The organism is Nocardioides sp. (assembly GCF_036503465.1).
Taxonomy (GTDB): domain Bacteria; phylum Actinomycetota; class Actinomycetes; order Propionibacteriales; family Nocardioidaceae; genus Nocardioides.
The window spans coordinates 55,844-112,244 of record NZ_DASXWU010000096.1 but is presented as its reverse complement, the minus strand read 5'-3'; the positions used below and the strand labels follow the sequence as shown (position 1 = coordinate 112,244).

The 56,401-nt window shown below is 70.1% G+C and carries 55 protein-coding genes and 3 pseudogenes (2 of these 58 cut by a window edge); 11 read left to right on the top strand and 47 right to left on the bottom strand.

What is annotated here, in order from left to right; genetic code table 11:
• The 5 genes in view from VGK78_RS18325 to dxr are tightly spaced (at most 51 nt apart) and all read right to left on the bottom strand, a layout consistent with a single transcriptional unit that may run on beyond the window.
• A protein-coding gene (locus tag VGK78_RS18325) for a DUF4081 domain-containing protein (RefSeq protein ID WP_331529167.1) crosses the window boundary here: on the bottom strand, positions 1-370 show its 5' portion. Its footprint begins 488 nt before the window's first position; the window shows 370 of its 858 coding nt (coding positions 1-370); it begins with the start codon at positions 368-370; the stop codon falls past the left edge of the window.
• A 51-nt stretch (positions 371-421) separates the two neighbouring features.
• On the bottom strand, positions 422-1,579 hold the full coding sequence (locus VGK78_RS18320) for an alkaline phosphatase family protein (protein ID WP_331529166.1): 1,158 nt from the start codon (positions 1,577-1,579) through the stop codon (positions 422-424).
• On the bottom strand, positions 1,580-2,731 hold the full coding sequence (gene ispG / locus VGK78_RS18315; protein ID WP_331529165.1) for a flavodoxin-dependent (E)-4-hydroxy-3-methylbut-2-enyl-diphosphate synthase: 1,152 nt from the start codon (positions 2,729-2,731) through the stop codon (positions 1,580-1,582).
• A 46-nt stretch (positions 2,732-2,777) separates the two neighbouring features.
• Entirely contained in the window at positions 2,778-4,124 is a 1,347-nt protein-coding gene (locus tag VGK78_RS18310) for a site-2 protease family protein (protein ID WP_331529164.1), read from the bottom strand.
• The gene (dxr, locus tag VGK78_RS18305; protein WP_331529163.1) at positions 4,121-5,233 is read right to left on the bottom strand and encodes a 1-deoxy-D-xylulose-5-phosphate reductoisomerase; all 1,113 of its coding nucleotides are present in this window, start codon (positions 5,231-5,233) and stop codon (positions 4,121-4,123) included. The genes VGK78_RS18310 and dxr overlap by 4 nt, the downstream gene beginning before the upstream one ends.
• A gap of 44 nt (positions 5,234-5,277) precedes the next feature.
• Between dxr and ddaH the strand changes: the two genes are divergently transcribed.
• Positions 5,278-6,051 carry a dimethylargininase gene (gene ddaH / locus VGK78_RS18300; RefSeq protein ID WP_331529162.1) on the top strand — a complete coding sequence of 258 codons (774 nt, stop codon included), beginning with the start codon at positions 5,278-5,280 and terminating at the stop codon, positions 6,049-6,051.
• Positions 6,052-6,070: 19 nt separating this feature from the next.
• On the opposite strand, the gene VGK78_RS18295 is transcribed toward ddaH, so the two are convergent.
• Positions 6,071-6,751, bottom strand: coding sequence for a VOC family protein (locus VGK78_RS18295; RefSeq protein ID WP_331529161.1), 681 nt, complete (start codon positions 6,749-6,751; stop codon positions 6,071-6,073).
• Between the two features lie 125 nt (positions 6,752-6,876).
• Between VGK78_RS18295 and gabT the strand changes: the two genes are divergently transcribed.
• The 3 genes from gabT to VGK78_RS18280 all read left to right on the top strand — a co-directional run bounded on the left by gabT (position 6,877) and on the right by VGK78_RS18280 (position 10,004).
• Entirely contained in the window at positions 6,877-8,223 is a 1,347-nt protein-coding gene (gene gabT / locus VGK78_RS18290) for a 4-aminobutyrate--2-oxoglutarate transaminase (protein ID WP_331529160.1), read from the top strand.
• A 160-nt stretch (positions 8,224-8,383) separates the two neighbouring features.
• Positions 8,384-8,899 (top strand): hypothetical protein, encoded by a 516-nt coding sequence (locus VGK78_RS18285; protein ID WP_331529159.1) that lies wholly within the window; start codon positions 8,384-8,386, stop codon positions 8,897-8,899.
• Between the two features lie 58 nt (positions 8,900-8,957).
• On the top strand, positions 8,958-10,004 hold the full coding sequence (locus VGK78_RS18280) for an LLM class flavin-dependent oxidoreductase (protein WP_331529158.1): 1,047 nt from the start codon (positions 8,958-8,960) through the stop codon (positions 10,002-10,004).
• A 190-nt stretch (positions 10,005-10,194) separates the two neighbouring features.
• Here VGK78_RS18280 and VGK78_RS18275 read toward each other — a convergent pair whose 3' ends face one another.
• From VGK78_RS18275 to speB, 8 genes are all read right to left on the bottom strand, one after another.
• On the bottom strand, positions 10,195-11,010 hold the full coding sequence (locus tag VGK78_RS18275; RefSeq protein WP_331529157.1) for an ABC transporter permease: 816 nt from the start codon (positions 11,008-11,010) through the stop codon (positions 10,195-10,197).
• A gap of 2 nt (positions 11,011-11,012) precedes the next feature.
• Positions 11,013-11,918, bottom strand: coding sequence for an ABC transporter permease (locus VGK78_RS18270; protein WP_331529156.1), 906 nt, complete (start codon positions 11,916-11,918; stop codon positions 11,013-11,015).
• Positions 11,919-11,925: 7 nt separating this feature from the next.
• Positions 11,926-13,137, bottom strand: coding sequence for an ABC transporter substrate-binding protein (locus VGK78_RS18265; RefSeq protein WP_331529155.1), 1,212 nt, complete (start codon positions 13,135-13,137; stop codon positions 11,926-11,928).
• Positions 13,134-14,183, bottom strand: coding sequence for an ABC transporter ATP-binding protein (locus tag VGK78_RS18260; protein WP_331529154.1), 1,050 nt, complete (start codon positions 14,181-14,183; stop codon positions 13,134-13,136). The genes VGK78_RS18265 and VGK78_RS18260 overlap by 4 nt, the downstream gene beginning before the upstream one ends.
• Before the next feature lies 1 nt (position 14,184).
• A complete protein-coding gene (locus VGK78_RS18255; protein ID WP_331529153.1) occupies positions 14,185-15,426 on the bottom strand; it encodes a saccharopine dehydrogenase family protein in 1,242 nt (413 codons plus the stop codon).
• A 7-nt stretch (positions 15,427-15,433) separates the two neighbouring features.
• Positions 15,434-16,867 (bottom strand): gamma-aminobutyraldehyde dehydrogenase, encoded by a 1,434-nt coding sequence (locus VGK78_RS18250; protein ID WP_331529152.1) that lies wholly within the window; start codon positions 16,865-16,867, stop codon positions 15,434-15,436.
• A gap of 272 nt (positions 16,868-17,139) precedes the next feature.
• Positions 17,140-18,765, bottom strand: coding sequence for an amidohydrolase (locus tag VGK78_RS18245; RefSeq protein ID WP_331529151.1), 1,626 nt, complete (start codon positions 18,763-18,765; stop codon positions 17,140-17,142).
• Complete coding sequence (speB, locus tag VGK78_RS18240) at positions 18,762-19,763, bottom strand: agmatinase (RefSeq protein ID WP_331529150.1); 1,002 nt, start codon at positions 19,761-19,763, stop codon at positions 18,762-18,764. Before speB ends, VGK78_RS18245 begins: the two co-directional genes overlap by 4 nt.
• Positions 19,764-19,909: 146 nt before the next feature.
• Between speB and VGK78_RS18235 the strand changes: the two genes are divergently transcribed.
• On the top strand, positions 19,910-21,292 hold the full coding sequence (locus VGK78_RS18235; RefSeq protein ID WP_331529149.1) for an aspartate aminotransferase family protein: 1,383 nt from the start codon (positions 19,910-19,912) through the stop codon (positions 21,290-21,292).
• Positions 21,293-21,479: 187 nt separating this feature from the next.
• Here the strand turns inward: VGK78_RS18235 and VGK78_RS18230 are convergent, their stop codons facing one another.
• From VGK78_RS18230 to VGK78_RS18215, 4 genes are read right to left on the bottom strand one after another with little or no spacing between them, the layout of a single operon-like run.
• Positions 21,480-22,370: an ABC transporter permease gene (locus VGK78_RS18230; RefSeq protein ID WP_331529148.1), complete on the bottom strand. Its 891-nt coding sequence runs from the start codon at positions 22,368-22,370 to the stop codon at positions 21,480-21,482.
• The gene (locus tag VGK78_RS18225; RefSeq protein ID WP_331529147.1) at positions 22,370-23,275 is read right to left on the bottom strand and encodes an ABC transporter permease; all 906 of its coding nucleotides are present in this window, start codon (positions 23,273-23,275) and stop codon (positions 22,370-22,372) included. The genes VGK78_RS18230 and VGK78_RS18225 overlap by 1 nt, the downstream gene beginning before the upstream one ends.
• A complete protein-coding gene (locus VGK78_RS18220; RefSeq protein WP_331529146.1) occupies positions 23,272-24,405 on the bottom strand; it encodes an ABC transporter ATP-binding protein in 1,134 nt (377 codons plus the stop codon). The genes VGK78_RS18225 and VGK78_RS18220 overlap by 4 nt, the downstream gene beginning before the upstream one ends.
• Complete coding sequence (locus VGK78_RS18215; RefSeq protein ID WP_331529145.1) at positions 24,398-25,624, bottom strand: spermidine/putrescine ABC transporter substrate-binding protein; 1,227 nt, start codon at positions 25,622-25,624, stop codon at positions 24,398-24,400. Before VGK78_RS18215 ends, VGK78_RS18220 begins: the two co-directional genes overlap by 8 nt.
• A gap of 203 nt (positions 25,625-25,827) precedes the next feature.
• Here VGK78_RS18215 and VGK78_RS18210 point away from each other — a divergent pair, with 203 nt between their 5' ends.
• Together VGK78_RS18210 and VGK78_RS18205 are read left to right on the top strand one after the other, a co-directional pair.
• Positions 25,828-26,268 carry an Lrp/AsnC family transcriptional regulator gene (locus VGK78_RS18210; RefSeq protein WP_414690709.1) on the top strand — a complete coding sequence of 147 codons (441 nt, stop codon included), beginning with the start codon at positions 25,828-25,830 and terminating at the stop codon, positions 26,266-26,268.
• Complete coding sequence (locus VGK78_RS18205; RefSeq protein WP_331529143.1) at positions 26,253-27,641, top strand: FAD-binding oxidoreductase; 1,389 nt, start codon at positions 26,253-26,255, stop codon at positions 27,639-27,641. Before VGK78_RS18210 ends, VGK78_RS18205 begins: the two co-directional genes overlap by 16 nt.
• Positions 27,642-27,773: 132 nt before the next feature.
• On the opposite strand, the pseudogene VGK78_RS18200 reads toward VGK78_RS18205, so the two are convergent.
• The 3 genes and pseudogenes from VGK78_RS18200 to VGK78_RS20430 form a co-directional block, all read right to left on the bottom strand.
• Positions 27,774-28,397: pseudogene (locus tag VGK78_RS18200) on the bottom strand (metallophosphoesterase family protein); the annotation flags it as partial.
• Between the two features lie 24 nt (positions 28,398-28,421).
• Positions 28,422-28,652 (bottom strand): hypothetical protein, encoded by a 231-nt coding sequence (locus VGK78_RS18195; RefSeq protein WP_331529142.1) that lies wholly within the window; start codon positions 28,650-28,652, stop codon positions 28,422-28,424.
• 118 nt (positions 28,653-28,770) lie between these two features.
• A pseudogene (locus VGK78_RS20430) lies at positions 28,771-29,439 on the bottom strand (M1 family aminopeptidase); the annotation flags it as partial.
• Between the two features lie 612 nt (positions 29,440-30,051).
• Here VGK78_RS20430 and VGK78_RS18185 point away from each other — a divergent pair.
• A complete protein-coding gene (locus VGK78_RS18185; RefSeq protein ID WP_331529140.1) occupies positions 30,052-30,957 on the top strand; it encodes a serine protein kinase RIO in 906 nt (301 codons plus the stop codon).
• A gap of 184 nt (positions 30,958-31,141) precedes the next feature.
• Positions 31,142-32,080 carry a Rossmann fold nucleotide-binding protein gene (locus VGK78_RS18180; RefSeq protein ID WP_331529139.1) on the top strand — a complete coding sequence of 313 codons (939 nt, stop codon included), beginning with the start codon at positions 31,142-31,144 and terminating at the stop codon, positions 32,078-32,080.
• Positions 32,081-32,152: 72 nt separating this feature from the next.
• Here VGK78_RS18180 and rlmN read toward each other — a convergent pair whose 3' ends face one another.
• The 9 genes from rlmN to rpsB form a co-directional block, all read right to left on the bottom strand.
• Positions 32,153-33,283 (bottom strand): 23S rRNA (adenine(2503)-C(2))-methyltransferase RlmN, encoded by a 1,131-nt coding sequence (rlmN, locus tag VGK78_RS18175; protein WP_331529138.1) that lies wholly within the window; start codon positions 33,281-33,283, stop codon positions 32,153-32,155.
• A gap of 33 nt (positions 33,284-33,316) precedes the next feature.
• A complete protein-coding gene (locus tag VGK78_RS18170) occupies positions 33,317-33,853 on the bottom strand; it encodes a hypothetical protein (RefSeq protein WP_331529137.1) in 537 nt (178 codons plus the stop codon).
• 93 nt (positions 33,854-33,946) lie between these two features.
• Positions 33,947-34,324 carry a hypothetical protein gene (locus tag VGK78_RS18165; protein WP_331529136.1) on the bottom strand — a complete coding sequence of 126 codons (378 nt, stop codon included), beginning with the start codon at positions 34,322-34,324 and terminating at the stop codon, positions 33,947-33,949.
• The gene (locus tag VGK78_RS18160; RefSeq protein WP_331529135.1) at positions 34,321-34,866 is read right to left on the bottom strand and encodes a histidine phosphatase family protein; all 546 of its coding nucleotides are present in this window, start codon (positions 34,864-34,866) and stop codon (positions 34,321-34,323) included. Before VGK78_RS18160 ends, VGK78_RS18165 begins: the two co-directional genes overlap by 4 nt.
• A gap of 4 nt (positions 34,867-34,870) precedes the next feature.
• Positions 34,871-35,737, bottom strand: a complete 867-nt coding sequence (locus VGK78_RS18155; protein ID WP_331529134.1) for a phosphatidate cytidylyltransferase — start codon at positions 35,735-35,737, stop codon at positions 34,871-34,873.
• Positions 35,738-35,783: 46 nt separating this feature from the next.
• The gene (gene frr / locus VGK78_RS18150; RefSeq protein ID WP_331529201.1) at positions 35,784-36,338 is read right to left on the bottom strand and encodes a ribosome recycling factor; all 555 of its coding nucleotides are present in this window, start codon (positions 36,336-36,338) and stop codon (positions 35,784-35,786) included.
• A 69-nt stretch (positions 36,339-36,407) separates the two neighbouring features.
• Positions 36,408-37,121: a UMP kinase gene (gene pyrH / locus VGK78_RS18145; RefSeq protein WP_331529133.1), complete on the bottom strand. Its 714-nt coding sequence runs from the start codon at positions 37,119-37,121 to the stop codon at positions 36,408-36,410.
• A gap of 117 nt (positions 37,122-37,238) precedes the next feature.
• Positions 37,239-38,051: a translation elongation factor Ts gene (gene tsf / locus VGK78_RS18140; protein WP_331529132.1), complete on the bottom strand. Its 813-nt coding sequence runs from the start codon at positions 38,049-38,051 to the stop codon at positions 37,239-37,241.
• Between the two features lie 90 nt (positions 38,052-38,141).
• A complete protein-coding gene (gene rpsB, locus VGK78_RS18135; protein WP_331529131.1) occupies positions 38,142-39,350 on the bottom strand; it encodes a 30S ribosomal protein S2 in 1,209 nt (402 codons plus the stop codon).
• Between the two features lie 388 nt (positions 39,351-39,738).
• Here rpsB and VGK78_RS18130 point away from each other — a divergent pair, with 388 nt between their 5' ends.
• Positions 39,739-40,452 (top strand): M23 family metallopeptidase, encoded by a 714-nt coding sequence (locus VGK78_RS18130; protein WP_331529130.1) that lies wholly within the window; start codon positions 39,739-39,741, stop codon positions 40,450-40,452.
• A gap of 43 nt (positions 40,453-40,495) precedes the next feature.
• Here VGK78_RS18130 and VGK78_RS18125 read toward each other — a convergent pair whose 3' ends face one another.
• The 16 genes and pseudogenes from VGK78_RS18125 to rpsP all read right to left on the bottom strand — a co-directional run bounded on the left by VGK78_RS18125 (position 40,496) and on the right by rpsP (position 54,979).
• A complete protein-coding gene (locus tag VGK78_RS18125) occupies positions 40,496-41,416 on the bottom strand; it encodes a tyrosine recombinase XerC (protein WP_331529129.1) in 921 nt (306 codons plus the stop codon).
• Positions 41,417-41,496: 80 nt separating this feature from the next.
• A complete protein-coding gene (dprA, locus tag VGK78_RS18120; RefSeq protein WP_331529128.1) occupies positions 41,497-42,627 on the bottom strand; it encodes a DNA-processing protein DprA in 1,131 nt (376 codons plus the stop codon).
• Positions 42,624-44,219, bottom strand: a complete 1,596-nt coding sequence (locus VGK78_RS18115; protein WP_331529127.1) for a YifB family Mg chelatase-like AAA ATPase — start codon at positions 44,217-44,219, stop codon at positions 42,624-42,626. Before VGK78_RS18115 ends, dprA begins: the two co-directional genes overlap by 4 nt.
• Entirely contained in the window at positions 44,219-44,599 is a 381-nt protein-coding gene (locus VGK78_RS18110; protein WP_331529126.1) for a YraN family protein, read from the bottom strand. The genes VGK78_RS18115 and VGK78_RS18110 overlap by 1 nt, the downstream gene beginning before the upstream one ends.
• Before the next feature lie 105 nt (positions 44,600-44,704).
• Positions 44,705-46,465 carry a hypothetical protein gene (locus tag VGK78_RS18105; RefSeq protein ID WP_331529125.1) on the bottom strand — a complete coding sequence of 587 codons (1,761 nt, stop codon included), beginning with the start codon at positions 46,463-46,465 and terminating at the stop codon, positions 44,705-44,707.
• Positions 46,466-46,500: 35 nt separating this feature from the next.
• Complete coding sequence (locus VGK78_RS18100) at positions 46,501-46,908, bottom strand: TadE/TadG family type IV pilus assembly protein (RefSeq protein ID WP_331529124.1); 408 nt, start codon at positions 46,906-46,908, stop codon at positions 46,501-46,503.
• Between the two features lie 312 nt (positions 46,909-47,220).
• Positions 47,221-49,056, bottom strand: coding sequence for a Tad domain-containing protein (locus VGK78_RS18095; RefSeq protein ID WP_331529123.1), 1,836 nt, complete (start codon positions 49,054-49,056; stop codon positions 47,221-47,223).
• Positions 49,053-49,511 (bottom strand): TadE/TadG family type IV pilus assembly protein, encoded by a 459-nt coding sequence (locus tag VGK78_RS18090; protein WP_331529122.1) that lies wholly within the window; start codon positions 49,509-49,511, stop codon positions 49,053-49,055. Before VGK78_RS18090 ends, VGK78_RS18095 begins: the two co-directional genes overlap by 4 nt.
• 236 nt (positions 49,512-49,747) lie before the next feature.
• The gene (locus tag VGK78_RS18085; protein WP_329650777.1) at positions 49,748-50,056 is read right to left on the bottom strand and encodes a DUF2469 domain-containing protein; all 309 of its coding nucleotides are present in this window, start codon (positions 50,054-50,056) and stop codon (positions 49,748-49,750) included.
• 131 nt (positions 50,057-50,187) lie between these two features.
• A pseudogene (locus VGK78_RS18080) lies at positions 50,188-50,838 on the bottom strand (ribonuclease HII); the annotation flags it as partial.
• Positions 50,835-51,638 (bottom strand): signal peptidase I, encoded by an 804-nt coding sequence (lepB, locus tag VGK78_RS18075; RefSeq protein ID WP_331529121.1) that lies wholly within the window; start codon positions 51,636-51,638, stop codon positions 50,835-50,837. The pseudogene VGK78_RS18080 and the gene lepB, both read right to left, overlap by 4 nt.
• A 45-nt stretch (positions 51,639-51,683) precedes the next feature.
• Positions 51,684-52,046, bottom strand: coding sequence for a 50S ribosomal protein L19 (gene rplS / locus VGK78_RS18070; protein ID WP_331529120.1), 363 nt, complete (start codon positions 52,044-52,046; stop codon positions 51,684-51,686).
• A 202-nt stretch (positions 52,047-52,248) separates the two neighbouring features.
• A complete protein-coding gene (trmD, locus tag VGK78_RS18065; RefSeq protein ID WP_331529119.1) occupies positions 52,249-53,439 on the bottom strand; it encodes a tRNA (guanosine(37)-N1)-methyltransferase TrmD in 1,191 nt (396 codons plus the stop codon).
• A 7-nt stretch (positions 53,440-53,446) separates the two neighbouring features.
• Positions 53,447-54,016 (bottom strand): ribosome maturation factor RimM, encoded by a 570-nt coding sequence (gene rimM, locus VGK78_RS18060; RefSeq protein ID WP_331529118.1) that lies wholly within the window; start codon positions 54,014-54,016, stop codon positions 53,447-53,449.
• 109 nt (positions 54,017-54,125) lie between these two features.
• Positions 54,126-54,368, bottom strand: a complete 243-nt coding sequence (locus VGK78_RS18055; protein ID WP_331529117.1) for an RNA-binding protein — start codon at positions 54,366-54,368, stop codon at positions 54,126-54,128.
• Between the two features lie 2 nt (positions 54,369-54,370).
• On the bottom strand, positions 54,371-54,979 hold the full coding sequence (rpsP, locus tag VGK78_RS18050) for a 30S ribosomal protein S16 (protein WP_331529116.1): 609 nt from the start codon (positions 54,977-54,979) through the stop codon (positions 54,371-54,373).
• Positions 54,980-55,156: 177 nt separating this feature from the next.
• On the opposite strand from rpsP, the gene VGK78_RS18045 reads away from it, so the two are divergent.
• Complete coding sequence (locus VGK78_RS18045) at positions 55,157-55,759, top strand: hypothetical protein (protein ID WP_331529115.1); 603 nt, start codon at positions 55,157-55,159, stop codon at positions 55,757-55,759.
• A 9-nt stretch (positions 55,760-55,768) separates the two neighbouring features.
• Here VGK78_RS18045 and VGK78_RS18040 read toward each other — a convergent pair whose 3' ends face one another.
• On the bottom strand, positions 55,769-56,401 hold the 3' portion of the coding sequence (locus VGK78_RS18040) for a putative protein N(5)-glutamine methyltransferase (protein WP_331529114.1). 120 nt of this gene lie beyond the right edge of the window; only the last 633 of its 753 coding nucleotides appear in the window; its start codon lies off the right edge, out of view — the gene reads right to left on this strand; it ends in the stop codon at positions 55,769-55,771.

Genomic DNA, 56,401 nt, shown 5'->3' with positions numbered 1-56,401 from the left:
CGCGTGCGGGTCCCCACGCCTCGGACAGGCAGTCCCAGAGCGGCCAGACCTGCTCCTGCGGACCGACGACCGTCACCACCGACCGTGGCCGGGTCAGGGCGCGCTCCGCGAACGCCCGCGCGTCGTCGGCCGTGCACTCCACCGGCACCAGGTTGGCCCCGACGTGGCAGCCCGCCACCAGCCGGCCGCCGTCGTACCGTCCCCAGATCTCGCCGGCGAGAAGCCGCGGCTCGAGGCTGGTGCTGCGCGCGCGGTACTCCGCGAACGCGTTCACGACCGGGCTCCGGCCGGTGAGCTCGAGGAAGTCCGGCAGGTCTGCGGGCCCGAGCACGCTCACTCCCTGGCGCGCGCGGAACCTGGACAGGGTCACGTCATGGAGCCTACGCGGGTTGCGCTCTCCGGTGGAGGCTCGGAAGAGCCATCATCCGTCGTTGTAGACGTCGACGCCGAAGACGTGCGTGACGGTCCGGGCGTAGCCGAGACGGCGCAGTCCGAACAGGTCCTCGATGGAGCCGAGCAGCGAGTAGTGGTTGTACGCGCGCGTGCTCGTGGTGCCGGGCGCGACGTACGGCGAGATGACCAGGGCTCCGATCCGCCCGCCGCCGTGGCCGTCGATCCCGGGCTGGGCGGCGTTCGGGCCGGGTCCCTCGCCGCAGCAGGCCCGCGAGTCCTCGCGGACGCCCTCGGACTCGTCGGCCGTGATGACCAGCATCCCGTTCGCCCGGTACGCCGGTGACTGGAGGATCTTCGGGATCCATGTCCGGAACCAGCGGTTGGCGGCGCGCAGCCCGCCCGGACCGCCGTCAGCGCACCGGGCGTCGTGGGCGTCGTGGCACAGGTCGGGGGTGATGTAGCTCAGCGTGCGGGTGGTGGACCGCCTGCGGAGGTCGGTGCCGAGCGCCGACAGCGGCTTCACGTGCGCCCGGCAGTACGACGGACGCGACGTGATCGACCGGAAGTACACGAACGGGTTGTGCCGCGTCGCGTACTGCTCACGCGGGGTGGCCTTCACCCAGCGCTCCTGGGATCCGAGCCGGGAGTGCTGACACGGCTCGGCCATGTCCTGCATGTAGCCCCGCCAGCTGAGTCCGGCGGCCACCAGCTGGCCGGGCAGGGTGCCGACCTTCCTCGGGTAGACGCAGCCGTTGCCGACCACCTGTCCCGGCGATCGCACCGGCTGCGTCTCCGTGAAGCGCGAGTACACCGGGCAGTCGTGCTGGGTCGCGTAGTCCGGCCCCTGCCCGGAGATCTGAGCGAGGTAGTTGCCCAGACTGTGGTGCGCCGTGCCGTAGTACTGCGTGAGCAGCACGCCCTTGGCGCGCAGCGTCCGGGCGAGGTACGGCGCAGCCGAGTCCGGGCCCCAGGTCGTGCGGAAGCCCTTGTTCTCGATGTTGACCACGAACACGTGCCCGATCGCCGGCGACGTCTGCCGCGCCGCCGTGGTCCGGGCCGCCACGTCCGACGAGGGTGAGGACGTCCCCGGGTGGGTGAGTGTCAGCACGACGGCGAGTGCGACCAGCGTCGTACCGGCGATCCCGAGAAAGGTGGCGCGGCGGCGCCCACCGACCGAGGAGGACACTCAGCCGACCGTGACCGACGCCTCGGCGCCGTCCACCGGCTCCATCCCCTCGGCGATCCGCATCGCCTCCTCGATCAGCGTCTCCACGATCTGCGACTCCGGCACGGTCTTGATCACCTCGCCCTTGACGAAGATCTGGCCCTTCCCGTTGCCGGAGGCGACGCCGAGATCGGCCTCGCGGGCCTCGCCGGGGCCGTTGACGACGCACCCCATCACCGCGACACGCAGCGGGACCTCGAGCCCCTCGAGCCCGGCGGTGACGGAGTCGGCGAGCTTGTAGACGTCGACCTGGGCCCGCCCGCACGACGGGCAGGACACGATCTCGAGCCGGCGCGGCCGGAGGTTGAGCGACTCCAGGATCTGGATGCCGACCTTGACCTCCTCGACCGGCGGCGCCGAGAGCGAGACCCGGATCGTGTCGCCGATGCCGCGGCTGAGCAGCGAGCCGAACGCCGTCGCCGACTTGATCGTGCCCTGGAACGCCGGTCCGGCCTCGGTCACGCCGAGGTGCAGCGGCCAGTCGCCTTTCTCGGCGAGCAGCTCGTACGCGCGGACCATGACCACGGGGTCGTGGTGCTTGACCGAGATCTTGAAGTCGTGGAAGTCGTGCTCCTCGAAGAGGCTCGCCTCCCAGACGGCGCTCTCGACGAGCGCCTCGGGGGTCGCCTTGCCGTACTTCTCCAGCAGCCGCTTGTCGAGGCTGCCGGCGTTGACGCCGATCCGGATCGAGGTGCCGTGGTCCTTGGCCGCCTGGGCGATCTCCTTGACCTGGTCGTCGAACTTGCGGATGTTCCCCGGGTTCACCCGGACGGCGGCACACCCGGCCTCGATCGCGGCGAAGACGTACTTCGGCTGGAAGTGGATGTCGGCGATGACCGGGATCTGGGAGTGCTGGGCGATCTCCGGAAGCGCGTCGGCGTCGTCCTGGCTCGGGCAGGCGACGCGCACGATGTCGCAGCCGGACGCGGTCAGCTCGGCGATCTGCTGGAGCGTGGTGTTGACGTCCGCAGTCAGGGTCGTGGCCATCGACTGCACCGAGATCGGGTAGTCGCTGCCCACCCCGACCTTGCCGACCTTGATCTGGCGGGTCTGGCGACGCGGGGCGAGCACGGGCGGGGGCGCCTCGGGCATCCCCAGACTGACGGCGGTCATATCACCAGGTTAGGCGCTGGACGCACGATCTCCCGACTCGGCGAGGTCACGAGACCTGCACCGGGACCACGAGGTCGCCCACGATCAGCACCACGCCCATGACCAGGAGGAAGCTGGCGACGACGTACGCGACAGGAAGGAGCTTGGCGACGTCGACGTACCCGGGGTCGGGCCGGCGCCGCAGCCGGGCGAGCGCCCGGCGGGACGCCTCCCACAACGCGCCCGCGATGTGGCCGCCGTCCAGGGGCAGGAGCGGGACGAAGTTGAACAGCCCGATGAAGAAGTTGAACCCTGCGACCAGACCGAGCAGGCTGACCAGCTTCTCCTTGAGCGGGAAGTCCTGCGCCGAGGCCGTCTCGCCGGCGATCCGGCCGCCGCCGACGACGCTGACCGGGCTGTCCGCGGCACGCGGCTTCACGCCGGCGATCGCCTCGGCGACGCCCCAGACCTTCACCGGCAGCGTGGCCAGGGCCTGGCCGGACTCCTTCGCGAGCCAGCCCATCTGCCGAACCGTGTAGATCGGGCCGCCGGTGGTGTAGGTGACGGTCGGCGAGACGCCGAGGAAGCCGACCGGCGTCAGCTGGCTCGGGTGCTGCTCGTCGGTCGGTCGCGGGGTGACCATGGTGTTCGTGTGCAGGGTGAGCTGCCGGCCGTCGCGCTCGACGACGATCGTGGCGGCGCCGTTCCGGTTGCCGCGGATCAGGTCCTGCACGTCGGTCCAGTCGTGGATCGGTGTGCCGTTGAAGGACACGAACCGGTCGCCCGCCTGGAGCCCGGCCCGCTTGGCGGGGCTCACCGGGTCGCCGGGACGGCACACCCGGCCGTCCTCGGCGGCAGGGACCACGCACCCCTCGACCTTGCTCACGGTCGGGTGCAGCGTCTCGTCGGCCGGGTTGCCGTACGTCGCGAACAGGCCGCCGAAGATCACGAACGCGATCAACAGGTTCACCGTCGGGCCGCCGGCCATCACCACGACCTTCTTCCACCACGCCATCCGGTAGAAGAGCCGGTGCTCGTCGGCGGCGGTGATGGTCTCCCACTCGGCCGCACGAGCGTCGGAGATCAGCTGGGTGAAGAGTCCGGTGTTCGACCTGCGCACGGTGACGACACGGTTGCCGTCGGCGTCGTACTCGACCTTGCCCTCGTGCTCCTTGTCGGGCGGGAGCATCCCGACGATCTTCACGTAGCCACCGACCGGGATCGCCTTGACGCCGTACTCGGTCTCGCCCTTCGTCCGGCTCCACACGGTGGGGCCGAAGCCGATGAAGTACTGCGTCACCTTCCCGCCGAACGCCTTGGCCGGGATCATGTGACCCATCTCGTGCAGCCCGATCGAGACCAGGATCGCGACCACGAAGGCCACGACTCCGAGGACGTACAGCAGGGCGGTCATCTGCGTCCTTCGATCAGGCGGGAGGCCTCGTCGCGGGCCCAGGCATCAGCCGCCAGGACGTCGTCGAGGGTCAGTGCTGTCTCCGAGGGTACGTCGTGCGACCCGAGCACGTGGGCAACCGTGTCGATGATCTCCACGAATCCCAGCCGCCCGTGTCGGAACGCCTCGACGGCGACCTCGTTCGCAGCGTTGTAGACCGCGGGCGCGGTGCCTCCGGTGGCGCCCGCCTCGCGGGCGAGCCCGACGGCGGGGAAGGCCTCGTCGTCCAAGGGGAAGAACTCCCAGGTGTTGACCTGCGTCCAGTCCACCGGCGGGGCGGTGTCGGGGACCCGGTCGGGCCAGGCCAGGCCGAGCGCGATCGGGATCAGCATGGTCGGCGGGCCGGCCTGCGCCAGTGTCGAGCCGTCGACGAACTCGACCATCGAGTGCACGACGCTCGTCGGGTGGACGACCACCTCGATCCGCTCGTAGGGGATGCCGAACAGCAGGTGGGCCTCGATCACCTCGAGCCCCTTGTTCACCAGGTTGGCGGAGTTGATCGTGACGACCGGCCCCATGTCCCACGTCGGATGGGCCAAGGCCTGCGCGACGGTGACGTCGAGCAGCTCGTCGCGTGTGCGCCCCCGGAACGGGCCGCCCGACGCGGTGAGCACGAGCCGGCGTACCTCCTCGGCCGTGCCGCCGCGCAGGCACTGCGCCAGCGCCGAGTGCTCGGAGTCGACCGGCACGATCTGGCCGGGCTTGGCCCGCTCGAGCACGAGGGGGCCGCCCATGATCAGTGACTCCTTGTTGGCCAGGGCCAAGGTGTTGCCGGCGTCCAGCGCGGCGAGCGTCGCGCTCAGGCCCACCGCGCCAGTGATCCCGTTGAGGACGAGGTCGCACTGCTGGGACGCGGCCTCCGCCGACGCGTCCGCGCCGAGCCCGCTGTACGCCGGCGCGAACTCCGCGACCTGCGCCTCGAAGAGTTCCGGCTGACTCCCGCCCGCCGTCAGCCCGACCACCCGGAACCGGTCGGGGTTCGCCCGCACGATGTCGAGGGACTGGGTGCCGATCGAGCCGGTGGAGCCGAGCACGACGACGTCACGGCGCCGGGTCTCAGCGGAGGTCATGACGACATTGTCCACCGACGGCGGATTCCGCGAGACTGCTCGGCATGCTCGAGCGCCGCGCCCTCGTACGTCGTCCGTCACCCCGCCTCGCCGAGGGGCTGGTGACCCACGTCGAGCGGCAACCCGTGAACGCCGATCTGGCCCTGCGGCAGTGGTCGGCGTACGTCGACGCGCTCCACTCCGCCGGGTGGGAGACGATCGAGGTGCCACCGGTGGACGACTGCCCCGACGGGGTCTTCGTCGAGGACACCGTGGTCATGTACGGCGACCGCGCCGTCATCACCCGGCCGGGCGCCGACGAGCGGAAGCCGGAGACGGCAGCGGTCGCCGAACTGCTGGGCGCGCTGGGGTACGACGTCGTCGCGATCGAGGCGCCGGGCACGCTCGACGGCGGCGACGTGCTCAAGCACGAAGGCACGGTGTGGGTCGGGCTCGGCGGCCGGACCAACCGGGCCGGCGTCGAGCAGCTGACGGCGTACCTCGAGCCGTTCGGCGCGCGCGTCGTGCCGGTGCCGCTCAGCAAGGTGTTGCACCTGAAGTCGGCGGTCACGGCGCTGCCGGACGGGACCGTGATCGGCTACGAGCCGCTGGTCGACGACCCGGACGTCTGGCCGTCGTTCCTGGGTGTTCCCGAGGAGTCCGGCTCGCACGTCGTACTGCTCGGCGAGGACACCGTCCTGATGAGCGCCGACGCCCCCGACAGCCGGAAGCTGTTCGAGGAGCGCGGCCTCGACGTCGCCGTGGTGGACATCGGCGAGTTCATCAAGCTCGAGGGCTGCGTCACCTGCCTGTCGGTGCGGCTCCGGCACACGCCCTGAGCCCGCTCGGCACTGGGGCTCAGTCGGTGAAGGCGCAGAACTCGTTGCCGGCCGGGTCCGCCAGCACCGTCCAGCCGATCCCACCGTCACCCTTCGCGCGGAGGACGGTCGCGCCGTGGCCGAGGAGCGCGTCGAGGTCGTCGGTGGAGACGTCGATGTGGATGCGGTTCTTGGCCGTCTTCGGCTCGGGGACGCCGCTGAAGTCGAAGGAGTCCCACACACACTCGGGGATGTCCTGCACCCAGGAGAACCCCTCCTCCTCGTTGTCCCCCACAACACCTCCCACCACCTCACACCACCAGGCCGCGAGGTCGTGGCTCTGCGTACCCTCGGCGCAGTCCCAGCCCAGCTCGTAGGCGCGCTTCTCGATCGGCTCTTCGCGGGGGAAGACGCAGTGCTCCTGACCGTCCGGATCGAGCATCACGGTCCATCGCGGGAGCGCCTGGAACACCTGCGCCCCGGCGTCGAGCGCGCGCTGCACCGACTCGGCGTTCACGTCGATGTGCACGCGGTTCTTCACCGACCGCGGCTCCGGTACGACGTTCAGCCAGACCTGCGTCCGGTCCGCGTCGTCGCGGAGGCGGCCGTCCCCGTCGTCGTCCATCTCCAGGCGCCAGCCGAGCATCGTCGACCAGTAATCGCCCGACGCCCGGGCGTCGGAGACGTCGATGCAGAGACCGAGGTATCGGGCAAGGGACATGCTGCGGAGTGTGCCAGAGCGGACCGGTGCCGCTCACCACCGTTCCCCGTCCCGACCACGGAATCCGTGGTCCATCCCGTCGAGGGCCGTGGAATCCGCACTCGGCGGCACCGTAGGCTGCGCGCATGAGCACCACGGTCGCCGGAGCGCCCCTCGTTCAGCAGCGCAACCTCGTCACCGAGATCCCAGGTCCGCGCTCTGTCGAGAAGCTCGCCCGGAAGCGGCAGTTCGTTGCGGACGGAGTCGCGAACACGCTGCCGGTGTTCGTCGAGGCGGCCGGTGGCGGCGTACTCCGCGACGCCGACGGCAACACCCTGATCGACCTCGGCTCCGGCATCGCCGTCACCACGGTCGGCAACGCGGCGGCCGAGGTGGTCGCACGGGTGCAGGAACAGGTCGCGGCGTTCACGCACACCTGCTTCATGGTCACGCCGTACGACGGCTATGTGGACGTGGCGGCCGCGCTCGCGGAGCTGACTCCCGGCGACCACGCCACGAAGTCCGCGCTGTTCAACTCCGGCGCCGAGGCGGTCGAGAACGCCGTCAAGATCGCCCGCGTCGCGACCGGAAAGGACGCGGTCGCGGTGTTCGACCACGCCTACCACGGGCGCACGAACCTGACGATGGCCATGACCGCCAAGAACATGCCGTACAAGAACGGCTTCGGTCCGTTCGCCGGCGAGGTCTACCGTGCGCCGATGTCCTATCCGTTCCGCGAGACGGCCGGTGTCAAGGGCGAGGACGCGGCGCTGCGCGCGATCGACCAGCTCGAGAAGCAGGTCGGCGCCCAGAACCTGGCCTGCCTGGTGATCGAGCCGATCCTCGGCGAGGGCGGCTTCGTCGTACCGGCCGACGGGTTCCTGCCGACGCTCTCGACCTGGTGTCGCGAGAACGGAGTGCTGTTCGTCGCCGACGAGATCCAGTCCGGCTTCTGCCGCACGGGCGACTGGTTCGCCTGCGACCACGAGGGCGTCGTGCCCGACCTGATCACCACCGCCAAGGGCATCGCCGGCGGCCTGCCGCTCGCCGCCGTCACCGGTCGCGCCGAGGTGATGGACGCCGTGCACGCCGGCGGGCTGGGCGGGACGTACGGCGGCAACCCGGTCGCCTGCGCCGCCGCGCTCGGAGCCATCGAGGCGATGCGGACCCACGACCTGCCCGCCCGCGCCCGAGCCGTCGAGGCACTGATCCGGCGCCGCCTCGAGGCGATCGCCGCCGACCACCCGGTGATCGGTGACATCCGCGGCCGCGGCGCGATGATGGCGATCGAGCTGGCCCGGCCGGGCACCCTCGACCCGGACGCCGCGCGCGCCGCCGCGGTCGCGGCGTACTGCCATGCCCACGGTGTCGTCGTCCTGACCTGCGGCACCTGGGGCAACGTGTTCCGCTTCCTCCCGCCGCTGTCGATCAGCGACGACCTGCTCGAGGACGCCTTCGACGTGGTGGCCGAGGCCTTCGCCGCCACCGCCTGACCTGGCGCAGGTCGTGTGACCGACTCTGGACGGTTCATCACGCTGGGTGGTCGAACCGGCACTTGGCCGGCGGAACTCATCTGGCCCAGAGACCATTCGTCTACCCGACGTGATGAACCGTCGCGGACCGCCCCCTTGAACGCCGTGTAATGATGTAATCATGATTACAGACGAAGCGCTGGAGCGGGTGCGTGGCTGGTTCTCCGGCCGGCTCCCGGAGGACTGGCAGGCCTCTCCCGCCGACATCAGCGTCGACCGCGACGAGATCGTGGTCACCCTCACCCTGCCCGACGTCGAGGCCGGTGGCAGCGACGCCGAGACCACGGAGGCTCGCGCGGGACGTGCGAGCGCCTTCCGCGAGGACACCCGCGAGCAGCGGATGGCGATCGCCCGCGAGGCCCAGCGTCGGTACGAGCGGACGGTCAGCTGGGGTGTCCGCATCGGCGACCACCAGCAGTTGTTCACCCATCTCGCCGCGCCGACCATGACTCGCCTGCGGCAGCCGCAGCGGCAGGTGCTCGACACCCTGGTCGACGCCGGCGTCGCCCGCTCCCGTGCGGACGCACTGGCCTGGTGCGTGCGCCTGGTGGCGCAGCACGAGGACGACTGGCTCACCGAGCTCCGCGAGGCCATGGGCCAGGTCGCCGAGGTCCGGAAGAAGGGTCCCGCCGCCTGAGCCGGCATCCAGGCCCAGGGCTCGGAATGTCCAGCGCGTCAGGAGACGTTGCGCCCGGGTGACGTCTCCCGCGCTGTCCGTGCTCGACCTCGTTCCCGTGCGCACCGCCCAGACCACCGGCCAGGCGCTCGCCGCGACCCGGTCGCTGGCGCGGGTGGCCGACGATCTGGGGTACCGCCGTTACTGGCTGGCCGAGCACCACAACATGCCGGCCGTGGCCGCGACCAACCCTCCTGTCCTGGTCGCGATGGTCGCCGCGGCGACGGAGCGGATCCGCGTGGGTTCCGGCGGCGTGATGCTCCCCAACCACGCCCCACTGGTCGTCGCGGAGCAGTTCGCGCTGCTGGAGGCGGCGTACCCCGGCCGGATCGACCTCGGCATCGGCCGCGCGCCCGGCACCGATCCGCTGACCAGCTTCGCGCTCCGGCACGGTGCCGGCGGCGTCACCGACGACGCCGTCGGCCAGTTCCCGCGGTACGTCGAGGACGTCGTCGCGATGATGTCCCCCGACGGCGTCGCGATGCAGGTGGCCGGCAGGGTGCAGGCGCTACGCGCCACGCCCCGTGCTGCGTCCTCCGCCGAGCTGTGGCTGCTGGGATCCTCGGACTTCTCCGCTCGCCTGGCCGCCGAGCGAGGGCTCCCCTACGTCTTCGCGCATCACTTCTCCGGTCGCGGCACCGCGGAGGCGCTCGAGCTCTACCGCTCCGGCTACCAGCCGTCGGAGCGCTATCCCGAGCCGCGCACCTTTCTCACCGTCAACGCCGTCGTCGCGGAGACCCAGGACGAGGCCAGGCGGCGTGCCCTGCCCAACCTGCTGACCATGGTCGCCCTGCGCACCGGCCAGCCGCTGTCCGCCCAGCCCACGATCGACGAGGCCGAGGCCCGCGGGGTGCCCGACGAGCACCGGGCTCTTGCCGAGCAGATGAACGCCCGCTGGGTCGTGGGCACCCCCGAGGAGGCCGCGAAGCAGGTCACCGACCTCGCCACGAGGTACGACGTCGACGAGGTGATGCTGCACCCGATCGCCGGGGCGTACGCCGAGACGCCCGCCGACCGCTCGCCGTATCGCGAAGAGACGCTGCGCCTGCTCGCCGGGGCGCTCTGAGCCGGTCCGGATCTCGCCGGAGGTCGGGTACCGCAGTTTGTAACGCTCCGTTATTGCCGCGTGGTTATTGCCGCGTGCGGATGGCTCGCTTGTAACGCTCCGTTATCAGCGCAGAGGCGCCCGCGCAGCGGCGCCTCTGCGCTGATAACAGGGCGTTACAAGCAGCTACGGCCCCCGGCGGCCGGGACAGTCAGTGTGCGGCGCCGGCCGCACCCGACGCCACATCTCCGGAGAGCCGTTGGGCGAGGTAGATCGGGACCGCCGAGACCAGGACCAGCACCGCCGCGACCACGTTGACGACCGGCGCCTGGTTGGGGCGGAACAGGTTCTGGAAGATCCAGATCGGCAGCGTCTGCTCCTGAGGTCCGGCGGTGAACGTCGTCACCACGATCTCGTCGAAGGAGAGCCCGAAGGACAGCAACGCGCCGGCCAGCAGCGCGGACCGCATCATCGGGAACGTCACCAGCCGGAACGTCGTGAACGGGCCGGCGCCCAGGTCGGCCGACGCCTGCTCCAGGGAGGGTCCGAGGCGTTGCAGCCGCGCCTGCACGTTGTTGAAGACGGTCACGATGCAGAAGGTCGCGTGCGCGACCACGATGGTGAAGAAGCCCAGCTCCAGCCCGAGCATCGTGCGGAACGCGTTGTTGAGCGCGATGCCGGTGACGATGCCGGGCAACGCGATCGGCAGGACGATCAGCAACGACACGACGTTGCGGCCGAAGAAGCGGGTACGTCGCAGCGCGAGACCGGCCATCGTGCCCAGGGTCAGCGCCACGGCGGTGGCGAGCAGTGCCACCTCGATGCTGACCAGCAGCGCGTCGCGGGCCCCCGAGCTGTGGGCCGCAACGTCCCACCAATGGAGGGTGAGCCCCGGTGGGGGCCACGTGAACGTGCGGTCGACGTTGAAGGAGTTGAGGATCACCAGGGCCAGCGGCACGTAGACCACCAGCAGCACGACGCAGGTCAGCACCCGCAGCACGGCTTTGAGCCGTCCGTCGATGACCATGGCTAGAGGCTCTCCAGGGCACCGGTGCGGCGTACGGCGGCGAGGTAGACCAGCATCACGACCACGGGCACGGTCGCGAACGCCGCGGCGAAGGGCAGGTTGTTGGCCGACCCGACGTTCGCGTAGACCACGGTGCCGATCAGCTGCCCGGCCCCGCCCACGATGGTGACCGCGATGTAGTCGCCCAGCGACAGCGAGAACGTGAAGATCGAGCCGGCGACCACGGCCGGGAAGGCCATCGGCAGCACCACCCGTCGCAGGGTCGTCCACGACCCGGCCCCGAGGTCGCCCGACGCCTCGAAGAGCGAGTCGGGCACGCGCTCCAGCCCCGCGTAGATCGGCAGGATCATGTAGGGCAGCCAGAGATAAGCCAGGGTGACCGTCGTGGCGGCCAGGCCGTACCCGGGCGAGTGGATGCCGAGCGGCGTGCCGAGCCAGTCGATCAGGCCGCCCTGCGAGAACATCCCGCGCCACGCATAGGCCTTCACCAGGTACGACGCCCACAGGGGCATCAGCACGGCGATCACCAGGAGTCGCTGCATCCGGGGCGAGGCGACCTTCGCCATGTAGAGGGCGATCGGGAACGCCAGCACGGCATCGATGACCGTCACCAGCGCCGCGATCCCGATCGTGCGGAACGCGATCGTGCGGTAGACCGGGATCCCCCAGAGCTGCCGGTAGTTGTCGAGCGACCAGATCCTCTCGATGTCCCCGGTGAAGTCGTTCTGCGACCACAGAGACGTGACGAACAGCGCCGCGAGGGCGGCGAGGTAGGCAACCCCGAGCCACAACATCGGCGGGAGCAGCAGCAGTCCCGTGCGCAGGCCGGCGGAGCGGCCCAGCACCGACCCCCGCCGGGGCTTCGTCGCCCGGGCGGGGGTCGGCCGCGTCGTCGTGGTGGTGGCCACAGAGGAGCTACCCCTTGATCTCGGTCCAGGACTGGGTCCATTGGCCGTAGTCGGTGCACGTGGTGTCCGTGCGTCCGTCCAGGCACTGGGAGATCGGCGTCGTCCAGTACCAGATCTTGTTGGCGAACGCCTGGTCGGTGACGTGGTAGGCCTTACAGAAGGCCTTCCCGGTCAGCGCGCACGCCTGACCGTTGGCCGGTGCCTCACCGAAGTACTGCGCGACCTCCGACTGCGGCTTCGGCTCGGTGATGTAGGACATCCAGGCGTAGGCGCAGTTCGGGTGCTGGGCCTTCGCGGAGATCATCCACGTGTCGGACCAGCCCGTCGCCCCCTCGGTCGGCAGGACCGCCTTGACCGGCACCTTCTCGCCGGCCGCGACCTGCTGGATGACCTCCCACGTCGTGCCGATCACCGAGTCGCCGGTCTTGAAGGCCTGCACCTCCTTGAGATAGTCCGACCAGTACTCCGAGATGTTCTGCCGCTGGTCCTTCAGCAGCGACACTGCAGCGTCCAGCTGCTTCTGGTCCAGGGCGTAGGGGTTCTTGATGCCCAGGTCCGGCTGGGTCTTCATCAGGTACAGGGCGGCGTCCGCGATGTAGATCGGGGAGTCGTACGCCGTGACGTGACCCTTGTACTGCGAGGCGTCGGTGAACACCGCGCCCCAGCTGGTCGGTGCGGGGTGGACCTTCTGGGTGTTGTACATCAGCAGGTTCGCGCCCCACCCGTGCGGGACGCCATACATCTGGCCGTTGACGCTGTTCCAGGACCGGTCCTTCAGGAACGGCTCGATCTGGGAGTAGTCCTTGATCAGGTCGGTGTTGACCGGGGCGACGTCGCCGCCGGCGATCAGCCGCAGTGACGCGTCCCCCGACGCCGACACGACGTCGTACCCGCCGGTCTTGATCAGGTTGACCGCCTCGTCCGAGGTGCCGAAGTACTTCACGTTGGCCTGGCAGCCGGTCTGCTTCTCGAACGGCGTCACCCAGTCGACCTTGGGGTCGTTGGAGCCGTCCTCGGCGTAGCCCGGCCAGGCGAGGATGTTGACCTTGCCCTCCATCTGGCCCAGCGACTTCTGCATCGGGACGTCGGGCGGGGTGAAGCCGCTCTTGCCCGGCGCTGCGGTGTTGCTCGACCCCGCCGACGTGCCGCAGCCGGCCACGAGGGCCAGCGCCGCGACGCCGAGCAGGGCACCGAGCCTGCGTGTTCTCCTGCTGGTCATGCTGTCTCCTCGGTTTTCTCGGTCCCTCCCGAGAGTGAGATCAGTGAGTCGCGGTGGAGCACCACCGCGACGAGCCGGTCGGACGCCTCGAGCGGAGGCTCCGAGGCGTTACCGGCGTTGGGTCGCGAAACGGTGAGCGTGGCTCCGTCCTCGAGCGCGACGATGGCGTGGGTGGTCGGGCCCAGGTAGACGACCTCGGTCACCCGGCCGGGCAGGCTGAGCTCCCCGGGAGCTCCGGAGGTCCCGGCAGGGACCACGCGCAGCCGCTCCGGGCGTACGGCGTACTCCCCCGGCGTGCCGAGCAGCTGGCGCGCGGTCTCGGCGCGCAGCCGGTTCGACGTACCGACGAAGCCCGCGACGAACGAGCTGGCCGGGCGCTCGTACAGCTCCACGGGGGTCGCGACCTGCTCGACCCGGCCCTCGCGGAACACTGCGACCCGGTCGCTCATCGAGAGCGCCTCCTCCTGGTCGTGGGTCACGAACACGAACGTGATGCCCACGTCGCGCTGGATCTGCTTGAGCTCCAGCTGCATCTCCCGGCGCAGCTTGAGGTCCAGGGCCCCGAGCGGCTCGTCGAGCAGCAGCACCTTCGGCCGGTTCACCAGTGCGCGGGCGAGCGCGACCCGCTGCCGCTGCCCGCCGGACAGCTGGGTCGGGCGGCGCCTGCCGTAGCCCTCCAGCCGCACCGCGGCGAGCGCCTCCTCGGCCCGGCGACGCCGCTGCCTGCGGTCCACCTTCTTCACGCGCAGGCCGTACTCGACGTTCGAGAGCACGTCCATGTGCGGGAAGATCGCGTAGTCCTGGAAGACGGTGTTCACGTCGCGCCGGTGCGGCGGGAGCTCCGTGACGTCCTGGTCGCCGAGCAGGATCCGGCCCCTGGTCGGCCGCTCGAACCCGGCGATCATCCGCAGCACGGTGGTCTTGCCCGAGCCCGACGGGCCGAGCATCGAGAAGAACTCCCCGTCGGCGATGTCGAGGTCGAGGTCCTCGACGGCGTGCACGTCACCGAAGTGCTTGGTCAGCCCCTGGGCGGTGACGGCTGCCATCTCAGGTGCTCATCTCGCGGCGCCCCCACGGTGCGCCGCACTCGGTGAGCAGGTCGAGGAACGGTACGGCGTCGAAGGCCTCGGGCCCGAGCACTCCCGCACCCTTCCAGGTGCCGTTGGCCAGGAGCTCCAGGGCGATCACCGGGTTGATCGCGGTCTGCCAGACCACGCACTGGTGGCCGTACTCGCGCATCGACCACTCGTTGTCGACCACGTGGTAGTAGTACGTCGACCGCGGCGCACCGTCCTTGTCCTTCCCGGTGACCCAGAGCCCCGCGCACGTCTTGCCCGTCATCCGGGGGCCCACCGTGGCCGGGTCCGGCAGCACGGCTGCGACGACGTCGCGCGGACTGACGTCACAATGCCCACCAGAAGCGGCCTTCACCCGGACGTTCTCGGTGCGGTCGAGGCCGAGCGTGTGCAGCACCTTGAGGATGGTGATGAACTCGTCGCCCAGGCCGTACTTGAAGGTCGCCCGCTTGCAGTCGAGCCAGCGCGGCATGAGCAGCACTTCCTCGTGCTCGACGTTCACGCACTCGACGGGTCCGATGCCCTCCGGGAAGTCGAAGACCTCCGGCTCACTGAACGGCTCCGTCGTGTGCCAGCCGCCCTGCCCGGACTCGTCGACGGCCCAGACCACCGGTGGGTTCAGACACTCCTCGATCGTGGTCCACATCGAGAACGACGGCGCGAAGATCTCGTTCCCGTCGTCGTCGGTCACCACCAGGTTGGCGCCGTCACGCGTGCCGAGCTCGTCGATCTCGGAGAAGTCGTGGTCCGCGGCGTACCTCGCGAAGACGTCGGACAGCCCCGGCTCGACACCGATGCCGACGAGCGCCAGGCGCCCGGCCGTCTCCCACCGATCGGCGACTGCGAACTGCTCGTCACCGAGCTTCACGCCGGTCTTCCGGTACGGCGCCTCCGGGTGCGGACGTGACAGCGACATCGCCATGTCGAGGTAGTCCGCGCCGGCGGCGAACGCTCCCTCGAAGACCGACATGTTGAACACGGGGTCCACCGCGTTCATCACGTGCGTGATGTCGTGCCGCCGGCACAGTGCGGTCACCGCCTCGGCGCTCGACGCGTCGATCTGGGCCGCGACGTACCGATGGTCCGCCGCCGCCTTCTCGGCCCGCGCCCGGTCGTAGTCGGCGACCACGACCTGCTCGAAGAAGTCGCGGCGCGCAGCGATCGCCGCGAAGGCGCCGCCGACGCCCCCGGCGCCGACCAGCAGGATCCTCACGCAGCCCTCACTGCCCGACATAGGACATCACGTGCTTGATGCGCGTGTAGTCCTCGAGGCCGTACATGGACAGGTCCTTGCCGTAGCCCGAGTGCTTGAAGCCTCCGTGCGGCATCTCGGAGACGAACGGGATGTGGGTGTTGATCCAGACCACGCCGAAGTCCAGGTGCTTCGACATCCGCAGCGCCCGTCCGTGGTCCTTGGTCCAGACGCTCGAGGCCAGGCCGTACTCGACGCCGTTCGCCCACCGCAGCGCCTCGGCCTCGTCGGTGAACTTCTGGACCGTGATCACCGGTCCGAAGATCTCGGTCTGGATCTGCTCGTCGTCCTGCTGGAGCCCGGCGAGCACGGTGGGCTCGTAGAAGTACCCGGTGCTTCCCTGGCGGTGACCGCCGATCTCGACGGTCGCATGGTCGGGGAGCTGGTCGACCATCCCGGTGACCCGCGCGAGCTGGTTCTCGTTGTTGAGGGCTCCGTAGAGCACGTCCTCGTCATCGGGAAGCCCGGTCCTGGTGTTCTTGGCCTGCTCGGTGATCGCGGCCACGAACTCGTCGTGCACCCCGGGACCGGCCAGCACGCGAGTGGCGGCGGTGCAGTCCTGACCGGCGTTGAAGTAGCCCGCGACGGCGATCCCCTCGGCCGCCCTCTCGATGTCCGCGTCGTCGAAGACGATCACCGGAGCCTTCCCGCCGAGCTCGAGGTGGACGCGCTTGAGGTCGGTGGCGGCAGAGCCGGCGACCTCCATCCCCGCCCGCACCGATCCGGTGATCGCGACCATCTGCGGCGTCTTGTGCTCGACCAGCCGCCGGCCGGTGTCGCGGTCCCCGCAGACGACGTTCAGGACGCCCGGCGGCAGGAACTCCTGGCAGATCTCGGCCAGCAGCGTCGAGCTCGCGGGCGTCGTGTCGCTGGGCTTGAGGACGATCGTGTTGCCACCGGCCAGGGCCGGGGCGATCTTCCAGATCATCATCATCAGCGGGTAGTTCCACGGCGTCACCTGCCCGACGACACCGACCGGCTCGCGCCGGATCCACGACGTGTGGTCGGCCATGTACTCGCCGGCCGACCGGCCCTCCAGCACCCGGGCGGCGCCGGCGAAGAACTTGAAGTGGTCGGAGGCGTACGGCATCTCCTCGGACATCGTCAGGCCGAGCGGCTTTCCGGTGTCCTTGCATTCGACCGCGTTGATCTCCTCGACGCGTTCCTCGATGGCCTGCGCGATCTTCAGCATCGCGTTGCCCCGGTCCTGCGGGGTGGTCTCCCCCCACGACTCGAAGGCCGCCGCCGCGGCGGCGTACGCCCGATCGACGTCCTCGGCCCCGGACATCGGCGCCCGCGCGTACACCTCGCCGGTCGTCGGGTCGACGATGTCGTAAGTCTCCCCGGACACGCTGTCGACGAGCTGGCCGTTGACGACGTTCTTGAAGATCTGGTCTGCCATGGAGCCGCAGCGTAGCCGGATCTTCTGCGGATTCGACAGTGGTGCGGCGCCTCGGCTACGGATTCCGTGCATCGGAAGCCGATGATCCGGGTGGATCCGGCCCTGGGACCCGGGGTGGCGGACGGAGACGGACGGTTCATCATGTCGGGTAGGTGAACGCGCGCTCGGCCAGGTGAACTCCGCTGGCCCAGTGCTGGCTCGACCACCCAGCGTGATGAACCGTCCTCAGCCCGCGAGTCCCAACCCGCACTCAGCCCGGCACCGATCAGGGATCAGCCGCAGTGGTGCACCTGCGCGCCACCCACCCACGTGGAGACCACCTGGGTAGCCCCGATCTCGTCGACCGGGCCCGCGAAGGGGTCCCGGTCGAGGACCGCCAGGTCGGCGGTGTGCCCCGGGGCGAGGACGCCGGCGCCGTCGAGGCGGTCGCGGCCGTTGACCCACGCCGAGCCGGAGGTGTACGCCGCGAATGCCGTGGTCAGGTCGAGTGCCTGTTCCGGGAGGAACGGATCGCGCGTGTCGTCGTACGACGTGCGGGTGACGGCGGTGTGGATGGCGGCGATCGGGTCCGGCGAGCTGACCGGCCAGTCGCTGCCCATCACCAGCCGGGCGCCGGCCCGGTGGAGACCGCCGAACGGGTACTGCCACGTGGTCCGCTCCTCCCCCAGGAACGGGATCGTGAGCTCGTCCATCTGCGGCTCGTGACAGGCCCAGAGCGCCTGCGCGTTGGCCGCGACCCCCAGCGCGGCGAAACGCGGCACGTCGTCGGGGTGGATCACCTGGATGTGCGCGATGTGGTGCCTCAGGTCGGCGCCTGACCGCGAAGCCGCGAACGCGTCGAGCGCCTCACGGACGCCGCGATCGCCGATGGCGTGCACATGCACCTGGAAGCCCTCGGCCGCGAGCGCGACCACGACCTCCTTGAGCCCCTCCGCCTCGACGAAGGAGTGGCCGGCGTTACCGGTGGCGTGCCCGTGCCCGTCGAGGTACGGCGACAGCATCGCGGCGGTGAAGTTCTCACAGACGCCGTCCTGCATGATCTTGACGCTCGTGGCCCGGAAACGCCCTCCCGACTGCACACGACGGCGCTCGACCAGGTCGGGCACTTGGGCCAGCCCGAGCTCCCGGTCCCACCACAGCGCACCGACCACGTCGGCGACCAGGTCACCGCTCGCGGTCGCGTCGCAGTACGTCGACCCGGTGTCGGCCATGCCGGCGTACGCACCGACGATCGCGTCCTGCCAGGCCGTGACGCCGAGCGAGAACAGGTACCGCTGCCCCTCGACCAGCCCGGCGGCGTACTCCCCCTGCTCGGGAAGGGGGAGCAGCGCGGCCACCAGATCCATCGCCCCCTCGTGCAGCGTCCCTTGGGGGCTCCCGTCGGGGAGGCGCTCGATCCGTCCGTCGGGCGGGTCCGGGGTCTCGCGAGTGATCCCGGCCAGCTCGAGAGCCCGCGAGTTGACCCAGGCGCCGTGGTGGTCGCGGTTGGGCAGGAAGACCGGCCGGTCGGGCACGACGGTGTCGAGGTCCGTCGCCGACGGCGTGCCGCCCGGGAACGCCGCCATCGCCCAGCCACCGCCCGTGATCCACGGCCCGTCGTACCGCCCGGCGTACGCGCCGACCATCGCGAGGTACTCCTGGCGCGTGCTGCCGTCCGTCAGGTCGCACTGCAGGCGCTCCAGGCCACCTTGGATCGGGTGACAGTGCGCATCGGTGAAGCCGGGAGAGACCAGTCCGCCGGCCCGGTCGATGACCTGGCCGGCACGCCGGTCGAGCGCGTCGAGCTCACCGGGCGTCAGCACGTCGACGACCTTCCCGTCGTCGATGAGCAGGCCGTGGCGAGGCAGGTGGCGGTGTCCGTCGAACACCGAGCCACCGGTGAACAGCGTCCTCGTCACCGACCCTCCAGCAGCGGGCCAGCCGGGTCGTGGGTGATCCCCAGTTTGCGCGCGGCGAGCCCCGAGAGCGCCTCGAGGCAGACGCGGTTGGCCAGGTACGCCGTGATCTCGGCGTGGTCGTACGGCGGCGACACCTCCACGACGTCGATGCCGGCGACGGGCAGCTCGCGGCAGATCCGACGTACCGCGTCGAGCAGCTGGCGCGACGACAGACCCCCGGGCTCGGGCGTGCCGGTGCCGGGGGCGTGACCCGGGTCGCACACGTCGATGTCCACCGAGAGGAACACCGCGTCGCACTCGTCCAGGGCGATCTCGAACGCCTCGTCGAGGCAGGCGTCGAGCCCCCGCTTGCCGATCTCGGTCATCTCGTAGGACCGCATCCGCTGCTCGGCCATCCAGTCCAGCGTCTCGGGCCCCGGCCAGTAGCCCCGCAGCCCGACCTGGAGGAACCGGTCGCCACGCAGCGCCCCCGACTCGATCAGCCGACGCATCGGCTGGCCGTGGCCGTAGAGCGAGCCGAACTCGATGTTCCCCGTGTCGGCGTGGGCGTCGAAGTGGATCATCGACACCCGGCCGAAGCCGAGGTGCCGGGCGACGCCCGTCGCGTCCGGGAGGGCGATCGAGTGGTCGCCGCCGAGCACGAGCGGGACAGCCCCGGCCGAGGCGACGGCGTACACGGCCTCCTCGAGCGCATGCAGGGCCCGCTCGATCTCGCCGGGCGGCATCTCGATGTCGCCCATGTCCACCACGGCGAGGTCCTGCAGCGCGTCGACGCGCAGGGCCAGGTGCGGTCGCGAGCCGTCCTGCGGCAGGTAGCAGGTCTGCCGGATGGCGGTCGGGCCGAACCGGGTGCCCGGGCGGTGGGAGGTACCGCCGTCGAACGGCGCGCCCACGACCACGACGTCGGCCACGGCCAGAGCGGCTGCGTCCGCCACGTCGACGGCAGGAACGCCGAGGAAGGTGATGTCGGGTCCGAACTGCGCGCCGTACCGGGTCATGGGGGTCTTCCTATCAGTCGCGTCTTGTCCGCGCCTACCTACGGATTTCGTGACGAATCACGGCATATGCCTACGGATTCGCTTGCAGGAGGGTCGCTGGCGCATCATGATGGGCGCACCACACGAGATGAGGGACACCGATATCCATGCGCGGCGAGATCGCCTACGACAACGCACGCCTGCAGCAGGCTGCCCGCGACCACCTCTGGATGCACTTCACCCGGCACTCCGTCTACGAGCAGGCCGACGTCCCCATCATCGTGCGCGGTGAGGGTCCCTACATCTACGACGTGAACGGCAAGCGCTACCTCGACGGCCTGGCCGGGCTCTTCGTGAGCCAGCTCGGCCACGGCCGCACCGAGCTTGCCGAGGCCGCCGCCAAGCAGACCGAGCAGCTCGCCTTCATGCCGATCTGGTCCTACGCCCACCCCAACGCGATCGAGCTGGCCGAGCGGGTCGCGGGCTACGCGCCGGGTGACCTCAACCGGGTCTTCTTCACCACCGGCGGAGGCGACGCCGTCGAGAGCGCGTGGAAGCTCGCGAAGAACTACTACAAGGTCACCGGCAAGCCCTACAAGCACAAGGTCATCAGCCGGGCGATCGCCTACCACGGCACGCCCCAGGGGGCGCTGTCGATCACCGGGCTGCCGGGGATGAAGGCGCCGTTCGAGCCGCTGGTGCCGTCCACGTTCCGAGTGCCGAACACCAACTACTACCGCGCGCCATACTTCGAGGACGACGAGAAGAAGTTCGGGCTCTGGGCGGCCAACGAGATCGCCGTCGCCATCGAGAACGAGGGTCCCGAGACCGTCGCCGCGGTGTTCCTCGAGCCGGTGCAGAACTCAGGCGGCTGCTTCCCGCCGCCTCCGGGCTACTTCGATCGGGTCAGGGAGATCTGCGACGAGTACGACGTACTCCTGGTCAGCGACGAGGTGATCTGCGCGTTCGGCCGGTTGGGGCACATGTTCGGCGCGGAGCGGTACGGGTACCAGCCGGACATCATCACCTGCGCCAAGGGCATCACCTCCGGGTACGCCCCGCTCGGCGCGATGATCGCCACCGACCAGCTGATGGAGCCGTTCCTGCACGGCGCCGAGACGTTCCTGCACGGCTACACCTTCGGCGGCCACCCGGTGTCCACCGCGGTCGCGATGGCCAACCTCGACATCTTCGAGAAGGAGCGCATCAACGAGCACGTCCGCGAGAACGAAGGGGCCTTCCGCGAGACCCTGGAGAAGCTCAAGGACCTGCCGATCGTCGGCGACGTCCGTGGCGACGGCTACTTCTTCGGTATCGAGCTGGTCAAGGACAAGGACACCAAGGAGACCTTCGACCACGAGGAGTCCGAGCGGCTCCTGCGTGGTTTCCTGTCCAAGGCGCTGTACGAGGCGGGCCTCTACTGCCGCGCCGATGACCGGGGCGACCCCGTCGTCCAGCTCGCTCCCCCGCTGATCTGCGACCAGGAGCACTTCGACGAGATCGAGCAGATCCTCCGCGAGGTGCTGACCAAGGCCGGCACCCTCCTCTGAAACCGTCCTCGGTGGTTGAGGAGGTCGCTCTGCGACCGTCTCGAAACCACCAAACGGTGCCTGGGGCCGGGCCCGAGGCACCGTCACGGGGTTTCGACTCGCCTGACACGGTTCGCAGGCTCAGCCGTGGGCTCGCTCTACCTGCGCGCCCACGCCGGGCCCTCGTTCCTCGGGCCCGGCTGCGCGCTCAGGACCAGGCGCGGGTGCGGCGGCGGCGCCAGACCTCGCCGGCGGTCACGAAGACGAACGAGATCAGGAACATGATCGTCCCGACCACGAACAGCTGCGCGGGGAAGTCCTTGAGCTTCGCGCCGTAGATGTACAGCGGGAACGTCACGGACTGCCCCGCGGTGAAGTTGGTGACGATGAAGTCGTCGAACGACAGCGAGAAGGACAGCAGGGCAGCCGCCACGATGCCCGGCATGGCCAGGGGCAGGGTGATCAGCCGGAAGGTCTGCCACTCGTTCGCGTAGAGATCCATGGCGGCCTGCTCCAGCCGCGAGTCCATGCCCGCCAGGCGGGCCTTGACCGTCACCACGACGAACGACAGGCAGAACAGCACGTGGGCGATCACGATCGTGATGAAGCCCAGCACGCTGTCGAAGCCGGTCGCGACGAACATCGCCAGCAGCGACGACCCCATCACGACCTCCGGCGTCGCCATCGGCAGGAAGATGAGGAGGTTGGACGCGGCCCGGCCCCGGAACGAGTGACGCACCAGCGCGAACGCCATCAGGGTGCCGAGCACCGTTGCGATCACGGTGGCCGTGATGCTGACCTCGAGGCTCAGCTTGACGGAGTCGCAGAGCCCCTCGGGGTCACAGATCGAGGTCCAGTTGCCCCAGGTGAACGACTCGAACTGGCCCGTGGCCGACGTGTGCCCCGTCGCGCTCGCGGACGGCTGGTTGAACGAGAGCGCGAAGATGTAGCCGATCGGGACGAACATGTAGACCAGGACCAGGATCCCGATCAGCAGCACCATGTGGTCGGAGAACCACCGAGCGAAGCTCCGTCGTCGGGCCTCGACGGGGCGCTGGTCGCGGTCGGCCGAGGGTGGGCTCTTCAGGACGGTGGCCATCAGAGCAGCTCCTCGGTCCCGACCCGGCGTACGTAGACGATCACCATGAGCACGACGATGACCATCAGGATCAGCGACAGGCTCGCGGCGAGCGGGTAGTTGTGCTCGGTGAGGAACGCCGCCTGGATGCGGTTGCCGACCATGTACTGCTTGGGCGTGCCGAGGATCTCGGCGTTGATGTAGTCGCCGCAGGCCGGGATGAAGGTCAGCAGCGTCCCCGAGACGACGCCCGGCAACGACAGCGGCAAGGTCACCCTCCGGAACCCCGTGAACGGGCTCGAGTAGAGATCACCGGCAGCCTCGATCAGGCGGTAGTCGACCTTGTCCAAGGACGCGAACAACGGCAGCGTCATGAACGGCATGAAGTTGTAGATCAGGCCGGCGATCACCGCGGTCGAGGTGGCCAGCAGACGACCGTCGTGGGGAAGGATGTGGACGGTGCGCAGGAAGTCGGCCACCGGCCCGTTGTCGGCGAGGATCGTGTGCCACGAGATCGTCCGGAGCAGGAAGCTGGTGAAGAACGGCGCGATCACCAGGACCAGCATGAAGTTCTTCCAGCGCCCGGCCTTGAAGGCGATCGCGTACGCCAGCGGATAGCCGAGCAGCAGGCACACGCCGGTCGTGATGCCGGCGTAGATGAACGACCGCACGAAGAGGTTCCAGGTGTCCCGGACCGCGTCCAGGTAGTTGGCGAAGTGCCAGGTGAGGCTGTAGCCGGTGAAGTAGTTGCCGCTGGGGTCGTACAGCGAGGTCAAGAAGAGCTGGACCGTCGGGAAGACGAAGAAGATCGCCAGGTAGAGCATGCCCGGCACCAGCAGGAGCCATCCCCATCCCCGCCGCCTGGCCGTCGCCCCGTCGACGGCTGCCGTGTCGGGTGCTGCGGAAGGCAGGACGCCGTGGCTCACTCGCGATCCTCCGGCGTCATCATGCCGGCGTGGGCGTCCTGGTCGGCGTCGAGCAGGAACGCGTGCTCGGACGACCAGCTCAGGTCGACCTCGTCGCCGTTCCTGAACAGCGGGCGGCGACCGGTGTTCTGCTCGAAGACCATCAGCTCCTGGTCCCACGGCATCGCCACGAGGTACTGGGTGCTGACCCCGATGAAGCTCACGTCGCTGATCCGCCCGCCGGTCAGCACGTTCGAGTCGGTGCGCTCGGTGTTGCCGGCGTCGCTGGCGAAGATCTTCTCGGGACGGATGCCGAGCCAGGCCTTGCGGCCGGTGGCGTGACAGCGGTCGGCCGAGACGCCGATCTTCTGACCTTGGCAGTCCACGACCACCTCGGGGCCGGAGCCGTCGATGATGTCGGTCATGATCAGGTTGGACTGGCCGAGGAAGTTCGCGACGAACGTCGTGACCGGGTTCTCGTAGAGGTCGTCCGGGGCGCCCATCTGCTCGATCACGCCCTGGTTCATCACCGCGATGGTGTCGGCCATGGTCATGGCCTCCTCCTGGTCGTGCGTCACGTGCACGAAGGTGACCTCGATCTCGGTCTGGATGCGCTTCAGCTCGATCTGCATCTGGCGACGAAGCTTGAGGTCGAGGGCTCCCAGGGGCTCGTCGAGCAGGAGTACGCCGGGCTCGTTGATCAGTGCTCGGCCGAGGGCCACTCGCTGCTGCTGCCCGCCCGAGAGCTGGGCCGGCTTGCGACCGGCGTACGGGCCGAGCTGGACGAGCTCGATCATGTCGAGCGTCTTCTGCTTGTAGTCCTTCACGCCGCGACGCCGGAGGCCGAAGGCGACGTTCTCGAAGATCGTGAGGTGCGGGAACAGGGCGTAGGACTGGAAGACCGTGTTCACCGGCCGCTTGTACGGTCGCAGCCGGGTGATGTCCTGGTCACCGATCAGGACCCGCCCCTGGGTGGGGTCCTCGAGCCCCGCGACCATGCGCAGCGTGGTCGTCTTGCCACACCCGGACGGACCGAGAAGGGCGAAGAACGACCCGTTCGGCACCGTCAGGGAGAGCTCGCGGACCGCCGTGAAGTCACCGAACCGCTTCGTCAGTGACTCCAGGCGCAGATCCTGGTTCGTCTCAGCCACCCATCACCTCGTTGAACTGGGTCTGGTAGCTCTGCTCGCTCTTCTGGTCCAGGCTCATGAACGCGTGGCCGTTCTGGAGGATCTTCTGGCTCGGGAAGATGAACTCGCTGTGCACGGCCGACTTGTCGAACTGGCCGATCTGCTGCTGGGCGCCCTTGACCGGGCAGAAGTAGTAGTTCCAGGCGGCGAGCTTCGCGGCGTTCACCGGGTCGTAGTAGAAGTTCATCATCGTCTCGACGTTCGTCTTGTGCTCGGCCATGTTCGGCACCAGCATGTTGTCGGTCCAGATGGCGAAGCCCTCGTCCGGCGGCACCCACTTGTACTTGCCACCGCCGAGCAGGTTGATCACGTCGCCGCTCCACGCCTCGCAGGCCACGATGTCGCCGGACTTCATGTCGTCGACGTAGTCGTTGCCCGTGAAGCGGCGCACCTGGCCGTTGTTGACGTACTTCTGCAGCGCACTGATCGCCGAGGAGAACTCGTCGGCGGTGAAGTCGCCGGGGTCGCTGTCCTGGAGCAGGAGCATGAAGAGCATGGTGTCGCGCATCTCGGTGAGCAGCTCGATCTTGCCCTTGAGGTCGGGGCGCGTGAGAAGGTCCTTGAACGACGTGACCGGGTCGGTGAGGTCGGAGTTGTAGCAGATGCCGGTCATGCCGCTCTGCCACGGGACGCTGTAGTCACGGTGCGGGTCCCAGTCGGGCGACTTCAGGGAGTCGATCAGGTTGGCGTCGACGTTGGGCATCTTCGAGTGGTCCAGCTTCTGGAGCCAGCCGAGGTCGACCATCCGGGCGGCCATCCAGTCGGTCAGCACGAAGACGTCGCGTCCGGTGGACTTGCAGTCCTGCAGCTGGGGCGAGACCTTGGCGAAGAACTGCTCGTTGTCGTTGACGTCGCCGTTGCGGTAGTCGACCTTGATCCCGGTCTCCTGCTGGAACTTCTCCAGGGTCGAGGTGTCCTTCGCCTTGGCGGGATCGATGTAGCCGATCCAGTTCGAGAACACGATCGTCTTCTGGGTCGAGCTCAGGTCCTTGCTGACGCACGACCCGGCCGACACCTTGGCGCCCTTGGTGCCGCAGGCATCCAGGAGGGCCGGGGAGGACAGCGCGAGCGCGCCGATCCCGGCGCCGCGCAGCAGGCTCCGGCGCGAGAGGCCGCTGCTGGGGCCGAGGCCGCTCAGGAGCCGCCGGGTGGTTGCGTCGGACGGGGACCTCGATGCCATGTCTGCTACTTCCTGTCGGGGCTCGGTGCGAACGCGGTGTTGCCGAATCGGTTCGGATCGTGTCATGTGGACCGGGGCGCGACAAGGGATTCCGTGTATCAATTACCGTCGTACGACGAAATCCTTGGTCTTTCGGTGCTGGACCGGTCGTGTCGGTGGCTGACAGCATAGGCGCCATGACGAAGAAGCAGCCTCGGGCGACGCTGGACGACGTCTCCAAGGCGATCATCGAAGAGCTCCAGGCCGACGGCCGGCGGTCGTACGCCGCGATCGGCAAGGTGGTCGGACTGTCCGAGGCAGCCGTGCGACAGCGCGTCCAGCGCCTGATCGACAGCGGCGTGATGCAGGTGGTGGCGGTCACCGACCCGCTCGAGCTCGGCTTCGCCCGCCAGGCCATGGTCGGCGTACGCGTGAACGGCCCGATGGAACCGGTCGCCGACGCCCTGGCCGACCTCGAGGAGGTCGACTACGTCGTCATCACCGCCGGCGTCTACGACCTGCTGGTCGAGGTGGTCTGCGAGAGCGACGAGCACCTGCTCGAGGTGATCTCCGGCAAGATCCGGCGCATCTCGGGCGTCGTGGGCACGGAGACGTTCATGTACCTCAAGCTCCGCAAGCAGACCTACTCGTGGGGTGTCCGCTGAGGTCCGACTACCGCTCCCTCTCGCTCTGGCACGAGACCGCCGACGACGACTGGGCGCCTCGCCCTGCCCTGCCAGGTGACCGGGACGCCGACGTGGCGATCGTCGGCGCCGGGTTCACCGGCCTGTGGACCGCTCTCTACCTGGCGCGCGCCGACCCGACGTTGCGGATCGCGGTGGTGGAGGCGGAGTCCGCCGGCTTCGGGGCCAGCGGCCGCAACGGCGGCTGGGCCTCGGCCCTGTTCCCGGCCTCGCACGCCTCGGTGGCCAAGCGCTCGAGCCGGCAGAAGGCGCTGGCGCTGCACGGGGCGATGCGAGCGAGCGTCGACGAGGTGCTCCGCGCCGCCGAGGAGGAGGGCATCGACGCCCGAGCGGCGAAGGGTGGGACGGTCGTCCTGGCCCGGTCGAGGGCCCAGTGGACCCGGGCTCGAGCCGAGGTCGCCGAGGCACGTGCCTGGGGACTGGGCGAGGACGACGTGCGGCTGCTCGACGCCGCGGAGGCGACCGGTGTCCTGGCGGGCACCCGGGTGCGCGGCGCGACGTACACCCCCGACTGTGCGGCGATCCATCCCGCCCGGCTGGTGCGGGGCCTGGCCGACGCCGTCGTACGACGAGGAGTAGCGCTCTACGAGCAGACCCCCGCCACCCGGATCTCGGCGGGAACCGTCGTCACCCGGCACGGGAACCTGCGCGCCGAGCGCGTGATCCGCGCGACCGAGGGCTACACGCCCACCCTCGACGGCGAGCGCCGGCGGCTGATCCCGGTGTACTCACTCATCATCGCCACCGAGCCGCTCCCGGCCGACGTCTGGGAGCAGATCGGGCTGCGCCGGCGCGAGACGTTCAGCGACCACCGGCACCTGGTCATCTACGGACAGCGCACCGCCGACGACCGACTGGTCTTCGGCGGCCGCGGCGCGCCGTACCACTTCGGCTCACGGATCCGCCCGGCGTACGACCGGGTTCCGGCCGTGTTCGACGCACTGCACGCGACGCTGGTGGACCTGTTCCCGGTCGTCAGAGGGGCGGCGATCACCCACCGCTGGGGTGGCGCGCTCGGCATCGCCCGGGACTGGACGGCCTCGGTCGGGCTCGACCCCACGTCCGGGCTGGGCTGGGCCGGGGGGTACGTCGGCGACGGCGTGACCACCACCAACCTCGCCGGCCGCACCCTCGCCGACCTGGTGCTGGGCCGCGACACCGAGCTGACCCGGCTCCCCTGGGTCGGCCACCGCTCACGCTCGTGGGAGCCCGAACCGCTGCGATGGCTGGGCATCAACGCCGGACTGCGCGGGATGACCTGGGCGGACCGCGAGGAGGAGCGGACCGGGCGTCCGAGCCGGATCGCCCGGCTGGTCTCCCCGTTCATCCACTGAGGATCCGCGGACCCAGCTTCGACGCGATCCAGCTCGCCGCCGGATGGCCGACGCGATGAAGGTCGTCGACGACGGCGGCCAGGTCGTACGTCGTGCTGCGCAGCCGACGTCGTACCCCTCCTCGTCGGCCGTGAGCAAGGCCCAGCGCGCCAGGCCGTCCCGGGACCGCGGGAGGCTGACCGCGCCCGGGTTCACCACCCGGACGCCGTGGACCGCCCGATCGAGCGGGACGTGGGTGTGCCCGACCAGGACGAGATCGGCCGCGTCGCGGGTGAAGCCGAGCGCGTGGAGGTCCGCGTCGGTGCCGTCGGGGTGCGCACCGGCTCCGTCGTCGCGGCCGGGCGAGGCGTGAGCCAGCAGCACCCGCGGGCCGTTCGGCAGGATCACCCGCTCCTCGACAGGCCTGGTGCTCAGCCAACGCTCGTGGCCGGCCGCGGCGACGGCATCCCGCGTCCATGCCAGGGAACCGAGCACCTCCGCCAGGACGCGGCGTTCCTCCTCTGTGCGCGGCTCGTCGACACGCGGCTGCATGCCGCTGACGTCGCCGGTCAGGACGTATCGGTCGGTGTTCCCGCGTACGCACCTGACGTCGCCGAGCCCACGGATCCGGTCCAGCGTCTCGGCCGGACGCGGGCCGTAGGCGACGAGGTCGCCGAGGATCCAGTACGCCGTCACGTCGGCGGCCGCTGCGTCTGCCAGCACGGCGTCGAGTGCGGCCGCGTTCCCGTGGACGTCCGAGATGACCGCGACCCGCATGCCCCGGTCTACCAGTCCCGCTGCTCAGAGGCCGTTGTCGGCGGTGTCGGCCGGCTTGCCCGGCTGCCGGACCCAGGCCTGGAAGAACGACGCGAGATCCTGGCCGCTGATCTTCTCGGCGAGCGTCTCGAAGGCACCGGTGGAGCCGTGGGCGTGCCGGTGCACGACGGCCCAGCGACGCAGCAGGTGGGCGAACGCCTCGCCGCCGATCCGGCGACGGAGCGCCGCCAGCGTCATCGCCCCGCGCTCGTACACCGGGCCAGTCGAAGAGGTCCGCTGCCCCCGGGTCGGCGACCACGAGGTCCCAGAACCCGGAGCTCGCCGGCGTCGAGCCGTAGACCTCGCGCAGCCAGCGCGAGGTGGTCTGGCCGCCGTGTCCCTCGGTCCAGCGGTGCTCCATGTACGTCGCGAAACCCTCGTTCAGCCACACGTCCGCCCAGTGCCGGACCGAGACCGAGTCGCCGAACCACTGATGGGCCAGCTCGTGGACCATCAGCAGCCGCGAGACGCCGCGCGGGTACACGGGACGGGTCTGGTTCTCCAGAGAGAACCCCGGGTCGAGCGCGGTGACGACGCCTCCGGTGAACCGGAAGGGGTAGCGACCGAGCTGATGCTGCAGCCAGTGCACGATCTCGGGCGTCTTCCGGAGGCCGGTCACGGCGCTGTCCCGCTGCGCCGCGCCGAGGCGGCGCGAGACCGCGAGGTAGTAGGGAAGATGGTGCGCCGTGCCCTGTCGGATCTCGAACTGGCCGGCCACGAAGAACGCCAGGTACGTCGCCATCGGGCCGCCGCCGCCCCAGTGGTACGTCGCGCGGTGGCCGGTCCGGCGTACCCCGAGGAGACGGCCGTTGGAGACCACCTGCTGGTCGCGGGGGACGGTGACGTGGATGTCCATCCGCGCCTTGTCCAGCGGATGGTCGTCGGCCGGGAACCACCACGGCGCCATGTGCGGCTCGTTGACCGCCTCGGCCTCGTGCGCCGTGGCGACCCAGTTGCGCTCCCCCGCGTAGCTGTAGCGTGCCGGGCGTCCGGCGTACCGCACCGTGACGCTGACCGTCCTCCCGGCGGCGATCGGGCGTCTCGGCTGGATCCGTAGCTCGTGGTGGTCGGGTCGGGTGAACGTGGCAGGACCCGTGGACAGCTGCACCGACGAGACCGGCAGCAGGAAGTCGAGGTCGAACCAGCGCAGCCGGTCCTTCGTGCGCAGGGTCAGCCGGGTCCGTCCGGTGAGGCGACCGGTGAACAGATAGGTGTCGTGGATGGCGTAGGAGCGGACGTCGATGCCGGCGTTCCCGTCCTCGGGGAAGTACGGATCCCCGATGCCGGTGCCCGGATCGGCCGATGCGGCCGCGGTTGCTTCGGCGGCGTCGTCCGCCGGTGCGTGGTGCACGCCCGAGCCGCCCGCCACGAGTCCGATCGCGACGAGCGCGACGGTGATCCGGGTGAGCACGGAGGAAGCCTAGGGCCGGCGATCCCGGCCGCGTCGGGAGACGCAGGATCGTTATTCGCGTTGCGGACCGCGGCCGCGCCCTGCCACACTCGTCCGCGGCCCGGAATCCGGCCGGTGCCCCGAGTGAGAGGAGCTGCGACGTGACGACCGAAGTCTTCGGCATGCCCACCGCCGTTACCTCTTCTGACTGGAGCACCACCACCGATGCATTCGGAGCACTACACCGAGCGCGCTGACGCGCTCGAAGAGTTCTTTACCGACAGCTACACCCACGTCGACCCGCTGAGCGGGATCGACCCGTCGTTCGTCTTCGACTTCGAGGAGTACGACGACCTCGAGGACGGCCAGCGCTGGTCCACCTGGCTCTCGGTCGAGCCGCTGCAGCGCGGGCCGGAGCCGCGGCCCGACTGGCTGGTCACCTCGCAGGGGGCGATCGACACCGAGCTCGGCATCCTCAAGACCGGCAAGGAGGCCGATGTCTTCCTGGTCGAGCGGGCCGACCCGCTCGACCCGGAGAACGCGGTCGTGATGGCCGCGAAGCGCTACCGCGCGCCCGACCACCGCAGCTTCCACCGCTCGGCGGCGTACACCGAGGGACGCTCGATGAAGCGCTCTCGCGACAACCGCGCCCTCAAGCGGAAGAGCACCTTCGGCCGCGAGGTCGCCGCCGGCGAGTGGGCCGTCTCCGAGTGGGGCGCGCTGGTCCGGCTCTGGCAGCTCGGCCTGCCGGTCCCCTACCCGGTGCAGATCGACGGCACCGAGATCCTGATGGAGTGGATCACCTACGACGGGGAGTCGGCGCCGCGGCTGGCGCAGACCCGGCCCGATCCGGAGCTGCTCGCGTCGTACTTCGACCAGCTGCGCGACTCGCTGGCCACGCTCGTGCAGGCCGGGCTCGTCCACGGCGACCTCTCGGCGTACAACATCCTGGCGGCGGGGCCGCGGTTGGTGATCATCGACCTGCCGCAGGTCGTGGACCTGGTCGGGAACGCGAACGGGATGGACTACCTGCTCCGCGACTGCACCAACATCTGCGGATGGTTCCGCGGGAAGGGGCTCGAGGTCGACGAGCAGGAGCTGTTCGGAGAGCTGATGGCCCACGCGTTCTGAGAGCGCCCCTCCGCCGAGCCTGCGAGCCGGAGGACCAGGCGCGAAGGTTGCCCTTCGAGACGCCTCGTCCCTCGGCTCCTCAGGAACCGGCGTCGGCGTACACCCGAAGCGAAGCGAGGGAGTGCGCGACGCGTCTCGAAACCCGGTGACGCCCGCGCCGACCTCGCGGTCCTAGAGTCAGCCCGTGCGCAAGGTCCGCGGGCGGTCGATCCGGGTCCGCCCGATGGCCGGCGCGCCGCGGATGGAGCACGGCGACGTGCCGATCGACCCCTACCGCGGCGCGCTGTACACGCCCGCCGAGCTGTACGACGTCCAGCCGTACGCCGGCTCGCTGGACGCTCGCGCGTACGCCTGGTCGCTCGAGCCGCCGACCCCGCAGGCCACCCTCGCCCAGGCGCTGCACGACCACGCCGTCGACGAGGCCCTCACCGAGTGGATCACCGGCCGGCACCTGGTCGGGGTCATGGGCGGGCACGCCCTCGACCGCTCCTCCGCGGCGTACGCCGACGCTGCCCGCCTCGGCTGGATGCTCGGCCAGCGGCACGTCGTCGCGACCGGCGGCGGTCCCGGTGCGATGGAGGCCGCCAACCTCGGCTGCTTCCTGGCCGGCTCCTCGCGTGACCGTCTGGCGTCAGCGGTCGCGACACTCGCCGGCGTGCCGTCGTTCAAGCCGTCGGTGGACCAGTGGGCGGCGAAGGCCCTGACCGTCGTCGACGGGGTGTCCGGCCGGGAGTCGCTGGGCATTCCGACCTGGTTCTACGGCGACGAACCGCCGAACGTCTTCGCCACCGCGATCGCCAAGTACTTCCGCAACGCGACCCGTGAGGCGATCCTCCTCCAGGTCTGCGACGCGGGGATCGTGTTCCTTCCGGGCGCCGGCGGCACGGTCCAGGAGATCTTCCAGGACGCCTGCGAGAACTACTACGCCGCTCCGGGGTCGGTCGCGCCGATGGTCCTGGTGGGGCGGACGTACTGGACCGAGACCCTCCCCGCCTGGCCGCTGCTGCACTCGCTCGCCCGCGGCCGGGCCATGGAGGGCCAAGTGCACCTGGTCGACACCGTGGACGAGGCGGCCGGGTTGGTGCAGGAGCGGCGTGTTCCCCGGTCTACCGGGGAATCATGACGTTCTCGGCCGAAATTTCCCCCCAGAAGGTCAGCGTTCCCCGGTTCACCGGGGAACACGCCGCCACGCGGATCAGGCCCGGGTCGCGGCCAGCTGGCCGCAGGCGCCGTCGATCTCGCGGCCGCGGGTGTCGCGGACGGTGGTGGGGATGCCGCGGGCCTCGAGGCGGCGTACGAACTCCCGCTCGTCGGCCGGGTCGGAGGCGGTCCACTTCGACCCGGGAGTCGGGTTGAGGGGGATCAGGTTGACATGGACCCACCCCCAGTCGCCGCGGGCGAGGAGCACGTCGGCGAGCAGGTCGGCGCGCCAGGCCTGGTCGTTGATGCCGCGCATCATGGCGTACTCGATCGAGACCCGGCGCTTGGTCACCCGCGCGTAGTTCCAGGCCGCGTCGACCGCCTCTGCGACCGAGAAGCGGGTGTTGATGGGAACCAGCTCGTTGCGCAGCTCGTCGTCCGGCGCGTGCAGCGACAGCGCCAGCGTCACCGGGATCCCCAGCGATGCCAGCTGATGAACACGCGGCACCAGCCCGACCGTCGAGACGGTGATCCCGCGGGCGCTCATCCCGAGACCGGACGGAGCGGGCTCGGTGAGCCGGCGTACGGCGCCGATCACCGCCTTGAGGTTCGCCAGCGGCTCGCCCATCCCCATGAAGACGACGTTCGAGACCCGCGCCGGACCGCCGGGCACGTCACCACGCGCCAGAGACCGCGCCCCCGCCATGACCTGCTCGACGATCTCGGCGGTCGACATGTTCCGCTGGAGCCCGCCCTGGCCGGTGGCGCAGAACGGGCAGGCCATCCCGCAGCCCGCCTGCGACGACACGCACATGGTGACCCGGTCGGGGTAGCGCATCAGCACCGACTCGACGAGCGCGCCGTCGAACAGCCGCCACAGCGTCTTCCGGGTCGTGCCCCGGTCGGCCTCGAGCGTTCGGATCGGCGTCATCAGCGGCGGCAGGAAAGCCGTGACCAGCTCCTCGCGCTGGGCCGCCGGCAGGTCGGTCATCGCGGCCGGGTCGTCGACGAGCCGGTCGAAGTAGTGCGTCGACAGCTGCTTCGCGCGGTACGCCGGGAGCCCGAGCTCGGCGGCGTACGCGGCCCGCTCCTCGAGCGAGAGGTCGGCAAGGTGCCGCGGGGGCTTGGCCCGGCCTCGCGGCTCGGCCATCACCAGCGGCAGGGTGCGCGAGGACGGGTCGGACATGACCCGCCCATTCTCCCATCCGAGCGCCGGATCTCAGTATCCGCGGCTGTACGGGGTGTACGACGAGGATGGGTTCCCGCTGGGCTTCGAGCCACCCGTGCCGCCTGTCAGCGGCTTGCCCGACGGCGAGACCGCGGACCACGTGCCGCCGAACTCCTGAAGGCCCTGACCGTTCACGTCCCCGGGCTGCTGGTCCTTGGTGAAGGTGTAGACCGGGTGCCCGGCGACGGTGGCGATCGCCGTGCCGTCGGGGGTGGTCGTCTGCCCGGTCTTCGCATGGAGCGTCGACGTGCCCCCGGGCGCGCTGGCGGGCCAGAACTGCAGGCACGCGGCGGAGCAGGTGGACTTGTTCATCCCGTCCGCGGAGAGGACGTAGAGCGTCATCCCCTGCCCGTCGACCAGGACCCGCCCGAGAGAGGTGCTGGCGACGGCGAGCCCCGTCGCGCTCGAGCTTCCGGGACCGTTGGACCCGGTGGTGTCCGCCGCCGTGGCATTGCTGGTGTTGTTGCCGCACGCGGTCAGGGTGAGTGCGGTGGCCGCGGCGAGCGCCGCAAGGGCCGGGATCTTCATGACGTCCTCCTTGTGGTGACACAGGAGGTACGACGGTGCCCGGCGTGCCGTTCAACAGTGATCTGTAAAGGTGCTGGAAAACCGCAGCCGGCTTCAGCCCTCGATCTGCACCATCACCCAGACCACCAGCGCCGCGGTCAGACCGATGACGACGGCCGTCGAGACGACGCCGAGCAGCATGAACTGCGCGAACCGGCGGGTCTTGCGGGGGATCAGCATCGCCAGGGGGACGACCAGCACGAGCGCCACGAGCGGGAAGAGCCGCCGGGCCGACGAGTCGCTGACCAGCAGCCCGAGCAGCGTGGCGTAGATGCCGGGGATGACGATGACGTAGGCGACGCCGGTGAAGAACCCGACCAGACCGGCGAAGGTCGGGTGGGACCGGTGCCACCAGCTGGGCTCGGAGTCGGGACCGTCCTCGACCTCATTCCCGGCGTGACCATCGGCCGTGGACGCGCCGGGATCGCTCATGGCTCCAGCATGTCACCCGGGTCGTGAGGCACCGGGTAATGAACGACGTCCGGCATCGCGAGCCGCGCCCACCAGTCCAGGTCGGGCGGCTCGCCAAGGAGGGCCGAGCGCAGCAGGGTCCATGCGGTGCCGTGCCCGACGAGGACGACGTCGCGTCGGCGGTGCTGGTCGAGGATGCCGGCGACCGCGGACACCACACGCCTGCGGGTGTCGGCCAGGGCCGCCCACCCGTCGTACGCCGGGTGGTCCGGGTGATCGAACGCGCGGCGTACGACGGTCTCGAAGTCGTCGATCCAGTCCGCGGTGAGACGCTCGTGCTCCCGGAGGTCGGCGACCACCTCGACGGGCCCGTCGGTGAGGAGGCGGGCGGTGCCGATCGCCTTCGGCTCGGGCGAGGAGAACCAGTCGGCGTGCGCGGGCAGTCGTCGACGCAGCACGCGCACGTCGTCGGCGTACGCCGGATCGAGCTCCCACTCGTGCGCGGGCCGGGACGGGTCGACGACCGGGCGGCCGTGCCGGACGAGGTACAGCACGCGGGGCACGCCGCTAGAAGACCAGGTAGTGCAGGAGCAGCCAGATCGGCGCGATCGTGGCCAGCAGGGAGTCGAGCCGGTCCATCAGGCCGCCGTGCCCGGGGATCACGTGGCTCATGTCCTTGATCCCGAGGTCGCGCTTGATCACCGACTCGCAGAGGTCGCCCAGCGTGGCCATCACCACTGCGATCGCGCCGAGGCAGACGCCGATCCACCAGTCGGCGTCGAGCACCCAGACGATCATGGCGACGCCGACCGCCACGCAGAAGACGGCCGAGCCCGCGAACCCCTCCCAGGACTTCTTCGGCGAGATCACCGGCGCCATCGGGTGGCGGCCGAACAGCACCCCGGCCACGAAGCCACCGATGTCCGAGCCGGCAGTCACCGCGATGAACGTGAGGATGCCCTTGACCCCTGCGTCGTACCGGTCGAAGCCGGTGGCACCACCTTCTCTGAGCATGAGCGCCACGAACGAGCCGAGGAACGGCACGTAGACCAGGGTGAAGACCGATGCCGTGGCGTTCTGCACGTAGCCGGGTACGCCGCGCCGCAGCAGCCAGAGCATCGTGACGAGCGCGCTGACCGCGGTCGCCGTGACCAGGGCCGGCGCACCCCAGAAGTAGGCGACCACGACCATCACGACGCCGCCGGCCATCAACGGCTGCTCCGGGAGGTCGACGTCCTTGGCGGCGAACCCGCGATGCAGCTCCCACACCGCCACCGTCACGGCGGCGGCGACGACCAGGATGAACAGGGTCTTCCAGACCAGGAGTGTCGCCAGGATCAGCGCGATCAGGACGACGGCGCTGACGATCGAGACCGGCACGTCGCGGCCGGCGCGCCCGTGGTCCCGCGAGGGCGCCGGCGGGTCCTGTGTCATGTGGAGGTCGTGGGAGGGCCGGGCTGCCGGTGCGGGAGTCGAGTGCTCACACCTCGAGCAGCTCGGACTCCTTGTGCTTGAGCAGCTCGTCGATGGAGTCGGTGTGCTGCTTGGTCACCGAGTCGAGGCGCTTCTCGGCGCCGGTCACGTCGTCCTGGCCGACCTCGCCGTCCTTCTCCATCTTCTCCAGCTGCTGCTTGGCGTGCCGGCGCAGGTTGCGCACGGCGACGCGGCCCTCCTCGGCCTTGTGGCGGGCGATCTTGATGTACTCCTTGCGCCGCTCCTCGGTGAGCTCGGGGAAGACGCAGCGGAGCACCTTGCCGTCGTTGGCGGGATTGACGCCGAGGTCGGAGTCGCGGATCGCTCGCTCGACATTGCCGATCGCGTTCACGTCGTACGGCGCGACCAGGATGACGCGGGCGTCCTGCGAGGTGAACGACGCGAGGCTCTGCAAAGGGGTCGGAGTGCCGTAGTAGTCGACCATGATCTTGTTGAACATGCCGGGGTTGGCCCGGCCGGCACGGATGGCCGCGAACTCCTCGCGGGTCGCCTCGACGGACTTGTCCATCTTGCCGTCGGCCTCGTTGAGGATGTCGTTGATCACGGGTCCGTCCCTTCGTGGTTCAGCGTGCCGCCCGGTCGCTGCCCGTCCGTCGAGACCACCGGCCGGTCAGTCGGCGGTGACGAGCGTGCCAATCTTCTCACCCTGCACGATGCGCAGGATGTTGCCCTGCTCCTCCATCCCGAAGACGATCAGCGGCAGCTTGTTCTCCATGCAGAGCGCGAACGCCGTGGCGTCGGCGATGCGCAGGTTGCTCTGGAGAGCCTCCTGGAAGGTCAGCCGGTCGAACTTCGTGGCCGTGGGGTCGAACTTCGGGTCGGCGCTGTAGACGCCGTCGACCCCCTGCTTGGCCATGAGCACGACCTCGCACTTGGTCTCGAGCGCACGCTGGGCGGCGACGGTGTCGGTGGAGAAGAAGGGCATGCCGGCGCCGGCGCCGAAGATCACGACGCGGCCCTTCTCGAGGTGTCGCATCGCGCGGCGCGGGATGTAGGGCTCGGCGACCTGGCCCATCGCGATCGCCGTCTGCACGCGGGTCTCGACGCCTTCCTTCTCGAGGAAGTCCTGGAGGGCCAGGCAGTTCATGACCGTGCCCAGCATGCCCATGTAGTCCGCGCGCGTGCGGTCCATCCCTCGCTGCTGCATCTGGGCGCCGCGGAAGAAGTTGCCGCCGCCGACGACCACGCACACCTCGACGCCCTCCCGGGCGACCTCGGCGATCTCACCGGCGATCCGGTGCACCACGTCGGGGTCGACACCCACCTTGCCGCCGCCGAAGACCTCGCCGGACAGCTTCAGCAGGACGCGGTGGTAGGCGGTCACAGGGCTCCTCGGTGGTGGCGCGAAGTCGGGCTACCCGCACCCTACTTCGGTCGGGGCGTGTCTCCCTATCCTCGGCCGTCGCGAGCGCGCAGCCGGCGAGGGACGGGGCGACGGGGTCTAGGCGCCGACCTCGAACCGGGCGAACCGGGTGACCGTGGTGCCGGTCTCGTCGAGCACGGCCTTGACGGTCTTCTTGTTCTCGGTGACCGACGGCTGCTCCAGGAGGACGACCTCCTTGAAGAAGCCGTTGAGCCGTCCCTCGGTGATCTTGGCGATCGCCTGCTCGGGCTTGCCCTCCTCGCGCGAGGTCGCCTCGGCGATCTGGCGCTCGTGCTCGACGACGTCGGCGGGGACGTCGTCACGGGTCAGGTACTGCGGGCGCATGGCCGCGATCTGCTTGGCCGCACCGCGCGCGGCGTCCGCGTCACCGTCGTACGCGACCAGGACGCCGATCGCGGGGGGAAGGTCGGCGGCGCGCTTGTGCAGGTAGGCGACGACGGGGCCGTCGAAGTGCGCGTACCCGCCGAGCTCGATCTTCTCCCCGATCGAGATGGCGAGCGCCTGGACGATCTCATCGACGGTCTCGTCACCGGCCCGGACGTTCTTGAGTGCGTCGAGGTCCGCCGGCTTGGCCTCCGAGGCGGCGTCGGCGATCTTCTGTGCTGCCGCGATGAAGTCCTCGCCCTTGGCGACGAAGTCGGTCTCGCACTTCAGCTCGACCAGCACGCCCGCGGAGTGGGCCACGAGCCCGGCCGACGCGGTGCGCTCGGCGCCGCGCTTCGCGGCCTTCGCGGCGCCCGTGGTCCGCAGGATGTCGGTGGCCGCGCTGAAGTCACCGCCGGCCTCGTCGAGGGCCTTCTTGGCGTCCATCATCCCGGCACCGGTCATGTCCCGGAGCCTCTTGACGTCACTGGCGGAGAAGTTCGCCATCGTGCTACCTGCCTCTCAGATGAGTCGTGGGTGTTCGCCGCGGCGCACCGCATCGCGGACGGCGCCGTACGGGGGGTGCGAGCGCTCGGCTCAGGCCTCGGTCGTCTCGGCCTCGGCGCCCTGGTCCTCGGCGGTCTCGGCGTCGGCCGCGTCGGTGGACTCGGCGTTCGCGAATCCTGCCGCCTCGGCGGCCTCAGCCGTGCGGAACCACACCTCGGCGTTGGTCCGCGCGTACCACGGGCTGCTCGGGGCGTGGAACTTCATGGAGTTCCTGTTGCCCTTGATCTCGAAGCCTGCGGGAGCCGCGCCGTCCGCGAGCGGGGCGGCCGAGTCGGGACCGAACTCGCCCTGCACCGTCGCGCCGCTGTCGGCCGGCGCGCCGTCGTCGGTCGCGCTCGTCGTGACCACTGCCTCCGTCGAGCCGGCCTCGCCGTCGGTCGAGGTCGTCGAGGCGACGGCCTCCGTCGCGACCTCGGCCGGAGCCGTGGTCGTCACCTCGGCGGCGGGCGCGGCCGCGGGCGCCTGGTCGGCGTCGCCACCCAGGAGCTCCCGCTCCCACTCGGCCAGGGGCTCCTCGGCCCCGGCCTCGGCGCCCTCGGTCTTGGCACCCGAACGGGCGATCAGGCCCTCGGCAACGGCGTCGGCGACGACACGTGTGAGCAGGCCGACGGCGCGGATCGCGTCGTCGTTGCCCGGGATCGGGAAGTCGACCTCGTCGGGGTCGCAGTTGGTGTCGAGGATGCCGATGATCGGGATGCGCAGCTTGCGCGCCTCCTCGACGGCCAGGTGCTCCTTCTTGGTGTCGACGACCCAGACCGCGGCCGGCGTACGACTCATCTCGCGGATACCGCCCAGGGTGCGCTCGAGCTTGTCGCGCTCGCGCTTCATCCCGAGCAGCTCCTTCTTGGTGCGCCCGGAGCCGGCGACGCTCTCGAAGTCGATCTCGTCGAGCTCCTTGAGGCGGTTGATCCGCTGGTGCACCGTCGAGAAGTTGGTGAGCATGCCGCCCAGCCAGCGCTGGTTGACGTAGGGCATGCCGACCCGGGTCGCCTGCTCGGCGATGGCCTCCTGGGCCTGCTTCTTGGTGCCGACGAACATCACGGTGCCGCCCTTGGCGACGGTCTCCTTGATGAACGCGTACGAGCGGTCGATGTAGGCCAGCGACTGCTGCAGGTCGATGATGTAGATGCCGTTGCGCTCGGTCATGATGAAGCGCTTCATCTTCGGGTTCCACCGACGGGTCTGGTGTCCGAAGTGCACGCCGCTCTCGAGCAGCTGGCGCATGGTGACGACTGCCATGGAGGTTCTCCTGTGTGGGGCGCACACCGGCGCCCGGTTGTTCTCAGTTGTCGCCACCGGCGGGTGCCGGCGGCCCTGACGTCTGCGCGCGACCCCACCCGGCCTGGTCGGGCCGGGACCGAGGATCGTCGCCCACGGGTGGTCACCTGCCGGAGCAGCAGGTGTCGCGGTCTGCGGACGTGCGAAGTCAGCTCCGTCAGGAGCTGCTGCTCCCAGCGTAGTCGAGCGCGTCCGGCCCCACCAATCCGCACGCGGGGGCTGGCCACCGGCCGAGCGCGTCGGGGCCCGCGGCCGAGAACCGTCCACAGAGCGTCCTCCCGCCACCCTCGTCCACAGGCTTCCGCGCTCCGATCGCTGGGTGCCGGCGCCGGCCGCGATGGTGGGCGGCATGCGGATTCCACTCCCCCACCCGACGCGGGTCCACGGGCGCCGGTCGCTGGTCGTCGTCGCCGTGCTGCTGGCCGCGCTCGTCTCCCTCGCGCGGCCCACCGGCGCGGCCGGTGTGCCCGTGGACCCGGTTCCGGTCGGGGTGTGGCCGCTGCAGCCGGCTCCCCGGGTCGTCCGGGCTTTCGACCCGCCCGACTCGACGTGGGGGCCGGGCCACAGGGGCGTCGACCTCGCGGGCAGCGTCGGCCAGGTGGTCCACACTGCGCTGGCCGGTCGGGTGACCTACGCCGGTCGTGTCGCCGGCCGCGGCGTCGTCGTGGTCGACCACGGGTCCACCCGCACCACCTACGAGCCGGTCTCCGCGTCCGTGCGCGTCGGCGACGTGCTCGCCCGCGGGCAGCCGATCGGCAGCCTCGCGCTCGCCGGCTCCCACTGCTTCCCGGAGGCCTGCCTGCACTGGGGGTGGCTACGCGGGAAGACCTATCTCGATCCGCTGCTCGTCGTCGGCGGCGGGCCGATCGTGCTCCTGCCCCTCTGGCGCAGCACCCCGGCCGGAGGCGTCACGCCGGTCACCCAGCCGTACGCCGCACTGCTGTCGAGGCTGCTCGCGCGATCCTCTCCCCCACCGACACGTTCCCGAGACCGGCGACGAACCGCGCCGGCACGCGCTCCGGTCTGGCGCCGTCCGCTCGCCATGCGCCCGCTCCTGCTGTGACAACGGCAATACCTTCGGCGAGCGCCGGCCCGGGCCGACCCGATCAGGCGCGGGGGTGTGCCTGGCGGTAGGCCTGACGCAGCCGGTCGGTGCTGACGTGGGTGTAGAGCTGCGTCGTCGCCAGCGAGGCGTGGCCGAGCAGCTCCTGCACCGAGCGGAGGTCGGCGCCTCCCTCGAGCAGGTGCGTCGCGGCCGTGTGCCGCAGACCGTGCGGACCGATGTCGGGTGCGCCGGGTACGTCCGCGATCCGCCGGTGCACCACCGTCCGGACCGCACGCTGGTCGATTCGTCCGCCGCGCGCTCCGAGGAACAGTGCCGGGCCGGCACCCGGCACGACCACCTGAGGGCGTCCCCGGCTCAGCCAGGCGTCGACCGCCTGCGCGGCGGGCCGACCGAACGGCACGGTGCGCTCCTTGCGGCCCTTGCCGAGGACCCGGACCACGTTGCGACCGCGGTCCAGGTCGTCGACGTCGAGCGCGACCAGCTCGCCGACGCGGACACCGGTGGCATACAGCAGCTCGAGCATCGCCGTATCCCTCAGCCCGAGCGGGCTGCCGTCGTCGGCGAGCCGGGCGGCTGCGGCGACCAGCTCCTGCGCCTCGTCCTGGCGCAGGACCGGAGGGAGCGTCCGCCGGGACTTCGGCGACCGGAGGCTCGCCCCCACGTCGCCGGAGATCCGGCCGGTGCGGGCCAGCCACGCGGTGAACACGCGCACCGCGGTGGCCCGGCGGGCCAGGGTGGTCCGCGAGCGGCCGGTAACCTGCTGCTGCGCCAGCCAGCTGCGGAGGATCCGGAGGTCGAGGTCCGCGACGTCGTCACGGCCCATTCTTCCGGCGTGCTCGAGGAGCCCGGCGACGTCTGACAGGTAGGCGCGCACGGTGTGCGGAGCCAGGTCACGTTCGGAGACCAGGTGCCGCTCGTACTCCGCGAGCACCGCGGACATGTCGCGGGTCGCACCGGCCATGCCGTCACTGTAGGTGGACGGGGGTGTGCACGGACCCCGGCTCGCCGCCGGGCAGCAGGAGGTGCTGGTAGGGCTGCGGGTCACTCGTTCGCGGCCGGCGTCAGTCGCCACCCGTGCGGCATCAGCTCGACCAACCCGTCTCGCATGAGACGTCGGAGCGACGCCTGCACGTCGAGCAGCGCCATTCCGGCGGTGGTCGCGATCGAGTCGACCGGGGCGGCTCGGGCGAGAGGGACCGCGTCGAGCACGCGCTGGTCCCGGGGCGGCACCGTGTCGCGACGTCGGCTCGGCGCTCGTGCTGGAGCGGCCAGATGCGTGCCGGTGTCGCCGACGACCTCGAGCACTTCGTCACCTCGCGTGACAAGGGAGGCGGCGCCGGCTCGGATGAGCTCGTGGACGCCCTGCGACTGCGCACTGGTCACCGGGCCGGGCACCCCCATGAGGTGGCGGTTGAGCCGGGTCGCCCAGTTGGCGGTGTTCAAGGCGCCGCTGCGGGCAGCGGCCTCCACCACGATCGTGCCGCGGCTGAGGGCTGCGATCAGACGGTTGCGGCTGAGGAAGCGCCCGCGTGTCGGAGCGCAGCCGGGTGGCACCTCCGCGACGACTGCCGAGGTGCGGCCGAGGTGTGCGAGCAGTTCGTGGTGAGCGGTCGGGTAGGCGCGATCGGCTCCGCACGCCAGGATCGCGATGTTGGCGCCGTCGACGGCAAGCGCTCCCCGGTGCGCGGCCTGGTCGATCCCGAACGCCGCCCCCGACACCACCGGATGTCCCGCCCGCACCAGGGCCCCCGCGATGCTGGCGGCGACCTCCGTGCCGTACGTCGTGGCCGAGCGTGCACCGACAACCGCCACCGCGCCCTCGAGGTCGTTGAGCCGGGTCGGGCCCTTCACCCAGAGTCCGAGCGGGGGCCCGCCGCGGTGGTCGAGCGTCTCTGCCCGGATCAGGTCGTCGACCTGGGCCGGCCACTCGGCATCGCCGGGCACGACATAGCGCAGCCCCAAGCGCTCCCCTCGCTCGAGCTCGGCGGCAGGATCGAGCCCACTCAGACGGGTGGCGACGTCGCGGGCCTCGGGCGTGTTCTGTGCCGGGTCGCTCAGCAACGCGTGGAGCCTCACCGCACCGAGTTGAGCTGTCAGGGATGCGATCTTCGCCTCCCCCGGCTCGGTCAGCCGCGACAGGGCGACCCGGGCCAGGCGGTCGTCGTCGGTCATGACGCGCGCCGGGCGACGCTGTCCTGCAGGAGCGCCTCGCCCTGGCGCAGCCGGAACGCGGTGTCGACGTCGGACACGGTCGGGACAGCACGACCTCGCAGGTCGGCGACCGTCCAGGCGACCCGATGCACTCGCACCGCACCCCGACGACTGAGCCTCCCGGCGAGAACCTCCTGCTCCAGCCGTGCCGCGCCCAGGTCCGGCAGGGGCCACTCCCGAGCGAGCACGGCGCTGGGCGCCTGGGAGTTCAGTCGCCACTCGCGACCGGCGTACCGGTTGTGCTGGCGCGCGCGTGCGTCAGCGACGCGAGCACGCACCACGGCGGACGTCTCCGGCTCCTCGCCAGGCAGCGCGCTCGGCTCCTGCCTGGTCGGCGGGAGTACGTGACGAAGGATGTCGATCCGGTCGTGCACGGGTCCCGTCACCTTGCGGGAGTAGTGGTGGCGCTGCAGCTGGGTGCACGTGCAGCGGTTGCCCGGAAGATCGGAGGAGTACTCACCGCAGGGGCACGGGTTGCAGGCCATCACGACCATCCCGCGCGCGGGGTAGGTGGCCGACTCCTCGCCTCGGGCGATGGTGACCTCGCCGCTCTCCAGGGGCTGACGCAGGGCGTCGATCACGTCGGATCGGAAGAGCGGGAACTCGTCCAGGAAGAGAACGCCACAGTGAGATCTGCTGACCTCACCAGGTCTGACCCGGCCGCTGCCACCACCGAGGAGACTTGCCTTGCTCGCGTCGTGATGGGGCGCGAAGAAGGGTGGCCGCCGAATCAGGTCGTCACCCGGCTCGAGCGCCCCGGCGAGCGAGTGGATGGCGGTGAGCTCGAGCGCCTCCTCGACCGAGAGGTCGGGGAGGATCCCCGGGAGCCGTTCGGCCAACGACGTCTTCCCCGAACCCTTGGGCCCGGACAGCATGAGATGGTGGCCGCCGGCGGCCGCGACCTCCATCGCGTACTTGACGTCCACCACCCCCTTGAGGTCCGACAGGTCGTGCTCGGTGAGGCGTCTCGATCCGCGCCACTCGATGAGGCGACTGCCGGACATGGGTGCCACTGGCGCCGCCTCAGGGACGACCTCTCCGCGCAGCTCCGCCCGCACCTGGGCCAGGGACCGCATCCCCAGCACGGTCATGCCCGGGACCATCGCTGCCTCGCGGGCCTGCGGCTCCGGGACGATGACGCGCGTGAAGCTTCGGCGGGATGCCGCCATCACCATCGGCAGGACGCCCGGGACCGACCGCAGCCCACCGGTGAGTGTGAGCTCGCCGATGACCAGGGTGTCGTCCAGGGTCCGCTGGCTCACCTCGCCGCACGCCGCCAGGATCGCCAGCGCGATCGCGAGATCGAAGTGCGTGCCGCGCTTCACGAGATCGGACGGCGCCAGCAGGATGGTGACGCGCCGGGTCGCACCCGGCCACTGGACGCCGGTGTTGGAAATGGCCATCCGACAGCGGTCGCGGGCCTCGTTCAACGAGGCGTCCGGGCGCCCGACGAGGGTCGTCCCGGGTGAGCCTGGCGAGACGTCGGCCTGCACGTCGATCAGATGTCCGACTGACCCCTGGAGGGAGACGGTGTGGGCGGTGGCGAGCGCCATCAGACGAGCCCCGGGACGTGCTCGACTGCCGCTGCACCACGTTGTGCCTTGTGCACGGCGACCAGGTCGATCCGGGTCTCCGCCGGCCGGACCTGGTGGGCCTCCGCCCACAGCGCACCCAGTCGCTTGAGCCGGTCCAGCTTGTCCGGCGTGATCGCCTCGTGCGGGGTGCCGTAGGCGTCGGAGGTGCGGGTCTTCACCTCGCACACCACGAGTACGGCACCGTCACGCAGCACCAGGTCGATCTCACCCGCCTCGCACCGCCAGTTGCGGTCGAGCACGACCATCCCCTGGTCGGCCAGATGGCGGGCGGCGACGCTCTCGCCGTACCGGCCGAGAGCCTGCCGCCGTCCCGAGGGAGCATCCGTCGTCGAGGTCATGCGCCCCAGCGTGGGCGCGACCGCCCTCCGTCAGAGACGCCGCACCCGCCGTCTGTGGACGGCGGGTGCGGAGAGAGCGTCTGTGGACGGAAAGCGGTCCGTGACTCAGTTGATCAGCTTGATGACCGGCGGTCCGACACCCAGGTAGTCGATGACCTTGCCGTCGCTGTCTCGCGGCATCGCGTCGATGTTGAAGAAGACGACGTTGAGCTGGGTGACGCCGTTGTTGTCGACCACGACGCCGTTGTCCGGGGTGCCGGTCTTGCTGCCCTTGACCGCGGTGGTCGTAGCCGTCTCGTCGGTGATGAACCCCGGACGGACGTCGACGATGGACCAGGTGTTCGACCCACCGCTGTCGGGCTGCACCTTCAGGACGGGGACCCAGACGAACCGGGGGTCGTCGGTGATCGAGTTGTCGAGCGCCTGCCCGCCGCTGTAGGCAGGGTCGCAGATGGTCGCGAGCGACTTGCCGTCCTGCAGGTAGCAGGTCAGGACGTTGTTGTCGATGGGGTAGTTCTTGCTGTTCACGGTCACGCTCCGGCTGTTGTTGCAGCCCGGCGTGGTCCCCGCCGTCGTCAGGAGCCCTGGCCAGGTGTTGCTGCCGTCGGTGATGCCGGTGATCAGGCCGGCAGTGGCGACGTTGGCGGCCAGACCTGTGTCGGTGTCGACGCAGTTGGTGTCCGGTAGCAGCGTGCTGCCGGAGGACACGACTGCGCCGTTTATACCGTCGGTGCACTCACCGACCGGACTGTCCGTGGCCCACTGGACGTGCTTGGTCAGGCTGAGGGGGGACTGCAGGCCGGAGGCGATGTTCACGGGGAGGTCGTTCGCACTCGCCACATCGGTGCGCGGCAGCTTCAAGGTGCCGAAGTTGCCGTCGAGCGACCCTGCCCCGCACTGCAGCACGGCGTTGCCCACCACCAGCGGAACCGCTTGGGACCGCGGTGACCACTGGTTGTTGTACTTGTCGAACACCCGGACCCACCACACGGCCTGGACCTGGGCCACCGCGTCAGGGATGTTGACCTGGACCGTGCTCTGTGGGTTGTTGCTGTACCCGTTGCCGCTCGCGTTGAGGTTGGTCTTGGTCGTGTCACCCATCAGCCAGAACGAGGACTGGGTCTGGACCAGGGTCGGGTCCGGGTTGTCGCCCCGGAAGAACCCGATCTTGGTGGTCTGATCCCACTTCGAGGCCGCGAGTTGCAGCATGTTGCCCGTGGAGTTGACCGTCAGCCCGGCCACCGGGTTGCCGGTGGAGTCGAGGGGCGTGGCCGGCTGCACCAGGCCCGTGTCGTTCGAGTCCGTGTCGTAGGCCAGCGTCGGCGCGACGGGGTTGACGTGACCGTTGGCCGGGTTGGCGATCGTCTGCAGTCCGTAGTCGCAGCCCTGCACCGCGAACATCGGGAGGACCCGCAGCCCCGGTGAGTAGATGTTGACCACTGCCTTGGCACCCACGTACGCGCCCTGGAAGCCCATGGCGCGTGCCATGCCGAAGCTCACGTAGTTGTTCGGCGCGGTGACCTGAAGGCCGTCCTTGCCCGCGACGGTCACGAACCGCACGTCACCGTTGGTCAGGTTGCCATCAGTCAGCTGCGCCGTGGTCACACAGGTGTTCGACGTCCAGCAGCTCTGCTTGTCGTCCTGCGGTTGGTTGGCGTTCATAGAGGCGGCGATCGCGCTGAGCACCGCGGCGCTGGGCGTGTCACCCACGTGTCCGGTCTGGGTCATCTGGGCGGCAGCCGCGAATGCCCCGAAGTCGGCTTGGGTCTGGGTCTGGGTGTGACGACCCACCTCGCTGCCGATGTCGGTGCCGAGCGCCGCGAGCGCCATGAGAAGCGCCGCGAGCAGGGCGAACATGATCGCCACGCTGCCTCGCTCTCGGCGCGGGCGAAGCCGATGCCTCAGCACGACGAGACCTCGTCGTCCTCGATCTGTGCCGACACCGTCCGCGTGATCGTCCCTCCGGTGGGCACGGGCAGGAAGTCCAGGAGCTGGGCGTTGGCCGTCACCGTGACCGTGAAACTGGTACCTCGGGTCGGCGAACTCGTCACGTCTGGGTTCTTGGTCACCCCTGTGACCTGCGCCGACTGTGCCTGCGCGTACGCAAGCGCCTGGCCGCTACCCCAGCAGTCTCCGACCTCGAGCTTGCGAGCGACCGTACTGGCCGCTCCCGACGTGTTCTGCCCGACGTAGAAGTACCAGCCGTACTCGATCAGCCCGAAGATCAGCACGAAGAACGGGATCATCACCAGCGCGAACTCGACCGCGGCTGCGCCGCCCTCGTCGCGCCCTCTCCGGATCCTCGTCATGCCACTCCGCCTTCTCGTCCGTCCGTGTCCGGCCGGTCACGGGCACAGGACGGCGCACTGTGCGTGGCTGAGAGTATGGGAGTGGGACACGACGCGACGCCGAAATGGCGAAACAGGTCATCCCGTGTCCCCGCGTGGCGCAGGGCCGGGCTTGGAAGTCCGAGTCAAATTTCTGTGGCCTAGACCAGGAAAGCCCTGTTGGGGTTCGCTCCCGGTCGGCTGTGCTCTCCGACCCCAGCGGTTCGCGAGGCACTGGGCGCTCGTTGCGCCCCCTTTCCGTGGGCCCTGGGCCCGGCCTCGTCGACCGTCGGGTCAGTTGATCAGTCGCAGCTGTTGGGTCCCCTTTCCCGTGTACTTCTTGACGTCCTGGCAGATGGTGATCGGGCACTGCGGGAGAGCCGCCTGGTTGATCATGATGACCTGCAGGGACAGCAGGCTCTTGCCGTTGGAGGTCATCGTCAGTCCGTTGCACGACGACGAGGTGCACGTCGCCTCGGGCGTGTTCTTGTACGCGGAGTTCAACTGGTCGGTGATGAAGGCCGGACGGAAGTCGATGATCTGATACTTGTCGGACCCGCCTGACGGTGTGGTGCCCAGCACTGGCACGTACACGAAACGGGGTGACGTGAAGATCGCCGTGGTGAACGCCGGCGCCGACAGGGTGTAGTTCTGAGCGTCGACGTCTCCCACGGTCACATCACCGACAGCACTCGTGTCGAAGAAGCAGGACAGCGTGTCGTTGTTGATGGTGATGCCCCTGAAGACGGTCGTGGCGGGGGTACCGTCCGGAGCGCACCCCGTGTTCGCGCCGACATGGGTCAGCAAGCCGGGCACTGTGGGGTTGGGATTCGGCACGCCGATCAACAGCCCCTCGTACGCCGAGTCGGCTGCGACGTCGCCGGTCTTCGTGTCCACGCAGTTGGTGTTGTCATTGGGCCAGAGAACCGTCCCGTCCCCCGCGGACAACGGGCAGGTCCACGGCGACTGCGGGTTGGGGAAGTAGTCGAGTGGGTGCTCGAGACCGGTCGCCACGTTGTAGGCGATGTTGTCGGTCTCCCCCTTGGGGCCTTGGCTGTTGTTGAGCAAGAGGCTCCCGAAGTTGCCGACATTCCCACCTTGGGAGCACACCAGGTTGGGGGCGCCCACGGTGAGAGGCAGCGCGTTCAGCGTGCCCTTCTTGTCCGCCACCGCTGACCACTGGGCCACACCGGCCGAGTCGGGCGCGAAGATGCGCACGTACCACGTGTCCTGAGCCAGTTTCGTCGACGAGAAGTCGGGGATCAGGATCTTGGTGTCGGTGACCATGTCAGGCGTGAGGGCGAACTCCGTGGGCGGTGGTCCCGCCGACGTGCTGCCGGACTCGAAGAACCCCACCTTCGTGGCGCCTGTGAATCCCGATCCGTCGATCTCCAGGGAGGTCGGTGTCGCCAACGGGTAGGCGACCGTCGGGGGGTTGGAGGCCGGGTTGGTGACCAAGGCGGTCTCGGCCGCATTGTTGGTCTGGCTGCCGGAGTCGAGATTGACGGCGTTGGCCGCCAGACCATTGCTCGGCTGGGCGATGGTCTGGTTTCCGTAGTCGCAGCCCTGCGCCGCGTAGTAGGGAAGCGTGCGTTGCAAGAGAGGCGTGAAGAGCCCGACCGTGGCCACGCGTTGGATGTCGGTGTCCTGGGCCCCGAAGATCCGCGCGAAGCCGAAGTCGACCTTCTGCGGAGGACTGACGACGGTCAGCTCGGTGGCGTCGTAGGTCTCCTTCCACGATCCATCCGCCTGCTTGGACGCCTCGCCGAAGATCACCTCACCGTCGGACATCTGGCAGTTCGTCAGCTTCGAGGCGTCGGTTCCGAAGTCGAACGGGTTCGTGTTGAGGTACTCGGCGACGTCATTGACCGCTGGACTCGCGGGGTCCGCGGCCGGACCGTCGAGGTACCCAGCACCGCCGAGGCAGGTCCCCCCCGTGGTCGTCGTCGGCAGGTCGCCCTCGACGCCTCCCGCCAGGGCCGAGAAGTCGGCGGACTTCTGGACATCGTGGCTCGTGACCCAGGCCTGGCCGAGATCCACGGTCAGCGCGGCCATGCTGAGCATCAGCACCGCCAGCAGGCTGACGATGATGGCGACGGCGCCCGACTCGTCGCGCTTGCGCCGAGTCATGAACAGGTCACCCCGGCGGCAGGAGTGGCATCCTCGACCCGGGCGGTCTGCGTCCGGATCACGGTGCCCCCGTCGGGGACCGGGAGGAACGGGAAGTGCAGATCCAGCGTGTCGAACTGCACCGTCAGGGTCACACTGCCCCCGGCGACCGGAGTCGCAGAATCTGCTCCGGAGGCGTCCTTGTAGGTCGGCGGCCCGGCGACCAGGGACCCCTGCAGAGCCGCGCCCAGGTCGTCGGACACGAGTGCCGTCAGCTCACCATTGTCCTGACACGCACCCACGGTCAGCCGGCGCAACGCGTCCCCCGTCGCGGACGTACCGGACTGCATCGCGTAGAAGTACCACCCGTACTGGATGATGCCGAAGACAAGGACCAGCAGAAGTGGCACCACGAGGGCGAACTCGACAGCGGCAGCGCCGCCGTCATCACGCCGTCGCTTCGCAGATAGCAGCATCGTGCGCTCCCCCAAAACATCTCCGCGCCGCCCCCGCGGCGCGGGCACAGGTCCCCCGACCGTGCATTGCCGAGATGAAGGCGAATCGGCCGGCCTGGCGCCGACTCGGTCCACCTCTGCCCCCGTGCGCCACTCATTCTCACCACGAATGACGTGGAACCCGAGTTAACTCTTGCTGGTCTAGACCAGCGAGAGCCCGGCTGCAGCCCGGCGGACGGTGACCGACGCCGTCGCCGTCACACCTTGGGCGGGTCGATCTCCTGCTGGCTGAGCTCCTCGACGTTGACGTCCTTGAAGGTCAGCACCTTGACGTTCTTGGCGAAGCGCGCGGGGCGGTACATGTCCCACACCCAGGCGTCGCTCATCGACACCTCGAAGAACACGTCGCCGGACTCGGTGCGGGCCTTCACGTCGACCTGGTTGCACAGGTAGAAGCGCCGGTCGGTCTCCACGACGTACTTGAAGATGCCGACGACGTCGCGGTACTCCCGATAGAGGGTGAGCTCCATCTCGGTCTCGTACTTCTCGAGATCCTCGGCGCTCATGCTGACTCCCCTCGCTTCCCTCGACCCGTCGATCCGACCCTAGTGCTGAGTACGAGCTCGTCGACCGAAGGAACGCCGTCCTCGATCGAAGTGGGCTCCTGCTCGAGCGTGGGATCGCTGGGGTCGACCTCGAGGCCGGCCGCACGGCGTACGTTGACGAACCGCATCCGGTGCTGCGGGCAGGGGCCGTACGTCGTCAGTGCGGCGGCGTGCATGTCGGTGATGTAGCCCTTGTGCGTCTTGAAGTCGTACGCCGGGTGCTCGCGGTCGAGGTCGACCATGATCCGGTCGCGGGTCACCTTGGCGAGCACGGACGCGGCACTGATGCAGGCGGCCACCCGGTCGCCCTTCCACACCGCGAGCCCCGGCGCCCCCAGCCCGTCGACGGGGAACCCGTCGGTGAGCACGTACTCCGGCGGCACGTCGAGCAGGGCCACGGCCCGCCGCAGTGCCTCGACGTTGGCGACGTGCATCCCGAGCCGGTCGCACTCCTCGGACTCGATGACGACCACCGACCAGGCCACGGCCTTCCGCATCACGTGGGCGTAGCACCGCTCGCGCGCCTTCTCGGTGAGCAGCTTGGAGTCGGCCAGGCCCGGGATCTCCCCGGACTTTCCCGGCTTGAGGATCGCGGCCCCGGCGACCAGCGGCCCGGCGCAGGCTCCGCGGCCGGCCTCGTCGACGCCGGCGATGACGCCCAGACCCGCACGGCGCAGCGCGCGCTCGTAGCCGTAGAGACCGGCGTCGCGCCGGACGGTCGCTCCGGGAGGCAGGCGGGTCACTGTCCGCCGGTGCCGGAACCGCTCTTCGCCGGCGCGGGGACTCCGGCGAAGTCCGCGGGCCGGTGCAGGACGTGGAACCTGTCGCGCGGCCAGAGCAGCACGAAGACCTTCCCGACGACGTCGTCGACCGGGATGTAGGGGTCGGGTGTGCAGTCGGGGGTGTGCTGAGCGCACAGGTGCATGGTCGAGTCGTCGGAGTTGTCGCGGTTGTCGCCCATCACGAAGATCGAGCCCTTCGGCACCGGCCCCGCGGTCCAGTTGCAGGTCGTGATCATCGGCCCGTTGCAGTTCATGCCGGGCGTGTTCTTGATGTAGGCGTTCTCGTCGAGCGGATGACCGTTGACCAGGATCCGGCCCTTCTTGTCGCAGCAGTGGATCGTGTCGCCGGCCACGCCGATGACGCGCTTCACCAGGTGACCGCCCGAGGGGTAGAGCCCGATCTTGGCCATCACCTGGCCGATCGGGTTGGAGGGTCCGGCGTCCTCCTCCTGGCTCAGCCAGCCGCCGGGGTCCTTGAACACCACGACGTCGCCGCGCTGCGGCGTACCCCCGAACCAGTACGACGTCTTCTCGACCAGGATGCGGTCGTTCTTGACCAGGCCCGGCTCCATCGACTCCGACGGGATGTAGAAGGCCTGGACGAAGAAGGCCTTGATCACGATCGCGAGCAGGATCGCGATCGACAGCAGCAGGATCGTCTCCTGCCACAGCGGCAGGTGCTTCTTGGCCTTGGGTGCCGACCGTCGCCGCTCAGGCTCGTCACCCTCGTCGAGGGAGGTCGCGGAACGGTTGTCGGTCACCTGTTGAGCCTAACGAGTCAGTGGTCCCGGATCGCCGACCGCCGCTCAGGCCTCCCGCCGCTCCTTGATCTTGGCGGCCTTGCCGCGCAGGTTGCGCAGGTAGTACAGCTTCGCCCGGCGGACGTCACCACGGGTCACGACCTCGATCTGCTCGAAGATCGGCGAGTGGAGCGGGAAAGTGCGCTCGACACCGACGCCGAAGGAGACCTTGCGGACGGTGAAGGTGCGGCCGATGCCGGCGCCCTGGAGGCGGATCACCACACCCTGGAAGATCTGCACGCGGGAACGGGTGCCCTCGGTGACCTTGACGTGGACCTTGACGGTGTCGCCGGCGCGGAAGTCGGGGATGTCGTCGCGCTTCGCGGCGTTACCCAGGTCGGTGACGGCGCCGATGTTGTTGACGGTCATGTCTCTCCTCACGGGTGCCACAGGTCAGCCGTGGTGGGGAAATGTGTGTCCAGTTGGTGGTCCCTCCGCGTGGCCGGCGGCGCCGTGCTCCCCCTGTGGCAGGAGCCGGTGCGGAGGTCTCGAACGATGACGTCGGGACGCTCCTTGTTTGGCCGGACGGACCGAGGGCCAATCTTGCCAGACCGCTCCCGAGCCCGGCGAATCAGCGTCGGCGCTTGGTCATCACCACCGCACCCGGCGGCCCCGGGGCGGGACCCTGGAGCCGGTAACCGGCCTTCTTGTACATCCGGATGTTGTCGACGCTGTTGGCGCCGGTGTGGAGCTCGTACGTCGTGACCTCGTCGGGCGCCGCGTCCTCGATGAACCGGAGCAGGTGGCGGCCGAGGCCACGACCCTGCAGATCGGGAGCCACCATCACCCTCCCGACGTCCCAGACCGGCCCGTGCGGGCCCTCGCCGGCGACCCGGCCCCGGGTGGCGCCGACGATGCGGCCGCCCTCGACCGCGACGAAGGTCGTCCATTCCTCGATCCCCCGGAGGGCGTCGTCGAAGGACTCCTCGAGCGCGGGGATCGCCACGCCGGGGTTGGCCCAGAGCTCCTGGAGCCAGCAGGCGCGGGTCAGCGTGAACAGCTCGCCGGCGTCGGCGCGGGTCGCCGGCCGGATGTCCAGGTCGATGCCGCCCAGTCCGACGACCGCCGAGGGGTGGGCGAGGTCGGGTCGGCGCGCGACCGTGCGGCGTACCGACTCGGCGTGACGCCAGGCGGCGATGGCTGCGTGGTCGCCGGAGAGGAGCACCTCGGGGACGTCGCGCCCGCGCCAGGTGGCGGGCTTCGTGTAGACGGGATATTCGAGCAGGCCGTCCTCGTGGGACTCCTCGGCGAGCGAGGCGGGGTTGCCCACGAACCCGGGCAGGAGCCGGGCGACCGCCTCGATGATCGCGACCGCGGCCACCTCTCCCCCGTTCAGGACGAAGTCGCCCAGCGAGAGCTCACGGACGTCGTACGTCGTGACGAACTCGTCGATGACCCGCTGGTCGATGCCCTCGTAGCGGCCGCAGGCGAGCACCATGTGGTCCACCTCGGCGAGCTCGCGCGCGACGGCCTGCGTGAACGGCGTACCGCTCGGGGTCGGGACCACGAGCGTCGGCCGCTCGCCCGCAGGGCCGGGCGGGACCAGCGCGTCGAGTGCCTCGCCCCATGGCTCGGGCTTCATCACCATCCCGGCACCGCCGCCGTAGGGGGTGTCGTCGACGGTCCGGTGACGGTCGTGGGTCCAGTCGCGCAGGTCGTGCACGGCGATGTCGAGCAGCCCGGAGGTACGGGCCTTGCCGGTCAGGGAAAGATCCAGCGAGTCGAACCAGGCCGGGAAGATCGTGACGACGTCGATCCTCATCGCGGCCTCACGATCCGTTCGCAGGCTGGTCGTCCGGGAACGGCGTCACCAGCCCCGGACGATCGGTGACGACCACCCTCCCGCCGGCGAGGTCGACGTCGGGCACCAGGGCCGAGACGAAGGGCACGAGCGCGTCGCGGCCGTCCGGCGTGCGGATCTGGAGCAGGTCCTGCGCGCCGTGCAGCACGCCCGTGACCTCGCCGAGGTGGCGGCCGTCGACGTCCTCCGCGGCGAGCCCCACCAGCTGGTGGTCGTAGAACTCGTCGGGGTCCTCCGGGGATTCGTCGACCGGCACCGTGGCGTGGAGCAGCAGGCCGCGCGCGGACTCGGCGGCGTTGCGGTCGGGCAGCTCGTCGAAACGCACCAGGAGCGTCGACTGGTGCCACCGCGTGCCGGTCACGGTCAGTGCCGGCCAGGGCGCGGCAGACCCGTGCGGCCGCTCGGCGCGGACCGTCGTACCGTCGGCGAAGCGGCGCTCCGGCTCGTCGGTGCGCAGCTCGACGGTCACCTCACCGCGGATGCCGTGGGGCTTGCCGATCCGTCCGATCACGACCTCGATGGTCTCGGAGCTCTCCACACCGGTCAGGCTCGAGCGAGGACGCTCCGGCCCGGCAGCGCCGGGGCGGAGCGACCGCAGCGAGCGGCGCAGCGAGCTTGCTCGCAAGCCATCCACTCAGCGGCGGGTTTCATCGCTCGCGGTCGACGTCGACGAAGTTGATGTGCGCGTCGCCCTTGCCGGCCAGCGCCGAGATCACCGTCCGGAACGCCGTGGCGGTGCGGCCGCTGCGGCCGATCACCTTGCCGAGGTCGTCGGGGTTCACCCGCACCTCGAGCATCTGGCCGCGGCGCGTCTGCTTGTCGCGGACGGTGACGTCGTCCGGGTGGTCGACGATCCCGCGCACCAGGTGCTCCAGCGCGTCGCCGAGCACGGTCAGTCCCCGGTCTTCTGCTGCGTCTCGGCCTCGACCTCGGCGGTCTCCTCGATCTCGGCCTCCTCGGTGGCACCCTCGGGCGTCTCGACGGCGGGGACCGGAGCCGGTGTCTCGGCCGGCGCCTCGGAAGCGGTGTCCGCGGGCGACGCCGCGGTCGCGGCAGCCTCGTCGGCCTTCTCCTCGGCCTTCTCCACGGCCGGGACCTCTGTGGCCCTCGCGGTCTTCTTGGCGGCCCGCTTGGTCACGGCCTCGGTCTTCGGCTCGCTGGCGGCGTCCTTGAGGGCGTCGTTGAAGATCTCGCGCTTGTCGCGCTTGGCCTCGGCCACCCGGAGGGTGCCCTCGGTGTTCGCGTAGCCCTTGAACTTCTGCCAGTCGCCGGTGATCTTCAGGAGCCTCGAGACGGCCTCGGAGGGCTGGGCGCCCACGCCGAGCCAGTACTGCGCCCGGTCGGACACGACGTTGATGTACGACGGGTCCTCCTTGGGGTGGTACAGGCCGATCTCCTCGATCACCTTGCCGTCGCGCTTCTTGCGTGAGTCGACGACGACGATGCGGTAGTGCGGCGCACGGACCTTGCCCATGCGCTTCAGACGGATCTTGACGGCCACGGTTGTGGTGTCTCCTCGAAACGTTGTGTGTGGTGAAGGTCTGCGCCGGCGTGGGGACACGGGCGCTCACCCTCGGGGCTGCCGAACCGCGGTTGAGAGGGACCGCTGCCTCAGCAGACTCAGCGCAAGATTCTGCCAGACGCGGCCGGATCGGCCGAAATCGAACATCCTGCTCACGTGACCATGCCGTACCCCGCGGAGTCGCCGTACCCGTCGCCGTACGGCACGCCGCGTGCCACCAAGAAGCGTCCCGGATGGATCTGGTTCGTCGTGGGCGGTGTGCTCGTCGCGGTCGCGGTGGTGGTCGCAGGCGTGACGCTCGGCAGGTTCGGGATCGACGTCGCCCGTTCGGACGCGGTCTTCGACGCCTCCGGGAGCCACGACGTGACGGTCCCGGCCCACACCAGACGGGGCGTCTTCCTGGTCGAGAGTGATCCGGTGCCGCGCTGCAGCATCACGCATGCGGACGGCTCGACCGTCCCCCTGGAACGTCCCGACTCGCGCTTCACCTACGAGAGGTGGGTGGCCGAGGCAGTCTTCGACACCGGCGACGGCACGCTCCACTTCGAGTGCGCCGGCGGCGTCGGTGCGCGGATCCGGATCGCCCAGGTGCCGGACGACAGCGACTTCGCGAGGGTGGGCATCGTGGGCGTCCTGGTGCCGCTCGCGATCGGTGGCGCGGGCCTCCTCGTCCTGCTCGTCACCACGATCCTCTGGATCACGCGGCGCCCGCAGCCGCCGCTCGCACTGCCGGACTACTACGGCCCGCCTCCACGCTGAGCCCGGGAGTCAACGGCGGGCGAGCACCACGGTCCCGCCGATCTCGTCGTCGGTCTCCACCGTGCTCGCGAGGCCGGCCGAGCTCAGCAGGGCGGCGGACCGCTCGGCCTGGCCACGTCCGGTCTCGAGGACGAGCCGCCCGCCCCGGCGCAGCCAGGTCGTGGCGTCGGCGGCGACGCGGCGTTGCACGTCGAGGCCGTCGGACCCTCCGTCCAGTGCCACCCGGTGCTCGTGGTCGCGGGCCTCGCGGGGCATGGTCGCGATCGCGTCGGTCGGGACGTACGGCGCGTTGACCACCAACAGGTCGACGCGGCCCCGCAGGTCGTCCGGCAGAGCGGCGTACAGGTCTCCCTCGTGCACGCGCTCGGGTGGCAGGTTTCGGCGTGCGCAGGCCACGGCTGCGGGGTCGGAGTCGGCGCCGTGCACCTCGGCAGTCGGCCACACCGTCGCGAGGGCCGCTCCGAGCGCACCGGTGCCGCAGCAGAGGTCGACCACGAGGTCAGCCGGCTCACGCCTCGCCACGGCGATCACCAGCTCGCTGCGCCGGCGTGGCACGAAGACACCCTTCTGCACCGCGATCCGCTGCCCCGCGAACGCCGCCCAGCCCACGATCTGCTCCAACGGCTCCCCCGCCATCCGGCG

Bases quoted from the DNA above. Each gene is read 5' to 3' on its own strand.
- ispG (WP_331529165.1), bottom strand. From the start codon at position 2,731: ATGACCGCCGTCAGTCTGGGGATGCCCGAGGCGCCCCCGCCCGTGCTC.
- VGK78_RS18310 (WP_331529164.1), bottom strand. From the start codon at position 4,124: ATGACCGCCCTGCTGTACGTCCTCGGAGTCGTGGCCTTCGTGGTCGCG.
- dxr (WP_331529163.1), bottom strand. From the start codon at position 5,233: ATGACCTCCGCTGAGACCCGGCGCCGTGACGTCGTCGTGCTCGGCTCC.
- ddaH (WP_331529162.1), top strand. From the start codon at position 5,278: ATGCTCGAGCGCCGCGCCCTCGTACGTCGTCCGTCACCCCGCCTCGCC.
- VGK78_RS18295 (WP_331529161.1), bottom strand. From the start codon at position 6,751: ATGTCCCTTGCCCGATACCTCGGTCTCTGCATCGACGTCTCCGACGCC.
- gabT (WP_331529160.1), top strand. From the start codon at position 6,877: ATGAGCACCACGGTCGCCGGAGCGCCCCTCGTTCAGCAGCGCAACCTC.
- VGK78_RS18285 (WP_331529159.1), top strand. From the start codon at position 8,384: ATGATTACAGACGAAGCGCTGGAGCGGGTGCGTGGCTGGTTCTCCGGC.
- VGK78_RS18275 (WP_331529157.1), bottom strand. From the start codon at position 11,010: ATGGTCATCGACGGACGGCTCAAAGCCGTGCTGCGGGTGCTGACCTGC.
- VGK78_RS18265 (WP_331529155.1), bottom strand. From the start codon at position 13,137: ATGACCAGCAGGAGAACACGCAGGCTCGGTGCCCTGCTCGGCGTCGCG.
- VGK78_RS18260 (WP_331529154.1), bottom strand. From the start codon at position 14,183: ATGGCAGCCGTCACCGCCCAGGGGCTGACCAAGCACTTCGGTGACGTG.
- VGK78_RS18250 (WP_331529152.1), bottom strand. From the start codon at position 16,867: ATGGCAGACCAGATCTTCAAGAACGTCGTCAACGGCCAGCTCGTCGAC.
- speB (WP_331529150.1), bottom strand. From the start codon at position 19,763: ATGACCCGGTACGGCGCGCAGTTCGGACCCGACATCACCTTCCTCGGC.
- VGK78_RS18235 (WP_331529149.1), top strand. From the start codon at position 19,910: ATGCGCGGCGAGATCGCCTACGACAACGCACGCCTGCAGCAGGCTGCC.
- VGK78_RS18230 (WP_331529148.1), bottom strand. From the start codon at position 22,370: ATGGCCACCGTCCTGAAGAGCCCACCCTCGGCCGACCGCGACCAGCGC.
- VGK78_RS18215 (WP_331529145.1), bottom strand. From the start codon at position 25,624: ATGGCATCGAGGTCCCCGTCCGACGCAACCACCCGGCGGCTCCTGAGC.
- VGK78_RS18185 (WP_331529140.1), top strand. From the start codon at position 30,052: ATGCATTCGGAGCACTACACCGAGCGCGCTGACGCGCTCGAAGAGTTC.
- rlmN (WP_331529138.1), bottom strand. From the start codon at position 33,283: ATGTCCGACCCGTCCTCGCGCACCCTGCCGCTGGTGATGGCCGAGCCG.
- VGK78_RS18170 (WP_331529137.1), bottom strand. From the start codon at position 33,853: ATGAAGATCCCGGCCCTTGCGGCGCTCGCCGCGGCCACCGCACTCACC.
- VGK78_RS18165 (WP_331529136.1), bottom strand. From the start codon at position 34,324: ATGAGCGATCCCGGCGCGTCCACGGCCGATGGTCACGCCGGGAATGAG.
- VGK78_RS18155 (WP_331529134.1), bottom strand. From the start codon at position 35,737: ATGACACAGGACCCGCCGGCGCCCTCGCGGGACCACGGGCGCGCCGGC.
- tsf (WP_331529132.1), bottom strand. From the start codon at position 38,051: ATGGCGAACTTCTCCGCCAGTGACGTCAAGAGGCTCCGGGACATGACC.
- rpsB (WP_331529131.1), bottom strand. From the start codon at position 39,350: ATGGCAGTCGTCACCATGCGCCAGCTGCTCGAGAGCGGCGTGCACTTC.
- VGK78_RS18130 (WP_331529130.1), top strand. From the start codon at position 39,739: ATGCGGATTCCACTCCCCCACCCGACGCGGGTCCACGGGCGCCGGTCG.
- VGK78_RS18125 (WP_331529129.1), bottom strand. From the start codon at position 41,416: ATGGCCGGTGCGACCCGCGACATGTCCGCGGTGCTCGCGGAGTACGAG.
- dprA (WP_331529128.1), bottom strand. From the start codon at position 42,627: ATGACCGACGACGACCGCCTGGCCCGGGTCGCCCTGTCGCGGCTGACC.
- VGK78_RS18115 (WP_331529127.1), bottom strand. From the start codon at position 44,219: ATGGCGCTCGCCACCGCCCACACCGTCTCCCTCCAGGGGTCAGTCGGA.
- VGK78_RS18110 (WP_331529126.1), bottom strand. From the start codon at position 44,599: ATGACCTCGACGACGGATGCTCCCTCGGGACGGCGGCAGGCTCTCGGC.
- VGK78_RS18100 (WP_331529124.1), bottom strand. From the start codon at position 46,908: ATGACGAGGATCCGGAGAGGGCGCGACGAGGGCGGCGCAGCCGCGGTC.
- VGK78_RS18095 (WP_331529123.1), bottom strand. From the start codon at position 49,056: ATGACTCGGCGCAAGCGCGACGAGTCGGGCGCCGTCGCCATCATCGTC.
- VGK78_RS18090 (WP_331529122.1), bottom strand. From the start codon at position 49,511: ATGCTGCTATCTGCGAAGCGACGGCGTGATGACGGCGGCGCTGCCGCT.
- VGK78_RS18085 (WP_329650777.1), bottom strand. From the start codon at position 50,056: ATGAGCGCCGAGGATCTCGAGAAGTACGAGACCGAGATGGAGCTCACC.
- rplS (WP_331529120.1), bottom strand. From the start codon at position 52,046: ATGACCGTCAACAACATCGGCGCCGTCACCGACCTGGGTAACGCCGCG.
- trmD (WP_331529119.1), bottom strand. From the start codon at position 53,439: ATGAGGATCGACGTCGTCACGATCTTCCCGGCCTGGTTCGACTCGCTG.